Source organism: Xanthomonas sp. JL1 (assembly GCF_038405005.1).
On record NZ_JBBYGR010000058.1, the window covers coordinates 1 to 56,714 of the forward strand.

The 56,714-nt window shown below is 65.2% G+C and carries 48 protein-coding genes, 3 other RNA genes and 3 pseudogenes (1 of these 54 running past the window's edge); 34 read left to right on the top strand and 20 right to left on the bottom strand.

Annotation, left to right across the window (positions count from 1 at the left end):
* Both WJW29_RS13655 and WJW29_RS13660 read left to right on the top strand, forming a co-directional pair.
* Positions 1-319, top strand: a 319-nt coding sequence (locus tag WJW29_RS13655) for a transposase (RefSeq protein WP_146767475.1), incomplete at its 5' end; no start/stop codon positions are given.
* 216 nt (positions 320-535) lie between these two features.
* Positions 536-1,798 carry a virulence factor gene (locus tag WJW29_RS13660; RefSeq protein ID WP_011259340.1) on the top strand — a complete coding sequence of 421 codons (1,263 nt, stop codon included), beginning with the start codon at positions 536-538 and terminating at the stop codon, positions 1,796-1,798.
* A gap of 295 nt (positions 1,799-2,093) precedes the next feature.
* Here WJW29_RS13660 and xseA read toward each other — a convergent pair whose 3' ends face one another.
* Entirely contained in the window at positions 2,094-3,431 is a 1,338-nt protein-coding gene (xseA, locus tag WJW29_RS13665) for an exodeoxyribonuclease VII large subunit (protein WP_113186849.1), read from the bottom strand.
* 145 nt (positions 3,432-3,576) lie between these two features.
* On the bottom strand, positions 3,577-4,644 hold the full coding sequence (gene queG / locus WJW29_RS13670; protein WP_113014281.1) for a tRNA epoxyqueuosine(34) reductase QueG: 1,068 nt from the start codon (positions 4,642-4,644) through the stop codon (positions 3,577-3,579).
* 24 nt (positions 4,645-4,668) lie between these two features.
* On the opposite strand from queG, the gene WJW29_RS13675 reads away from it, so the two are divergent.
* The 6 genes from WJW29_RS13675 (at position 4,669) to WJW29_RS13700 (ending at position 12,406) form a co-directional block, all read left to right on the top strand.
* Positions 4,669-6,156: a bifunctional ADP-dependent NAD(P)H-hydrate dehydratase/NAD(P)H-hydrate epimerase gene (locus tag WJW29_RS13675; protein ID WP_011259337.1), complete on the top strand. Its 1,488-nt coding sequence runs from the start codon at positions 4,669-4,671 to the stop codon at positions 6,154-6,156.
* Positions 6,153-6,653 (top strand): tRNA (adenosine(37)-N6)-threonylcarbamoyltransferase complex ATPase subunit type 1 TsaE, encoded by a 501-nt coding sequence (gene tsaE, locus WJW29_RS13680; protein ID WP_011259336.1) that lies wholly within the window; start codon positions 6,153-6,155, stop codon positions 6,651-6,653. The genes WJW29_RS13675 and tsaE overlap by 4 nt, the downstream gene beginning before the upstream one ends.
* Positions 6,654-6,723: 70 nt before the next feature.
* The gene (locus tag WJW29_RS13685; protein ID WP_171970805.1) at positions 6,724-8,439 is read left to right on the top strand and encodes an N-acetylmuramoyl-L-alanine amidase; all 1,716 of its coding nucleotides are present in this window, start codon (positions 6,724-6,726) and stop codon (positions 8,437-8,439) included.
* Between the two features lie 137 nt (positions 8,440-8,576).
* Positions 8,577-10,454, top strand: a complete 1,878-nt coding sequence (gene mutL, locus WJW29_RS13690) for a DNA mismatch repair endonuclease MutL (protein ID WP_011259334.1) — start codon at positions 8,577-8,579, stop codon at positions 10,452-10,454.
* On the top strand, positions 10,454-11,401 hold the full coding sequence (locus WJW29_RS13695) for a DUF1684 domain-containing protein (protein WP_041182163.1): 948 nt from the start codon (positions 10,454-10,456) through the stop codon (positions 11,399-11,401). Before mutL ends, WJW29_RS13695 begins: the two co-directional genes overlap by 1 nt.
* Positions 11,402-11,434: 33 nt before the next feature.
* Positions 11,435-12,406 carry a TraB/GumN family protein gene (locus WJW29_RS13700; protein ID WP_011408749.1) on the top strand — a complete coding sequence of 324 codons (972 nt, stop codon included), beginning with the start codon at positions 11,435-11,437 and terminating at the stop codon, positions 12,404-12,406.
* 173 nt (positions 12,407-12,579) lie between these two features.
* On the opposite strand, the gene phaR is transcribed toward WJW29_RS13700, so the two are convergent.
* The 3 genes from phaR to gluQRS all read right to left on the bottom strand — a co-directional run bounded on the left by phaR (position 12,580) and on the right by gluQRS (position 15,042).
* The gene (phaR, locus tag WJW29_RS13705) at positions 12,580-13,155 is read right to left on the bottom strand and encodes a polyhydroxyalkanoate synthesis repressor PhaR (RefSeq protein WP_011259331.1); all 576 of its coding nucleotides are present in this window, start codon (positions 13,153-13,155) and stop codon (positions 12,580-12,582) included.
* Positions 13,156-13,314: 159 nt separating this feature from the next.
* Complete coding sequence (locus WJW29_RS13710; RefSeq protein WP_011408747.1) at positions 13,315-14,055, bottom strand: beta-ketoacyl-ACP reductase; 741 nt, start codon at positions 14,053-14,055, stop codon at positions 13,315-13,317.
* Positions 14,056-14,142: 87 nt separating this feature from the next.
* A complete protein-coding gene (gene gluQRS / locus WJW29_RS13715) occupies positions 14,143-15,042 on the bottom strand; it encodes a tRNA glutamyl-Q(34) synthetase GluQRS (RefSeq protein WP_011259329.1) in 900 nt (299 codons plus the stop codon).
* Positions 15,043-15,139: 97 nt separating this feature from the next.
* On the opposite strand from gluQRS, the gene htpX reads away from it, so the two are divergent.
* Entirely contained in the window at positions 15,140-16,018 is an 879-nt protein-coding gene (htpX, locus tag WJW29_RS13720) for a protease HtpX (protein ID WP_011259328.1), read from the top strand.
* Positions 16,019-16,117: 99 nt separating this feature from the next.
* Here htpX and WJW29_RS13725 read toward each other — a convergent pair whose 3' ends face one another.
* From WJW29_RS13725 to WJW29_RS13740, 4 genes are all read right to left on the bottom strand, one after another.
* A complete protein-coding gene (locus WJW29_RS13725; protein ID WP_012444707.1) occupies positions 16,118-18,187 on the bottom strand; it encodes an EAL domain-containing protein in 2,070 nt (689 codons plus the stop codon).
* Between the two features lie 223 nt (positions 18,188-18,410).
* Positions 18,411-19,592 (bottom strand): NAD(P)/FAD-dependent oxidoreductase, encoded by a 1,182-nt coding sequence (locus WJW29_RS13730; protein WP_011259326.1) that lies wholly within the window; start codon positions 19,590-19,592, stop codon positions 18,411-18,413.
* Positions 19,589-20,137 (bottom strand): YaeQ family protein, encoded by a 549-nt coding sequence (locus WJW29_RS13735; RefSeq protein ID WP_011259325.1) that lies wholly within the window; start codon positions 20,135-20,137, stop codon positions 19,589-19,591. Before WJW29_RS13735 ends, WJW29_RS13730 begins: the two co-directional genes overlap by 4 nt.
* A gap of 70 nt (positions 20,138-20,207) precedes the next feature.
* A complete protein-coding gene (locus WJW29_RS13740; RefSeq protein ID WP_011408745.1) occupies positions 20,208-20,693 on the bottom strand; it encodes a YaiI/YqxD family protein in 486 nt (161 codons plus the stop codon).
* Positions 20,694-20,962: 269 nt separating this feature from the next.
* Here WJW29_RS13740 and WJW29_RS13745 point away from each other — a divergent pair, with 269 nt between their 5' ends.
* Positions 20,963-21,172 (top strand): cold-shock protein, encoded by a 210-nt coding sequence (locus WJW29_RS13745; RefSeq protein ID WP_011408744.1) that lies wholly within the window; start codon positions 20,963-20,965, stop codon positions 21,170-21,172.
* A gap of 170 nt (positions 21,173-21,342) precedes the next feature.
* Positions 21,343-22,041, top strand: coding sequence for a glutathione S-transferase (locus WJW29_RS13750; protein ID WP_113084387.1), 699 nt, complete (start codon positions 21,343-21,345; stop codon positions 22,039-22,041).
* A gap of 200 nt (positions 22,042-22,241) precedes the next feature.
* Here the strand turns inward: WJW29_RS13750 and WJW29_RS13755 are convergent, their stop codons facing one another.
* The gene (locus WJW29_RS13755) at positions 22,242-23,117 is read right to left on the bottom strand and encodes an alpha/beta hydrolase (RefSeq protein ID WP_041182161.1); all 876 of its coding nucleotides are present in this window, start codon (positions 23,115-23,117) and stop codon (positions 22,242-22,244) included.
* 283 nt (positions 23,118-23,400) lie between these two features.
* On the opposite strand from WJW29_RS13755, the gene WJW29_RS13760 reads away from it, so the two are divergent.
* Together WJW29_RS13760 and WJW29_RS13765 are read left to right on the top strand one after the other, a co-directional pair.
* Positions 23,401-24,957 (top strand): protein adenylyltransferase SelO, encoded by a 1,557-nt coding sequence (locus tag WJW29_RS13760; RefSeq protein ID WP_011408741.1) that lies wholly within the window; start codon positions 23,401-23,403, stop codon positions 24,955-24,957.
* Between the two features lie 97 nt (positions 24,958-25,054).
* Positions 25,055-25,615, top strand: coding sequence for an adenine phosphoribosyltransferase (locus WJW29_RS13765; protein WP_011259319.1), 561 nt, complete (start codon positions 25,055-25,057; stop codon positions 25,613-25,615).
* 102 nt (positions 25,616-25,717) lie between these two features.
* On the opposite strand, the gene dbpA is transcribed toward WJW29_RS13765, so the two are convergent.
* On the bottom strand, positions 25,718-27,094 hold the full coding sequence (gene dbpA / locus WJW29_RS13770; protein WP_011259318.1) for an ATP-dependent RNA helicase DbpA: 1,377 nt from the start codon (positions 27,092-27,094) through the stop codon (positions 25,718-25,720).
* 89 nt (positions 27,095-27,183) lie between these two features.
* Here dbpA and WJW29_RS13775 point away from each other — a divergent pair, with 89 nt between their 5' ends.
* On the top strand, positions 27,184-29,079 hold the full coding sequence (locus WJW29_RS13775) for an ATP-binding cassette domain-containing protein (protein ID WP_011259317.1): 1,896 nt from the start codon (positions 27,184-27,186) through the stop codon (positions 29,077-29,079).
* Positions 29,080-29,390: 311 nt separating this feature from the next.
* On the opposite strand, the gene WJW29_RS13780 is transcribed toward WJW29_RS13775, so the two are convergent.
* From WJW29_RS13780 to WJW29_RS13790, 3 genes are all read right to left on the bottom strand, one after another.
* A non-coding RNA gene (locus tag WJW29_RS13780) (sX9 sRNA) lies at positions 29,391-29,466 on the bottom strand.
* Positions 29,467-29,527: 61 nt separating this feature from the next.
* Positions 29,528-29,953 (bottom strand): barstar family protein, encoded by a 426-nt coding sequence (locus WJW29_RS13785; protein WP_011259316.1) that lies wholly within the window; start codon positions 29,951-29,953, stop codon positions 29,528-29,530.
* Positions 29,950-30,390: a ribonuclease domain-containing protein gene (locus WJW29_RS13790; RefSeq protein WP_011259315.1), complete on the bottom strand. Its 441-nt coding sequence runs from the start codon at positions 30,388-30,390 to the stop codon at positions 29,950-29,952. Before WJW29_RS13790 ends, WJW29_RS13785 begins: the two co-directional genes overlap by 4 nt.
* 254 nt (positions 30,391-30,644) lie before the next feature.
* On the opposite strand from WJW29_RS13790, the gene WJW29_RS13795 reads away from it, so the two are divergent.
* A complete protein-coding gene (locus tag WJW29_RS13795; protein ID WP_011259314.1) occupies positions 30,645-31,256 on the top strand; it encodes a superoxide dismutase in 612 nt (203 codons plus the stop codon).
* A 252-nt stretch (positions 31,257-31,508) separates the two neighbouring features.
* Here the strand turns inward: WJW29_RS13795 and WJW29_RS13800 are convergent, their stop codons facing one another.
* A complete protein-coding gene (locus WJW29_RS13800; RefSeq protein ID WP_011408740.1) occupies positions 31,509-32,342 on the bottom strand; it encodes an inositol monophosphatase family protein in 834 nt (277 codons plus the stop codon).
* 118 nt (positions 32,343-32,460) lie between these two features.
* Here WJW29_RS13800 and WJW29_RS13805 point away from each other — a divergent pair, with 118 nt between their 5' ends.
* From WJW29_RS13805 to WJW29_RS13815, 3 genes are read left to right on the top strand one after another with little or no spacing between them, the layout of a single operon-like run.
* Positions 32,461-33,225, top strand: a complete 765-nt coding sequence (locus tag WJW29_RS13805; RefSeq protein WP_011408739.1) for an RNA methyltransferase — start codon at positions 32,461-32,463, stop codon at positions 33,223-33,225.
* 51 nt (positions 33,226-33,276) lie between these two features.
* Positions 33,277-34,206, top strand: coding sequence for a phosphate/phosphite/phosphonate ABC transporter substrate-binding protein (locus WJW29_RS13810; RefSeq protein ID WP_011259311.1), 930 nt, complete (start codon positions 33,277-33,279; stop codon positions 34,204-34,206).
* On the top strand, positions 34,203-36,320 hold the full coding sequence (locus tag WJW29_RS13815; protein ID WP_011259310.1) for an EAL domain-containing protein: 2,118 nt from the start codon (positions 34,203-34,205) through the stop codon (positions 36,318-36,320). Before WJW29_RS13810 ends, WJW29_RS13815 begins: the two co-directional genes overlap by 4 nt.
* A gap of 218 nt (positions 36,321-36,538) precedes the next feature.
* On the opposite strand, the gene epmB is transcribed toward WJW29_RS13815, so the two are convergent.
* Positions 36,539-37,567: an EF-P beta-lysylation protein EpmB gene (epmB, locus tag WJW29_RS13820; protein ID WP_075239847.1), complete on the bottom strand. Its 1,029-nt coding sequence runs from the start codon at positions 37,565-37,567 to the stop codon at positions 36,539-36,541.
* 101 nt (positions 37,568-37,668) lie between these two features.
* Between epmB and efp the strand changes: the two genes are divergently transcribed.
* The 6 genes from efp to WJW29_RS13850 all read left to right on the top strand — a co-directional run bounded on the left by efp (position 37,669) and on the right by WJW29_RS13850 (position 42,833).
* Entirely contained in the window at positions 37,669-38,235 is a 567-nt protein-coding gene (efp, locus tag WJW29_RS13825; protein ID WP_002802373.1) for an elongation factor P, read from the top strand.
* 191 nt (positions 38,236-38,426) lie between these two features.
* Positions 38,427-39,230 (top strand): hypothetical protein, encoded by an 804-nt coding sequence (locus tag WJW29_RS13830; protein WP_041182450.1) that lies wholly within the window; start codon positions 38,427-38,429, stop codon positions 39,228-39,230.
* Between the two features lie 19 nt (positions 39,231-39,249).
* A complete protein-coding gene (locus tag WJW29_RS13835) occupies positions 39,250-40,587 on the top strand; it encodes a TRZ/ATZ family hydrolase (protein WP_027703270.1) in 1,338 nt (445 codons plus the stop codon).
* A 30-nt stretch (positions 40,588-40,617) separates the two neighbouring features.
* On the top strand, positions 40,618-41,337 hold the full coding sequence (ubiG, locus tag WJW29_RS13840; RefSeq protein ID WP_011259306.1) for a bifunctional 2-polyprenyl-6-hydroxyphenol methylase/3-demethylubiquinol 3-O-methyltransferase UbiG: 720 nt from the start codon (positions 40,618-40,620) through the stop codon (positions 41,335-41,337).
* Between the two features lie 73 nt (positions 41,338-41,410).
* The gene (locus WJW29_RS13845; RefSeq protein WP_011408736.1) at positions 41,411-42,115 is read left to right on the top strand and encodes a phosphoglycolate phosphatase; all 705 of its coding nucleotides are present in this window, start codon (positions 41,411-41,413) and stop codon (positions 42,113-42,115) included.
* 28 nt (positions 42,116-42,143) lie between these two features.
* Positions 42,144-42,833, top strand: a complete 690-nt coding sequence (locus tag WJW29_RS13850) for a phytoene synthase (RefSeq protein ID WP_011259304.1) — start codon at positions 42,144-42,146, stop codon at positions 42,831-42,833.
* A gap of 216 nt (positions 42,834-43,049) precedes the next feature.
* On the opposite strand, the gene WJW29_RS13855 is transcribed toward WJW29_RS13850, so the two are convergent.
* Entirely contained in the window at positions 43,050-44,720 is a 1,671-nt protein-coding gene (locus WJW29_RS13855; protein ID WP_011259303.1) for a diffusible signal factor-reguated family 28 glycoside hydrolase, read from the bottom strand.
* Positions 44,721-44,941: 221 nt separating this feature from the next.
* Here WJW29_RS13855 and WJW29_RS13860 point away from each other — a divergent pair.
* Positions 44,942-45,600: pseudogene (locus WJW29_RS13860) on the top strand (IS30 family transposase); the annotation flags it as partial.
* On the opposite strand, the pseudogene WJW29_RS13865 reads toward WJW29_RS13860, so the two are convergent.
* Positions 45,502-45,825: pseudogene (locus tag WJW29_RS13865) on the bottom strand (helicase HerA-like domain-containing protein); the annotation flags it as partial. The pseudogenes WJW29_RS13860 and WJW29_RS13865 overlap by 99 nt on opposite strands.
* Positions 45,826-46,119: 294 nt before the next feature.
* Between WJW29_RS13865 and WJW29_RS13870 the strand changes: the two are divergent.
* Entirely contained in the window at positions 46,120-47,706 is a 1,587-nt protein-coding gene (locus tag WJW29_RS13870; RefSeq protein WP_113084402.1) for a transglycosylase SLT domain-containing protein, read from the top strand.
* Between the two features lie 406 nt (positions 47,707-48,112).
* Positions 48,113-48,188: non-coding RNA, sX9 sRNA (locus tag WJW29_RS13875), on the top strand.
* A 68-nt stretch (positions 48,189-48,256) separates the two neighbouring features.
* On the opposite strand, the gene asd is transcribed toward WJW29_RS13875, so the two are convergent.
* Both asd and WJW29_RS13885 read right to left on the bottom strand, forming a co-directional pair.
* Entirely contained in the window at positions 48,257-49,105 is an 849-nt protein-coding gene (asd, locus tag WJW29_RS13880; protein WP_027703264.1) for an archaetidylserine decarboxylase, read from the bottom strand.
* Positions 49,102-49,752, bottom strand: a complete 651-nt coding sequence (locus WJW29_RS13885) for an SCO family protein (RefSeq protein WP_011259773.1) — start codon at positions 49,750-49,752, stop codon at positions 49,102-49,104. The genes asd and WJW29_RS13885 overlap by 4 nt, the downstream gene beginning before the upstream one ends.
* 80 nt (positions 49,753-49,832) lie before the next feature.
* Here WJW29_RS13885 and prmB point away from each other — a divergent pair, with 80 nt between their 5' ends.
* The 7 genes and pseudogenes from prmB to WJW29_RS13920 all read left to right on the top strand — a co-directional run.
* Positions 49,833-50,759, top strand: coding sequence for a 50S ribosomal protein L3 N(5)-glutamine methyltransferase (gene prmB, locus WJW29_RS13890; protein ID WP_011259772.1), 927 nt, complete (start codon positions 49,833-49,835; stop codon positions 50,757-50,759).
* 10 nt (positions 50,760-50,769) lie between these two features.
* Positions 50,770-51,873, top strand: a complete 1,104-nt coding sequence (aroC, locus tag WJW29_RS13895) for a chorismate synthase (protein ID WP_011259771.1) — start codon at positions 50,770-50,772, stop codon at positions 51,871-51,873.
* Positions 51,866-52,939 (top strand): D-glycerate dehydrogenase, encoded by a 1,074-nt coding sequence (locus tag WJW29_RS13900; RefSeq protein WP_011409070.1) that lies wholly within the window; start codon positions 51,866-51,868, stop codon positions 52,937-52,939. Before aroC ends, WJW29_RS13900 begins: the two co-directional genes overlap by 8 nt.
* An 84-nt stretch (positions 52,940-53,023) precedes the next feature.
* Positions 53,024-54,049 carry an aspartate-semialdehyde dehydrogenase gene (locus WJW29_RS13905; protein WP_011259769.1) on the top strand — a complete coding sequence of 342 codons (1,026 nt, stop codon included), beginning with the start codon at positions 53,024-53,026 and terminating at the stop codon, positions 54,047-54,049.
* A 58-nt stretch (positions 54,050-54,107) separates the two neighbouring features.
* Positions 54,108-54,183, top strand: a non-coding RNA gene (locus WJW29_RS13910) — sX9 sRNA.
* Positions 54,184-54,729: 546 nt separating this feature from the next.
* A complete protein-coding gene (locus tag WJW29_RS13915; RefSeq protein ID WP_075241401.1) occupies positions 54,730-56,682 on the top strand; it encodes a FimV/HubP family polar landmark protein in 1,953 nt (650 codons plus the stop codon).
* Positions 56,679-56,714, top strand: a pseudogene (locus WJW29_RS13920) (VOC family protein) (it continues 372 nt past the right edge of the window). Before WJW29_RS13915 ends, WJW29_RS13920 begins: the two are co-directional and overlap by 4 nt.

Consider the following 56,714-nt stretch of genomic DNA (forward strand, 5'->3'; position numbering starts at 1 on the left):
TCAAGGTGCGCTGGAGGCATTGAAACGCTGCCGATCGGGTTTAGGTCGGGTGAAACGCCTGCTGTGCGACAGCGGCTACATCGGAGATCCCTTCGCCGAGGGCGTACAGGACATTCTGGGCAAGCATGTCACCGTACAGATTGCCAAGCGCAGCGAGCTGCATACCTTCAAGGTCATGCCCAAGCGCTGGAGTGTCGAACGCAGCTTTGCCTGGCTGGAGAAGAACCGGAGGCTATGGAAGAACTGCGAGCGAAGGCTCAATACCAGCTTGCAGTTCATCCATCTGGCGTTCCTGGCACTGCTGCTCAGGAGATCGTGAACAGGTTCTAAGACCGCGGAGTTTTTGATAGGGGGAGTTCTCGCCGTTCCATGAGCGTTGTAGAGCACAACTGCAGCCTGTGGGTTGCCAGCCAGGCCGTCACGCGCAATATACTTTGTTCAACTTGCTTAATGGATGAGAACGGCGGACGCATCACGATGAAACCGGCTGTGTCTGCTGTGGTCAAATTACCATGAGCATGATGGGGACGCCGTAATGGGCATGGGGATCGAGATGTTTCGTTGGGTCATGGCGGCTTTGCTGATTGGCGGCAGCGGCTACGCCGTGGCGCGGCATTTGCAGAACAGTAATACCGCCGGGCATTACCGCTCGGTCGAAGTTATTCGCCCGGAAGGCACGCCCAAGGCGATGGTGATCTTGCTGCCCGACAGTAGCCATCCAGAGGACAGCCAGCGGCTGGCCGACACGCTGAGCAACGATGGCGCGCTGGTCGCGGTGGTCGACACCGCCAAGTACCGCGAACACGCGCGCGCGCATCAGGTCGCCTGTAGCTCGCTGGCCGACGATGCCGAGCGGCTGGGCAAGAAATTATTGCGCGCCGAACATGTCGATGCGTTCCTGCCGCCGGTGTTGGTGGGGCAGGGCGACGGCGCAGTGCTGGTGCGCCAGGCAGTCGCCTCGGCCGCGCCGGACGTGCTGGCCGGCGCGGTAGTCGCCGACGCCGGTAACAAGGATCCAGGGCTGGCGTGCTCGCGCGATATGCCCAATGTCAGTCAGGGTTTCCTCGACAATTTGGCCGATGACTCCAGTCCGATGCAGATTGCTGCGGCTGTACGCGGCCACTTCCCGGCTGCGCAATCTCAAAGCCTGGGTGATTTGCCGCTCGTAGAACTGCACGCACCCGGCAGCGACCGTCTGGTGGTGATGCTCTCCGGCGATGGCGGCTGGCGCGAACTGGATAAAGGCATTGCAGCGCAGCTGCAGCAGCAGGGCGTGTCGGTGGTGGGCTGGAACAGCCTGCGCTACTTCTGGGGCAGCCGCACGCCGCAGCAAGTGGGCGCGGATCTGGACCGGGTGATCGCCAGCTATCGCGAGCGTTGGCATATTCAGCACGTCGCCCTGGTTGGCTATTCGTTCGGTGCCGATGTGTTGCCGTTCGCCTATCCGGAACTCTCGCCGGAGCAACGCGCCTCGGTGCAGTTCGTCAGCTTGCTCGGCCTTGGCCACAAGGCCGACTTCAAGGTGCGCGTCGGTGGCTGGCTGGGCTGGCATAACGATGCCGAGCGCGATGTGGAGCCGGCCATCCAGTCGCTGGACGCGCACCGCCTGCAATGCATCTACGGCGACGAAGAAAAAGACACGCTGTGCCCGGAACTGCGCGCGCGCGGCGTGCAGGTGCTGGCACGCCCGGGTGGGCATCACTTCGACCACGATCCGGTGGTGCTGGCCAATCTGCTGATGGAGGGCTGGCAGCATGCAGCGCAGACGCCGATTGCGGAAACAGCGAGTCGCTCCTAATGCTGCTCGGAACGAACAAGGCGGTGCATAACGTTTTCCAGAGCGGTTGATCGACAAGCAATCATCGCCACCGCGCACCTTCCACCATGCGAAGGTGCGCGCCGCTGAAGCGCTGCTGGCGGCCTTGCTTCAGCGAAATCCCGGATTCACTCGCCACCCCTGGCGTGTCGAAGGTCCTCTCTGGCACCGCGCAGGCCCTCCTGGCACTCCATGGAGTGGGCGCCTGCGAAGAGTGCATGGCGGCGCTGAGCGTCGGCAGTGCTGCAGGAGCCACAATGTCGCGCATGGCTTGCCGTCAGCGCTCGCCGGGCTCTACGCGCACCTCGATGCTGCCATCGGCCAGCTGTGCGCGCAGGCGCTCGCCTGCTGCCACCTCGGCGGCGCTGCGCACCACGCTGCCATCGGCAGGGCGGGTCACGATGGCGTAGCCACGCGCAACCGTGGCCAGCGGATTGACCGCTTCCAGCGAGCGCGCAATGCTGCGCAGCTGCAGTTGATCGTGCTGCAAGCGTCGTTGCATCGCCGCCTGGGGATGCAATGCCCGCAGGCGTTGCTGCAAGCCGGCCAGATGACGTTGCGGGTTGTGTGATTGCACCTGCGCGTGCCCACGCTGCACACGCGCCTGCAAGCGCTCGAGCACTTGCGTCATGCGCGCACCCAGCTGGCGACCGGCCTCTTCCTGTCGGCGATGAAGCAGTTGCAGGTGCGCCTGCGGGCTATGCGCACGCAGGCGCAGCGCAAGCCGGTCGGCGCGTTGCATGGCATTGCCCAAGGCGTGTTGCTGCAGCTGGGTCATGCGGGCCTGCGCGCGTCGCACGCGCGCGACCAGCTCGCGTTGATCGGGCACCAGCAATTCGGCCGCCACCGACGGTGTGGGCGCACGCACGTCGGCCACGAAATCGCTGAGGCTGAAGTCGGTCTCGTGGCCGACCGCAGACACCACCGGCGTCTGCGCAGCGGCAATCGCACGCGCCAGGCGTTCGTCGTTGAAGGCCCACAGATCTTCCAGCGAGCCGCCGCCGCGGGTGATCAGGATGACGTCGTAGCGCCCGGACGCATCGGCGCGTTGCAGCAGCGAGGTGATCTGTGCGGCAGCGCTGTCGCCTTGTACCAGCGAGGGCAGCAGATCCACTTCGAGTAGCGGAAAGCGCCGCGCCAGTACGCTGAGCACATCGCGCACCGCCGCGCCGCTGGGCGAAGTGATGACCGCTAGCCGCTGAACATGCGCCGGCAGTGACTGCTTGCGCTCGGCATCGAACAGGCCTTCTGCAGCAAGGCGTGCACGCAGTGCGTCGAAGGCGCGACGCAACGCGCCTTCGCCGGCTTCTTCCATATGGTCGAGCACCAGCTGGTAGTCGCCGCGTGCTTCGTACAGGGTCAGGCGCCCGCGTGCCAGCACGCGCAAGCCTTCGCGCGGCTGGAATTTCAGCCAGGTGCTTTTGGGCTTGAACATCGCGCAACGGATCTGCGCACGCGCATCCTTCAGCGTGAAATACAGATGCCCCGACGAGGGCCGGGTGACGCTGCTCAGTTCGGCTTCCACCCATACGAGCGGGAAGCTGCCTTCCAGCAGGTCGCGCGCTAGCGCATTGAGCTGGCTGGGAGTAAGGATCTGTTCGTTGCGCTCGGCCATCGCCGCATTATCCCGTAGCGAAGAAGACCGTGGGTGACTAGCTGACACACGCCCATGCAATTGGAGGCCGCATCGACGACCAGCGCGTACACGTAGCGGCCGCAGGCGCCTCAGGCGCGAGACACGCCAGCGAATGCCCGTTGGCTCACAGACCGTGTTGCGACAGCGCCCAACCAACGTGTTCGCGCACCAGCGCCGAGTCGTCGTGGCGACGCGCTTCCAGTGCGGCGATAACCTCTGGTGTGCCGGGCGCGTTGCCCAGACCCACGGCGATATTGCGCAGCCAGCGTTCGTGTCCGCTGCGGCGGATCGGGCTGCCCTCGGTGCGGCGCAGGAATTCGTCTTCGTCCCAAGCAAACAGCTGCGGCAGCGTTGCCACGTCGAGTTCATTGCGGGCGCGGAAATCGGTTTCGTCCGTACGCTTGGCGAACTTGTTCCAGGGGCAGATCAGCTGGCAATCGTCGCAGCCGAAGATGCGGTTGCCGATCGGCTTGCGCATGTCTTCGGGAATTGGGCCGTCGTGTTCGATGGTGAGGTACGCGATGCAGCGGCGCGCATCCAGCCGGTACGGCGCGATGATGGCTTGGGTGGGGCAGATATCGATGCAGCGCGTGCAGGTGCCGCAATGTGCAGTCGCGGGTGTGTCGATCGGCAGCGGCACGTCGAGATAGATCTCGCCCAGGAAAAACCACGAGCCGCCGTTGCGATCGATCAGACAGGTATGTTTGCCGATCCAGCCCAACCCGGCGTTGCGCGCCAGTGCGCGCTCCAGTACCGGTGCGGAATCGACGAACACGCGGAAGCCAAACGCGCCGATTTCGCCTTGGATACGTTCGGCCAGCTTCTGCAGCCGGTTGCGCATCAGCTTGTGGTAATCGCGCCCCAGCGCATAGCGCGCCACATAGGCGCGCTTGCCGTCGTGCAAGGTGTTCCAGGCCTCGGTGTCGTCCTTGCGGCCGTAATCCATGCCCACCGACAACACGCGCAAGGTGCCGGGTACCAGCTCCTGCGGGCGCGAGCGCTTGTCGCCGTGCTGGGCCATCCAATGCATGGTGCCGTACAGGCCTTCTTCCAGCCACCTGCGCAGATGCACCTCGTCTTCGCCCAGCTCGATGCCGGTGATGCCGCAGCGTTGAAAGCCGGCTTGGCGCGCAAGCACGCGAATGCGCGCAGCGGCATCGGCAGGGTCGGGGCGGGCAAGGACGGCGGACATGGCGACCAGTATAGAATTCCCGGCATGTACGCACCGCTCGATCTTTACGACACCGCCGCCGCGCGCACGCTCGATGCGCAGGCCACCACGCTGCTTGGCGGCGACGGCTACATCTTGATGCAGCGCGCCGGGCAGGCGGCCTGGCAGTGGTTGCTGGAACGCTGGCCGCAGGCGCGCCGCATCGTGGTGGTGTGCGGCACCGGCAACAATGGTGGCGATGGCTATGTGCTGGCGCGCCTGGCGCACCGTGCAGGGCGCCAGGTCCGCGTAGTGCATCTGCCCGAGCACGGCCCCGGCTCGGACCTGGCGCAGCGTGCCTGCACCGATTACCTGGCGGTCGGCGGCGCGATCGAATTGTTTCCGTATCCGCTGGCGCAGGCGGATGTGATCGTCGATGCGCTGTTCGGTATCGGCCTGAATCGCGCACCGGACGACGCTGCCGCTGCGTTGATCGACGCCATGAACGCGGCCGGCGTGCCGGTATTGGCGCTGGATGTGCCCAGCGGCATCGATGCAGATCACGGGGTCGCTTTCGGCGCCGCGGTAAATGCCGCGCTGACCTTGCAGTTCATCGTGCCGCATCTCGGGCTCTCCACCGGCGATGCGCTGGAACACGCCGGCGAACGTGCAGTCGCGTCGCTGGAGGTGCCGGCTGCCGCATTCGATGGACTGACGCCAGCCGCCCACAGTTGGAATGGCGACGCACTGAGGGCGCAGTTGCGTCCGCGTCGCCGCAACACGCACAAAGGCGAATCCGGGCGGGTGCTATGCGTGGGCGGCAATCTCGGCAGCGGTGGCGCCATCATGCTCACCGCCGAAGCGGCGTTGCGCAGCGGCGCCGGCTTGGTGCAGGTCGCCACGCGCGCCGAGCATGTGACCCCATTGCTGGCGCGCTGCCCCGAGGCGATGGTGCGCGCCGTGCAGGCCGATGACGACGTCGCCGCGCTCGCGAACGCTGCCGATGCGGTCGCGCTCGGGCCCGGGCTAGGGCAGGACGCCTGGGCACAAGCGCTGTGGCGCGCGGCGCTGGGCACCGACACCGCGGTGGTGATCGACGCCGATGGCTTGAATCTGCTTGCTGGCAACGCGGTGCCGGCGCGTGGCCCGCGCATTCTGACCCCGCACCCGGGCGAAGCCGGTCGTTTGCTGGGACGTTCGACCGCGCAGATTCAGCGCGATCGTCCGGCCGCTGCGGCTGCGTTGGCAAAGCGTTACCACGCAGTGGCGGTGCTCAAGGGCGCCGGGACGGTGGTCGCCGCGCCAGACGCACTGCCACGCATCATCGACGCAGGCAATCCAGGCATGGCGGTCGGCGGCATGGGCGATCTATTGACTGGCGTCATCGCGGCATTGTTGGGGCAGGGCTGGTCGCCATTCGACGCCGCCAGCCTTGGCGCCTTGCTGCATGCCTGCGCCGGCGATGCAGCTGCGCGCGCCGGCGAGCGCGGCTTACTGCCCACCGACCTGCTTCCCGAACTGCGCCGCCTCGCCAACGCTGGAGCCATTGCGTGATCGACCTCAACGGACACCTGCACGACGCGCAAACCACCGAAACCCTGGGCCAGGCTCTGGCCTCGCTGCGGCCCGCCAGCGCGGTGGTGCAGTTGCATGGCGACCTGGGCGCCGGCAAATCCACCCTCGCACGCGCGCTGCTGCGCGCACTCGGCGTCACCGGGCCGATTCGCAGCCCGACATACACCCTGGTCGAACGCTATCCGCTGAGTACCGGCGATGAAGCCTGGCATCTGGATCTGTATCGCATCGGCCACGCCGGGGAACTGGATTTTCTCGGGCTCGACGAAGGCAGTGCGAGCCTGTGGCTGGTGGAATGGCCGGAGCGCGGCGCTGGTGTGCTGCCGCCGGTCGATCTGAACGTGGAGCTGGCCGTTGCCGGCGAAGGCCGCAGCGTTCGGTTGCTGGGCCGCAGCGCGGTCGGCAACGGCTGGCTGGAGCGTCTGTCGCAGCAGCCCCAGTTGCAGGCCTTTTTTGCCGCCTCACGAGAAGAATGAACGCCAGGTTGTGGATTATTAAGGGAAATCACCTTGCAATTCACACAGTTGGATGATTGAATCCAGCGCAATGACACCGGGGATCCGCCAGTTCTGTGTTTCCGCCCTGACCGCCAGCCTGAGCCTGGCGGTTTTTGCTGGGTGGGCCGGCGAAATTAAAGGCGTGGGCGTGAGTACCGGTGCCACCGGAACCCGCGCAGAAATTCAACTGGCCGGCAGCGGTGGCTTCAAGACCTTGTCGCTGGCGAACCCGAATCGCCTGGTCGTCGATTTTCCAGATTCCTCCGGCGTGCGTGGCCTCAAGCTGCCGACTGCCGCTGGGCTGGTGACCTCGGTGCGCACCGGGCAGCCGGTGCCGGGTACGTTCCGGGTGGTATTCGAGCTGGCAACGCCGGTGACGCCACTGAAGCCGCAGATGCAGACCATCGGTAGCGGCTCGACGTTGGTGATCGAATGGCCCGGCGATCCGCCCCCGGCTGCTACCTCCGCGGTTGCCACGGCTGCAACGCCGGCTTCGGCCCCCACGCCGCGTCCGCTCAATGCACAAACCGAGGCCGCGCGCGCAACTGCCGCACTGGCCGCTTCTGCGCAGCAGCGCGCCTCCTCAGTGCCACCACCCCAACCGCAGACGCCGTCGCCCGCACCGTACGTGCCAGCGTCGGCGATGCCAACCATCACGCAGGCGCCGGTTCCGACCACCGTTGCCACTGGCATACCGACGCCGCGGCCCACCACCGATAACGCAGCGCCGACTGGCGTCGCGGGCAGCGTGCCCAACCTTGCCACCGCGCCCACCGGCAACGCATTGGCTGGCGCAGTGGCGGCCGGGAGTAGCGCAGCCGCAGCTGCCATCTTGAACGGCGACAGCGCACCGATGGGGGTTGCGACGTCAGGGAGTAGCGCAGCAGGCACCTCCAACGGCGGGTCGAGTGCCGTGGCCGCTGCCAATGACGACGACGATGACGACCTTCCGCCGCGTCCGGTCCTGCCCAACGAAGCCTCGCGGATCAAGATGGCACCGGGCATGCGTGTGCTGATCGTGGCGATCGATCCAGGCCATGGCGGCCAGGATCCGGGCGCCATCGGCCCCACCGGCAAGCGCGAGAAGGACGTTACCCTGGCGGTGGGCCGTGAACTGGCGCGCCAGATCAATGCCACGCCCGGCATGAAGGCGTACCTGACCCGCGACACCGATGTCTTCATTCCGTTGCCGATGCGTGCGCAGAAGGCCCGCGCCGCCAAGGCCGACATCTTTATCTCGATCCACGCCGACGCCGCCGAAAACCGCAGCGCCACCGGCTCCTCGGTCTACGTGCTGTCGACCAAGGGCGCCTCGTCGCAACGTGCGCGCTGGCTGGCCGACAAGGAAAACGCCGCCGATCTGGTCGGTGGCGTGCGCTTGCAGCAGACCGAAAGTACGCTGGCCAATGTGTTGCTCGACCTGGCCCAGAGCGGGCATATGAAAGCCTCCGAAGACGCCGCCGGCCATGTGTTGGGAGGGCTCAAGCGCATCGGCAACAACCATAAGTCGCAGTTGGAACGCGCCAATTTTGCGGTGCTGCGCACGTCCGACATGCCGGCGATGCTGGTGGAAACCGCCTTCATCTCCAATCCGGATGAAGAGCGTCGCCTGGTCGACCCGGCTTACCAGCGCAGGATTGCTGCAGCCGTGCTGGATGGCATCGATACCTTCTTCACCCGCCAGCCACCGCCAGGCACGTTGTTCGCCGCGCGTGCGCAGGCCGAAGCCGATGCGGTCGGCACCGTGGCCGGAGGCAGCCGCTGACCCGCTCGGATATCATTGCGCACTGATTCCTTGATGACGGCGCCCGTGCGCCGCCGGATTGCCGTGCCGACGTCTGTCTTGCTTTTTCCTCCCACGATGCGCCGCGCTTTGCGCTTCCAGCAAGGGAGCACGCGCTGATGGCGATCCGTCAGTTGCCCGAGATGTTGATCAACCAAATCGCTGCCGGCGAAGTCGTCGAGCGGCCCGCGTCGGTGGTCAAAGAACTGGTCGAAAACGCACTTGATGCCGGCGCCACGCGCGTGGACATCGAACTTGAAGAAGGCGGCGTGCGGCTGATCCGTATCCGCGACAACGGCGGCGGCATCGCCCCGGACGAACTGCCGCTGGCCGTGTCCCGGCATGCCACCAGCAAGATCGCCTCGCTGGACGATCTGGAAACCGTGGCCACGCTCGGCTTCCGCGGTGAAGCCTTGCCGTCGATCGCCTCGGTCAGTCGGTTCACCCTGACCTCGCGCCGGCACGATGCCGAACACGGCTCTGCACTGGAAATCGACGGCGGCCGCCTGGGCGAGGTCGTGCCGCGCGCACATGCGCCGGGTACCACGGTCGAAGTCCGCGAGTTGTTCTTCAACGTGCCGGCACGGCGCAAATTCCTGCGTGCCGAACGCACCGAACTCGGGCACATCGAAGAGTGGCTGCGCTCCTTGGCGCTGGCGCGGCCGGATGTGGAATTGCGCGTCTCGCACAACGGCAAGCCGTCGCGTCGCTACAAGCCGGGCGATCTGTATTCGGATGCGCGGCTGGGCGAAACCCTCGGCGAAGATTTCGCACGCCAGGCCTTGCGTGTGGATCACAGCGGCGCCGGTCTGCGTCTGCATGGCTGGGTTGCGCAGCCGCATTACTCGCGCGCCAGTACCGACCAGCAATACCTCTATGTCAACGGCCGTTCGGTGCGTGACCGCAGCGTGGCGCATGCGGTGAAGATGGCCTACGGCGATGTGCTGTTCCATGGCCGTCAGCCGGCGTATGTGTTGTTTCTGGAACTGGACCCGGCGCGCGTGGACGTCAACGTGCACCCGGCCAAACACGAGGTGCGGTTCCGCGAAGCGCGGCTGATCCACGATTTCGTCTATCGCACCTTGCAGGATGCATTGGCGCATACCCGCGCCGGGGCGACGCCGAACAGTATCGGCAGCGATGGTGCCGGCTACACAGGTGCTACCGCTGGCGAAATGGGCAACATCGCTAGCGGCGGCCCTGCGAACCATGGCAACGCACCCGGTCGCAGCGGTAGCGCTTACAGCTACGCCAACTGGACGCCCTCGCAGACACCGTTGGGCCTACGCGTGGACGAGGCGCGCGCCGCCTACAGTGCGCTGTATGCGCCACCGCCGCGCAATGCACCGCAATCGACAGGGATGCCAAGCATGGCTGGCACCGGATTGCCGGCAACCTCAGAAGATAGCGGAGTGCCACCGCTCGGGTACGCCATCGCGCAGTTGCACGGCATCTACATCCTGGCCGAAAACGCCGAGGGTCTGATTGTGGTCGACATGCACGCGGCGCACGAGCGCATCGTCTATGAGCGGCTTAAAAATGCGCACGACAGCATCGGCCTGCATGCGCAGCCATTGCTGGTGCCGATGACGCTGGCGGTGGGCGAGCGCGAAGCCGATACCGCCGAGCGCGAAGCCGACACCCTTGCCACGCTCGGTTTCGAGATCACCCGCGCCGGTCCGCAGTCGCTGCACGTGCGCAGTATTCCCGCGCTACTGGCCAATGCCGAACCGGAAGCGCTGCTGCGCGATGTGCTCGGCGATCTACGCGAGCATGGTCAAAGTTGTCGCATCGCCAGTGCACGCGACGAACTGCTTTCCACCATGGCCTGCCACGGCGCAGTGCGCGCCAACCGCCGCCTCACCGTGCCGGAAATGAACGCGCTGCTGCGCGATATGGAAGCCACCGAGCGCTCGGGCCAATGCAACCATGGCAGACCGACCTGGGCTCGGTTTACGCTGAGCGATATTGATCGTTGGTTTCTCAGGGGACGTTGATGGCAGTGCACAGGGAGAAGGGCTGGCTGCTCGTCATGCTGGTTGCAGTGGCAGTGGCAGTGGCAGTGGTCGGTTGCGGGCGCGATGCGCCACCGCCGGCCGCGCCGGTCGCACTCGACAAGACATTTCTGGCCGATACCGCCGCATGGCGCAAAGCCCGTTTGAACGAGCTGCGCGCACCCGACGGCTGGACCAGTCTGGTCGGCCTGCACTGGCTGTCGCTGAAGGCGCATTACATCGGCAGCAGTGCCGACAGCGGTATCAGACTCGCGGTAGGCCCGCCGAAGATGGGCATGGTGTCCACCGAGAACAACGCGGTCTGGTTCGTGCCCGAGCGTGGCGCCGCGCTGACCCTCGATGGCAAGCCGCTGACCAGCCGAATCCGCTTCCAGTCAGACCGCGATCCGCAGCCCACACGCATCTATTTCGACGATGGCAAAGGCGTGTTGAGCCTGATCCATCGTGGCGACCGCGATGCGCTGCGAGTCAAGCATGCCGACGCGAGCTCGCGCACGCACTTCGCTGGTCTGGACTACTGGCCGCTGGATCCGTCCTGGCGCATCACCGCGCGCTACGTGCCCAACGCTGTCGGCAAGACCATCCCGATCGTCGACATCGTCGGTATCAGCAGCGAGCAGCCCAACGCGGGTGCCATCGAGTTCGAGCGCGATGGCAAGACCTATCGATTGGAAACGATCGGCGAGCCGGGTCGGCCGATGTTCGTGGTCTTCGCCGACCGCACCAGCGGGCACGGCAGCTATCCGGCCGGGCGCTTTCTGGACCTGGACGTGCCCGATGCCTCCGGAAAGGTCGTGGTTGATTTCAATCGCGCCTACAACCCCCCATGCGCATTTACACCCTTTGCCACTTGTCCACTGCCGCCGCCGGAAAACCGGATCGACCTGGCAGTGTCGGCAGGTGAGAAGGCCTACAAGGTGCCGCACTGACATGCGCGATGTTGATATGTGCGGAGGAACACCATGACAGGGAAACGGACAACCTCGACGCGCCAGCGTGTTGCCGCCTGGTGCAGCGGCGCGCTGCTCGGCCTGAGCTTGTGGAGCGGGGCGCTCGTGCCAGCGTGGGCACGCGGTGCAAGCGATACACCGGCCGGCCCGCCCGTGCCGCTGCTATGGAAGGTCGATGGCAAGGGCGGCACCCTGTATGTGCTGGGCTCGTTCCATGTGCTCAAGCCCAGCGACTACCCGCTATCGCCGGATGTGATGCAGGCCTTCGCCAAGGCCGACCGGCTGCTGTTCGAGCTGCCGCCTGACGACGCACAATCGCCTGAGCTAGCCGGTCGCATGCTGCAGGCCGCGCGGCGCACCGATGGGCGCACGCTGCAGGACACGCTGGACGCAAAAACCTGGCAGTCACTGAGTGCCTATGCACGCAGGTACGGCATGCCGCTGGAGAGCTTGCAGCCGTTCAAGCCGTGGTTCGTGGCGCTGACGATCAGCCTGGCCGAGATGAGCCGACAAGGCATGGACCCGAACGCGGGGCTGGACCATTACCTGATGCAACAGGCGCAGGCGCGCGGCAAACCGGCCGATGGCCTGGAGCGCGCCGCCGAACAGATCGCCTTGCTCGATGGCATGTCGCCGACCGAGCAGCATCAGTTGCTGGAAGAGTCGCTGGACGAGGCCGATGCCACCGACCAGCTACGCCAGCTGCATGCAGCCTGGCGCAATGGCGACGTGCATACGCTGTCCACGCAAATGGCCGAGGACATGCGTCGCCAGTATCCGGCGCTGTATCAGGACATCAATGTCGAGCGCAATGCGCGCTGGGTGCCGCGTCTGGAACAGCGGCTCGGCAAAGGCGGCACCACACTGGTAGTGGTCGGCGCGCTGCATTTACTGGGGAACGACGGGATCGTGGAGCGTCTGCGCGCGCGCGGCTACCACGTGGAGCGGATCTGCTCGGCCTGCGCAAAGCAGGCCGGCCGCTGATCGACTGCGCCTGCGAGCGTGAGGCTCCTGGCGCAGCTTTAGACTTAGAGCGGCTAACAAAACGACTGCGCTCACCGCCAGGCGGGAGCGGCCGGTGCTCGGAATCGGCATGTAGCAGGCGTCCACTGCGGTTCTGAGCGCGCCGGCTGCTCGCGACGTTTTGTTAGCCGCTCTTAGCCGCGGTTGCGGGCCTTGCCGGTGGTGCCGTGATGATTGTTCGGCGTGCCGTGCGTGCCGGTTCCAATCGGGCCGCTGCCCAGGCCGCTTGCACCGGGCGGGTTCGGCGGCGTGCCAGGGCCAACCGGGCGACCGAAGCCGGCGCCGAAATTGCGCTGGAACTCCTGCCACAACTCCAGGTTGCGCTCGGTCAGCTGGTTCATCATCGCCCATGGCGTCTGCCCGAGCAGGTTGCCCATCTGCTGGCGGAACTGCTGCTGCTGATCCAGGAACACCTGCATGCTGCGCTCCAGGTAGTTGCCCATGAAGCCCTGCAGCGAATCGCCATAGAACCGGATGATCTGGCTCAGCAGCTGGGTGGAGAGCATCGGCTCGCCGTCCTGTTCGCGGTCGGCGATGATTTGCAGCAGCACCGCGCGGCTCAGGTCTTCGCCACTCTTGGCATCGCGTACCTCGAATTCTTCGCCATCGATGATCAATTGGCGCACATCTTCGATGGTGATATAGCTGGAGATTTCCGTGTCGTAGAGACGGCGATTGGGATACTTCTTGATGATGCGAAGTCCGGCCATGGAACGTTCACCCACACTGATAGTGCGCGCAGGATGGCGCACCGCAGCAGCGCTTGCAACAGCCAAAACGCCTGATTTGCCTAAGCGGACACATTAAAAATGTTGCGCAGCATGGTTCTCGTTGCAAATCCATGCTGCACCGCAAAGTTGCAGCAAACGTTACCAGCCCATGTGGTGGCCGCCGTTGATGTCCAGATTGGAGCCGGTGATCCATGCAGCCTCTTCCGCAATCAGAAAGGCCACCGCATAGGCGATCTCTTCCGGGCGACCCAGGCGCCCGGTGGGGATGTCGGCCTCGATCTTGGCGCGCACTTCCTCCGGCACCGCCATCACCATGTCGGTGGCCACATAACCGGGCGAGACCGTGTTGACGGTGACCCCGAATGCCGCGTTTTCGCGCGCCAGCGAGATGGTGAAGCCGTGCATGCCGGCCTTGGCAGCGGCGTAATTGGCTTGGCCGTACTGACCCTTGAGTCCGTTAATCGAACTGATCTGGATCACTCGGCCCCAGCCGCGCTTGCGCATGCCTTCGATCACCGGGCGGGTCACGTTGAAGACCGAATTGAGGTTGGTGTTGATGACCTCGTGCCACTGCTCGGCGGTCATGCGGTGGAAGGTGGTGTCGCGGGTGATGCCGGCGTTGTTGACCAGGATCTCGATTGGCCCCAGCGCCGCTTCGACCTCTTCCACCAAGGCACGCGCATGCTCGGACGAGGCCACATCGCCGCGAAACAACGCGACGTCATAGCCCTGTGCCTGCATGCGCTGCTGCCAGTCGCGCGCCTTTTCTTCATTGCGGAAGTTGCTGGCGACCCGGTGGCCCTGGTCGGCCAGGCGCTTGCAGATGGCAGTACCGATACCGCCGGTGCCGCCGGTGACCAATGCGACGCGAGATGTCATGACGACTCCAATCAACAAGTAAGGCTGAGGGCGATCCAGGAGCGTGCCGGCGCGGCCACGCCTGGATGCCGGTGCTGGGGCGCAATTCTAGTCACGCTGGCGCTCGTATGCGCAGGTAGCGCGGTCCCGCTGGCGTTGGCGCGGCAGCAACTGCGGCGAAAAATGCCGCACGGCCTGCTGCAGCAGGGTCGTGACCGTCGCGCGCCGCGGCAGCGCGTCCGGGCGCTGGCCCAGCCCGGCCCAGGCGGCGTGCAGGGCCGGCAGTGGGTCGGTATCGTCCAGCGCGGGTGCGCCGTGCGATTTGGACAGCTTGCGGCCATCGCCATCCAGCATCAGTGGCAGATGCAGGTAACGCGGCTGCGGCACGCCCAGTGCGCGCTGCAGCAGCATCTGGCGCGGAGTGGAGTCGAGCAGGTCGGCGCCGCGCACCACATCGGTGATGCCCTGCGCCGCATCGTCCACCACCACCGCCAGTTGGTAAGCCCAGTAGCCATCGGCGCGGCGCAGCACCACATCGCCCACATCTGCGTAGACATCCTGCAGCACGCGGCCGTGCAGCGCGTCGTCGAAGCCGACCGGCGATTGCGGCGGCACCCGCAGGCGCACCGCACGGCGCGCGCCGAGTGGCGCGACGCAGGCATGGTGGATACCGCCCATGCCGGCCAGGTCTGCGCGGCTGCAGCTGCACTCGAATGCCTGGCCGGTCTCCAGCAGCCGGTTGATGGCGGCAGTGTAGGCGGCGTCGCGCTCGGACTGCCGGATCACGGGAAGATCCGAGTGCAGCCCGAAGGCGGTCAGGGTGCGTAGTTGCCGTTCGGAAGCGCCGGGTTCGGCGCGCGGCGGGTCGATGTCTTCGATGCGGACGCACCATTGTCCGCCGGCATGCCGGGCGAGCAGCCAGCTGCCGAACGCAGCGAGCAGGGAGCCGAAGTGCAGCGGGCCGGTAGGCGAGGGCGCGAAGCGGCCGAGATAGGAGGGCGATGGCATGGGCAGCTGAATCGTCGGTCAGCTGCTCGCTTGATTTCAAGCCGCCGCACCCGCAGATCCGCAACAGTTCACCCCGCATCCGTGGAGCCATCGCGCCATGTTCAACCGCATTTTCCTGTTCCTGCTGACCAACGTTGCGGTGCTGATGCTCGCCGGCGTCGTGATGTCGGTGTTGGGCGTCAATCCCGCGCAAATGAGTGGTCTGTTGGTAATGGCCGCCATCTTCGGTTTCGGCGGCTCGTTCATTTCCTTGCTGCTATCCAAGTTCATGGCCAAGCGCAGCACTGGCGCGCAGGTCATCACCGAGCCGCGCACGCCCACCGAGCGCTGGTTGCTGGAGACCGTGCGCCGTCAGGCCCAGGCTGCCGGCATCGGCATGCCGGAAGTGGCGGTCTACGACGGCCCGGAGATCAATGCGTTCGCTACCGGCGCGAACCGCAACAACGCCCTGGTGGCGGTGTCTACCGGCCTGCTGCAGCACATGGACCAGGATGAAGCCGAGGCGGTGCTCGGCCACGAAATCGCCCACGTTGCTAATGGCGACATGGTTACCATGGCGCTGTTGCAGGGCGTGCTCAATACCTTCGTGATCGTGCTCGCACGCGTGGTCGGCGGCATCATCGACAGCGCCGTGTCGGGCAATCGCGACAGTGGCCGCGGCTTTGCGTACTACATCATCGTGTTCGTGCTGGAGATGGTGTTCGGCATGTTCGCGACCATGATTGCGATGTGGTTCTCGCGCCGTCGCGAATTCCGCGCCGACGCCGGCGGCGCGCAACTGGCTGGCCGCAGCAAGATGATCGCTGCGCTGGAGCGGTTGTCGCTCAATCATGGCCAGAACACTTTGCCTTCGCAGGTGCAGGCATTCGGCATTTCCGGCGGGGTGGGCGACGGCCTGCGCCGCCTGTTCCTGAGCCATCCGCCGTTGACCGAGCGCATCGCTGCACTGCGTGCCGCCAACGGCACTGCGATGTAAGTTGTCGAGTTGGTCGTCGCTTTTAGACAACAAAAAACCCGCGGAATGCGGGTTTTTTGTTGTCGCGCGATAGTGTGGAACGAGCGGAACGGTACCGGCTCAGCCGAACTCGTAGTTCATCAACGGCCCGGTCGGTGCCACGAAATCGCCCTGTACGTAATCCACGCCTGCAGTGAAGAAGCTGCTCATCGACTGCGCATCGGCGACGAATTCGGCCATTGTCAAAATGCCGGCCGGCTGCGCGCGCGAGGTGATCTCGCGGATCTTCTCCTGGCTTTCCCGGGCCGAGGCGATGTCGCCGGTGATGCCGCGATCCAGTTTGAGGAAGGCGGGCTGGAAATGCGCCAGCAACTGAAACGAATCCAGGCCCGACCCGAACTGTTCCAGCCCGACCTTGCAGCCCATCGCCGACACCGCGCTCAGGAACTGCTGCGCGTTGCGCAAATGGGTAAACACCTTCGACTCTGGCGTCTGCAGCCACAGCCGTTCACCGGGCACGCCGTACACGGCCAACTGCTCACGGATGGTGTCGATCATCTGCGGGTCGGAGAACGAATTGGGCCCGATGCGTACCAGCAGGTGCGTCTTGTGCCCGGCACGTTGCCGCTCGCCCAGTTGCCGGATCGCGCGCGCCACCACCCAGCGGTCGATCTCGGTGACCAGATCGTGCTCTTCGGCAATCGCCATGAACGCATTCGGCGACATCATTTCGCCATTGCGTTCCAGGCGCAGGAAGGCCTGATACAGCTCCAGCGGCTCGCCTTGTAGATTGAGCACCGGCTGGTAATACAGCACGAAGCCGTCGCCAACCAGGGCCTCGCGCAACTGCTTGACCCAGCGCTCTATCCGTTCTTCTTCCGCCCGATCGGCCGCGGCCGGGTCGTAGATGCTGATCGCATTGCCACCGAGCTCGGCGGTGGTGCGCACCGCTTCGGTGCCGCGATTGAGTACCTGACCAATACTGGCGATCTTTTCGCCAATCTGTACGCCGCCGATGCTGACCGTCACCGTGGCCGAACGCACGCCCACGCTGAAGACGTGCTGAGCGAACGCATCTCGCACGATTTCCGCCAGTGCGTGCGTGCGCGCGTAATTGCCGTTCATCAGTAGGGCGAAACTGTGTTCGCCGAAGCGTGCGGCAACCACGCTGTCGTCCAGCACGCTGGCGACATGCGCGGCGAGCGCGGCGATCAGTGCATCGGCCGAATCCAGGCCAAATTCCGGGAGGATGCGGGCGTAATGATCCGGCTCGATCAACAGGAAGCCCGACTGGCCTTCGCTACGACCGGCCTGCGCCACGGCCTGTTCCAGCGCCACCATGAAGGTAGGACGATTGAGTAGACCGGTGACCTGGTCGCGTTGACGCAGGTCTTCGACTTCGCGTGCCAATTCCGGGTCGAACTCCTCCCGGCGGCGGAACACCACCTGGATGCACGGCTCGCCTTCGTAGGTGGCGGTGGCAAATTCCATCGTGGCCGGGAAGGTGTCGCCTTCCACGCGGCGCGCGTCGAGTTTGTACTGCGCCGGCGGCGGCTCACCCTTGGACATCGCCTTGAGCAGCTGTTTGAAATCGTCGACGTACTGCGCGGCGATCATGTCCAGCAACGAGATGCCTTCGACATCGTCGAACGACTCGAAGCCGAACATTTCCAGATAGGCGTCATTGGCGCGGATGTGCATGCCTTCATGCACGTAGGCGATCGGGTCGCGCGAGGACGCGATGAGGGCGTCGCAGCGGCGCTCGGTTTCGCGCATCTGCGCTTCGATGCGGCGCAGCCCGCGACGGGCCTGCAGGTCGTTCCATTCCGAGCGCACCAGCGCGAGCAAGTGTGCGGGGCGGTTACGCAAGGCAATGGCACGCACGCCATGCGAAGCGGCCTCGACCAGGGCGTTCTCTTCGATTCGCTCGGCCAGCAAGATGACCGGTATGTCCTTGCCGCTGCCGGCGATCTGCGTCTGCAGGGCGCTCATGGGGATTTGCTGCGCCTGACCCAGGATGGCCAGATCGATCTGGCCCGACAGCATGTTGGCCAGTTCCTCCTGGTTTTGCGGCCGCGAAGGGCGCACCGCAATGCCGCCGTTACGCAGCGCGGTGACGATGGTCTCGGCACTCTCCACGCTGTCGTCGACGATCATCAGGCGGAGGGTGAGATCTTTGCCTTTTTGCATGTGCGGCTCCCTAGAGACGGGATTTAATACACCAAGGGGTTGGGCGCGTCCACGTGTGTGGAGCATGCCGCATCGAGTGTGAGATGTGGAGCAATATTTAAGGGTGAAATGTGTCGTTCGGAGAATGTCGACTGGGTTTGAATGCTTGCTGTTCATGCAGAGACGGCGTCTGTATTGCCGGCCCCGTTTTCGGTGAGTGACCGGCAACGCCTTGCCATCGGGGTTACGCCACGCTCCCCGCCGCATGGCCAGACGCCCACGCCCACTGGAAGTTGTAACCGCCTAGCCAGCCGGTGACGTCCAGCACCTCACCGACAAAATACAGGCCCGCCACCAAGCGCGACTCCATGCTCGCACTGGAGACCTGATTGGTATCGACCCCGCCCAGGGTGACTTCAGCCGTCCGGTAGCCTTCGGTGCCGCTGGCCACCAGCGCAAAGCTACCCAGCAACTCGGCAGCGGCCTGCAACTGCGGCGGATCCAGCTGGCGCACCGGCTTGTCCGGCAGCCACACCTCGCACAGGCGTTGTGCAAATCGTTTAGGCAGTACATCGGCCAACACGTTGCGCAGCTCGGTGGCACCGCGCTGCTGCTTTTGTTCGCGCAGCCATGCCGCTGCATCGTGACCGGGCAGCAGATCCAACCGCAGGTCGTCTCCGGGCTGCCAATACGAGGAGATCTGCAGAATCGCCGGGCCGCTGACGCCGCGGTGGGTGAGCAGCATGAAGTTGCGGAAGCTGACCCCGTTGCACTGCGCTTCGACCGGCAAGGCCAGCCCCGACAGCTCCTGCAAACGCTCCTGGTGCTTGCCGCTCAACGTGAGCGGTACCAGCCCGGCGCGCGTGGGCAGCAGCGCATGGCCGAATTGCTTGGCCAAGCTGTAGCCAAAGCCGCTGGCGCCCATGCTGGGAATCGACAGTCCGCCGGTGGCCACGATCAGCGATTGCGCCTGCACGCGGCCCTGGCTGGTCTGTACGTCAAATCCATCGCTGCTTCGCTGCATCGACAGCACCTCGCACTGGGTGCGGATCTGCACGCCGGCCGTGTCGCATTCGTCCAGCAGCATGCGCACGATCTGCTTGGACGAGATGTCGCAGAACAACTGGCCCAGCTCTTTCTCGTGATAGGCGATGGCATGCCGTTCGACCATCTCCACAAAATCTGCCGGGCTGTATCGCGCCAGCGCGGATTTGCAGAAGTGTCGATTGGCCGAAATGAAGTTGCCGGGCGTGGTGCCGGTGTTGGTGAAATTGCAGCGCCCGCCACCGGACATCAGGATTTTCTTGCCGACCTTGTTGGCATGATCGATCACCAGCACCTGGCGGCCGCGCCGGCCGGCAGTGAAAGCGCTCATCAGCCCGGCGGCGCCGGCACCGATGACCAGCACGTCGCAACGCATGCTCATTCGGCAGGAGCTTGCCGCACCATCTGTGTCAGGGTAACGCTACCGTGGTCGGCCAGCATCTGCACATCGCCGTCCTGAATGATCACGTCAAAGCGCATGCCGCGCTGGATCAGGGCGCCCAGTGCTTCGGTGGCCTGCGAGTCGAGCTCGATCACGCGCAGATTGCGGTGACGACCCATGGCATTGGCATGCTTCTTCCACCAGGTTTCGGTGGCCTGTCCGCCGTAGCCGATCACCACCGCCTCGCGCGACCGATTGCAGGCCTTGCGCACGCGGCTTTCGTCGGGCTGGCCGAGGTCGATCCACAGGTCGGGGGCGCCGGTGTAATCGCGGCGCCACAGGTCGGGTTCGTCGTCGTTGCTGAGACCACGGCCGAATTCCAGCCGGTCGTCGGCGAACAGCGCGAACGCCAGCAGCCGCACCATCAGGCGCTCGTCGGTCTCGGAAGGATGCTGGGCCAGGGTCAGCGAATGGTTGGCGTAATAGCCACGGTCCATGTCGCTTATCTGAAGTTCCGCCCTGCGGACGGTGGCGGTGAGTGCCATCAGGATGCCGATTGCAAAGGGGGCTTATGATACGCGCCTGGTCCATTCGTCGTACGTCATGTCGCCCGTGTCACAGCGGTGGGCGTGGTTGCGCGGCGAGCCAGCGATCCAACTGTGCGGCGAAGGCTTGGCGATCGCGCGCATGCAGGGCCGACGGTCCGCCGGTGGCGATGCCTGCACCGCGTAACTCTTCCATGAAGCCTCGGACTGACAGTCGCTCCTTGATGGTGTTGCTGGTGAACGGTTCGCCACGCGGGCCAACCGCGGTAGCGCCGGCTTCCAGTACGCGGGCTGCGAGCGGGATGTCCTGGGTGACGACCAGGTCGCCTGCAGCCACCCGTTCGGCGATCGCGTCGTCGGCTGCGTCCGGACCGCCTGGTACCTGGATGGCACGCACATGGGGCAGGGTGGGCGTGCTGAGAGAGTGGTTGGCGACCAGGGTCAGGGCGGTGCCGGTGCGCGCGGCGGCGCGGAACAGGATGTCGCGGATCACCGCCGGGCAGGCGTCGGCATCGACCCAGATCTGTGCAGGCTTGGGGGTGTGAAGCGGTTTCATCTGGTTATTTTCGATGGGGAGAGTCCTGACAGACAGTCGGATTTGGCCTGACTGCAAAAGATTTGACGCAGGGTGTCGCTTTTTGTCCAAAACACGAGTACTGTGCACGTACTGTGTTTGCAAGGGTCACCGTGAATCGTGGCCTGGTGCAGCCGGATCGTTACAGATCTTGCTTCATCGTTCCGCTTTACCAACGCCTGCAACTCAGTCTCAGCTCCGGCTTTTCGGATGCTGCGATTTATCCATCTATAGTTTCAGGAGTTAGTAAAATGTCAGAACGTATGAACGGTATTGTGAAGTGGTTTAACGATGCCAAGGGCTTCGGCTTCATCACCCCGGAAAGCGGCCCGGACCTGTTCGTGCACTTCCGTGCCATTCAGGGCACCGGCTTCAAGTCCCTGCAGGAAGGCCAGAAGGTCACCTTCGTCGCCGTGCAGGGCCAGAAGGGCATGCAGGCTGACCAGGTGCAGGCGGTCTAATCCGTCTGCAACCGTCAGGTTGCCAAAAACGCCGGTCGCGCAAGCGATCGGCGTTTTTTATTGCCTGAAAGAATGAGCGCGGTGACGGTCAAGCGTCCGCCTGGCGCCACTTGCGCAAAGCGATGACGCGTGGATCGGTAGGATGTGCGCTTTCCGCGCGCAGTCCTCCCATGATCACTGTTCACCATCTCAACAACTCCCGTTCCCAGCGCGTGCTGTGGCTGCTGGAAGAATTGGCGCTGCCGTATCAGATCGTGCGCCACGAGCGCGACCCCAAGACCATTTTGGCACCACCGGCCTTGCGTGCGATCCATCCACTCGGCAAATCGCCTTTGCTGGTCGATGGCGATCTGGTGGTGGCCGAATCCGGTGCGATCCTGGAGTACCTGACCGAGCGCTACGACACCGAATGTGCGCTGTCGCCGTCTCTGCGTCCGCTGGATTCGCCCGAGCGCCTGCAGTTCCGCTATTGGATGCATTACGCCGAAGGATCGGCGATGCCACCGTTGATGATGACGTTGATCTTCGGTCGCATCCGCCGTGCGCCTATGCCGTTCTTCGCCAAGCCCATCGCACGTGCGATCGTGGACAAGGCGATGGCTGGCTTCGTTGGTCCGCAGCTGTCGTTGCATCTGGACTGGATGGAACAGTCGCTGCAGTCCGGCAACTGGTTTGCTGGCGAACGCTTTACCGCCGCCGATATCCAGATGAGCTTTCCGGTACAGGCGGCTGCTGCACGCGGCGGCGGTCTGGAGAAATATCCGCTGTTGCGCGCGTTTCTGCAACGGGTCGAAGCGCGCCCTGCTTATCAGGCTGCGCTGAAGAAGGGCGGCCCGTTCGAGTTGATGGGAAGCAAGCCGGCGAAGTGATGGCTTCGGGATGCGAGTGAGGGTGGGCGGGACTGTATGTCGTCCGTCGCCTATCGCTACGACCCACCGCCTCTAACGGCGATGCATTCGCTACTCCCGCATCCCGAATTGCGACCCAGCGACCCCAACGTCGGCATCGCTGCCCACCAGTCGTTCGCAGCAGTCACTCAATACCCAGCTACGTCAGGGTGGATTGTACTTCAGTGCGCCCGACACTGGCGCACAAACTGCAGTGTGTCGCTCAGCACCTGCGAGCGCTCGGGCGGTTGACGCAACGCCAGGAGGATGCCGAGATGGCCAATGCCGGGGTAGACCTTCAATTCTGCGCTGTCGCCTCGGCGTTTCAGCGCTTGCTGCAGCGAGATGCTGTTTTGCAGTTCGACCACGCGGTCGGCATCGCCATGCAGCAGCAACATGGGCGGTTCGTCGCCGCCGACGTAACGCACCGGTTGCGATTGCCGTTGTGCGGCCGGCGCATCGCCGAAGATCTCGACCAATTCGGGATCGGTCATCGGCATGAAGTCGTAAGGCCCGGCAAGGCCCACCACGCCGCACAGCTGGTAGGGTTTGAGGCCTTGCGCCTGCAGCCAGCGGGCATCGGTGCCGAGTAGCGCGGCCATGTGCGCGCCGGCCGAATGGCCCATGACCGCCATCCGCTTAGGGTCGCCGCCGTACTCGTGCGCATGCCGGTAGCTCCATGCGGTGGCGCCCGCGGCGTCGGACATGAAGCCGTGCAGTCCGACCTGCGGATACTTGCGATAGTCGGCGACCATTGCCACCACGCCCCGGCGCGCGAGCGCGCGGCCGACCCAGCGATAATTGGCGCGCGAACCGCGCTTCCAGGTGCCGCCGTAGAAGAACACCACCACCGGTGCATCGACTGCGCCGCGCGGCTGGTACACATCCAGCGCAAGGCCGTGTGCGGGATCGAACACCTGATCGTGATGCTCGACGATGCCCGCCCGGCTGGAGGCGGCATTGATGCCGCCGAAGAAGACGCTGCTGCAGGCCGTCAGGGGCAACGAACCGAGCAGCAGGAGGGCAGGACGGAACCAGCGGGAGGCGCGCGAGGGCATGGGCAATATCGGCAGGATGGCGGGCAGGGTGATTGGTACCAGGCGCGTACGCAACGGGTCAGGCAAGCACAAACCGAGATGGCAGCGACCCGGCAACATGGTCGCCGTTATCGCCTGTATCTGGTCCGCAGCCGGCGGCTATTAGCGGCTATCGCACGTCGCAAGCATGTGCAGGACGAGCCCGCTCGGTGCAAGTCAGCCGAGTGAAGATACGGTGCGCAAGCGGCACCGGATGCGGCGCGACCCATGCCAGGTTCACCGCCGGTGGCCTAGGCTTGCCCGCATGACACAACTGCATTTCGATAACCGACTACGCCAGCAGCTGCCCGGCTATCAGGAGGAGGGGGCGCGCCGGCGCGAGGTGCGTGCAGCTTGGTCGGCCGTGATGCCGACACCGGTTGCCGCCCCGTATCTGATTGCGCATTCGGCGGAGATGGCGCATGTGCTGGGCCTGGATGCGTCCGAAGTAGCCAGTGCCGCGTTCGCCCAGGTGTTCGGCGGCAACGCGCTGTACCCAGGTATGCAGCCCTGGGCGGTCAATTACGGTGGTCACCAGTTCGGGCATTGGGCCGGCCAGCTCGGCGACGGGCGGGCGATCTCGCTGGGTGAGGCGATCGGCATTGATGGCGGGCGCTACGAATTGCAGCTCAAGGGCGCTGGCCCCACGCCTTATTCGCGCGGCGCCGATGGGCGTGCGGTATTGCGCTCATCCATCCGCGAATTTTTGTGCAGCGAGTCCATGCATCATCTGGGCGTTCCAACCACGCGTGCGTTGAGTTTGGTTGGCACCGGCGATGCGGTAGTGCGCGATATGTTCTACGACGGCCGCCCGCAACGCGAGCCGGGCGCGATCGTGTGCCGGGTGGCGCCATCGTTCATTCGCTTCGGCAACTTCGAGTTGCCTAGCGCACGCGGCGATAACGCATTGCTGCGGCAATGGGTGGATTTCACCATTGCCCGCGATTTCCCGGAGTTGGTCGGTACTGCTGAGGCGCTCTACGCCGACTGGTTCGCGCAGGTGTGCCAGCGGACCGCGGTGATGGTGGCGCACTGGATGCGGGTGGGGTTCGTGCATGGGGTGATGAATACCGACAACATGTCGATCCTGGGGTTGACCATCGATTACGGACCGTATGGCTGGGTCGACGACTACGACCCCGATTGGACGCCCAACACCACCGACGCGCAGGGTCGGCGCTATCGCTTCGGCACCCAGCCGCAGGTGGCGTACTGGAATCTTGGCCGGCTTGCCCAGGCGATGGCACCGTTGTTTGCCGACCAGGCGCCGCTGCAACAAGGGTTGAACCGCTTCCGCGATACCTATCTGGCCTGTGATCGGCGCGACACCGCCGCCAAGCTGGGGTTGGCCGAGTGTCGTGACGAGGATCTTGAGCTGATCGATGCGCTGCGCGCATTGATGCGCGACGCCGAGATGGATATGACGCTGACCTTCCGCGGCTTGATCGACCTGTCGCCTGTGCATCCGGACCCCGCACAGCTGCACGATGCCTTCTACGACGACCACAAGCGCGTGGCAAGTGCGTCGCAGTTGCAGGAGTGGTTACAGCGCTATGCCGCGCGCCTGCAGCAGGATGCGTTGTCGCCGGATGAGCGCCGCGCGTTGATGCGCCTGGCCAATCCGCGCTATGTGCTGCGCAACTACCTGGCGCAGCAGGCAATCGACCAGGCGGAGCAGGGCGACCCGTCGGGGGTGCAGGAGTTGCTGGAGGTCATGCGCCGCCCCTACGACGATCAGTCCGGGCGCGCGGCATTCGCGGCGCGGCGACCAGAGTGGGCGCGCGATCGCGCCGGCTGCTCGATGCTCTCGTGCAGTTCCTGACGCGCTCAGATGCAGGGATGCCGTAAAGCCGGCATCAACGGCGCGCGCAGCCTAGAATAGGGGTATCCCCACTGGCCACGACGCCGCAACTACCATCATGACTGACTGCAGCCGCTGCGCCGGCACCAACGCTTCCGGGCCCAACCATTGGTCGGAGCGAATCCGCGACATCGTCGATTTCCCCAAGCCTGGCATCGTCTTCAAGGACATCACGCCGCTGCTGTCGGATGGCCCGGATTTCGCCTCGGCGCTCGACGAAATGGCGCAGCCGTGGCGGACCACGCCGCTGGACGCCGTGCTCGGCATCGAGGCGCTTGGTTTCATTCTGGGTGCGGCATTGGCGCGCGAACTGCGCACTGGTTTCGTGCCGGTGCGCAAGCCGGGCAAGCTGCCTGGGCGCACGCTGATCCGGGAATATGCACTGGAATACGGCACCGATCGCATCGAAATGCACGAAGGCGCGTTGCCGCGCGGCGCGCGCGTATTGATCGTTGACGACGTACTGGCCACCGGCGGTACGTTGCGTGCGGCGCTGGGTCTGGCTGCGCAACTTGAGCTGGAGATCGTCGGCGCGGCGGTGCTGGTCGAGTTGCTGGCGCTACAGGGTCGCCAGAAATGGGCCGATGACGTGCCGCTACTGGCGACGCTTTCTTTTTGATTCGCGTGTTCTGCGGCGACCCTGGCTGCATGGAAGTGTGCGCATCCAGGTTTGCCGTGACTGAGAAAACACGCGGCCGGCATGACGCCGGCCGCGTCGTATTCAGAGCTTGCTGACCCGGAACCGGCGCCCCTTGATCTTGCCGGCGTGCAGATGTGCCAGCGCCTTGGCGACCTGCGCGCGCGCGATGGCGACGTAGGAGCGGGTGGGGTAGATGGCGATCTTGCCGATCGCCGCGCCCGAGAGTCCGGCTTCGCCGGTCAATGCACCGAGGATGTCGCCGGCACGCAGCTTGTCGGTCTTGCCGCCGTCGATGCGCAAGGTGGTCATTGCCGCCTGCGGCAGCTGCGCGGGGCGTGCGGTGGCCAGTGGTGCACGCGACCACTTCAAGGGCTGGCCTTGTTCGGCTTCCAGCGCTTGGGCGCGCGCGGTTTCACGCGGGGCGACCAGGCTTAATGCCAGCCCGTGCTTGCCTGCACGCGCGGTGCGGCCGATGCGATGGCGGTAGGTTTCGGTATCGGTGGGCAGCTCGTAATTGACCACGGCCGAGAGGTCTTCCACGTCCAATCCGCGTGCTGCCACGTCGCTGGCCACCAACACGTTGCAGCTGCGGTTGACGAAACGCACCAGCACCTCATCGCGGTCGCGCTGCTCCATGTCGCCGTGCAGGGCTAGCGCGGAGAAGCCGAACTCCTGCAGCGAGCCGGCCACTTCATCCACTTCCTTGCGGGTATTGCAGAACACCACGCTGGATTCGGGGGTGAAGCGCAGCAGCAAGCCGGCTACCGCTTTCTGCCGATAGGTGGGATCGACCTCGAAGAACTGCTGATCGATTTCCGGCGCGTTGTCGGCGCCTTCGACGGTGATTTCAATCGGGTCTTTCAGGATCTCGCGCGCCAGGGTGCGGATGATGTCGGGGAACGTGGCCGAAAACAGCAGGCTCTGGCGGTGTTTGTCGCAGCGGCTGGCAATCTCGCGGATGGGTTCTTCGAAGCCCATGTCGAGCATGCGGTCGGCCTCGTCCAGCACCAGGGTGCGCACGCCGCCCAGATGCAGGGCGCGTTTGCGCGCCAGCTCCTGGATGCGCCCGGGCGTACCGACCACCACGTGCGGGTCGTGCGCTTCCAGCGAGGCCAGCTGTGGGCCCAGCGGCATGCCGCCGGTGAGTACCACCAATTTCATGTTGGGGATGCCAGTGGCGAGTTTGCGCAGTTGCTTGCCGACCTGATCGGCCAGCTCGCGGGTGGGGCAGAGCACCAGCGCTTGCGCGCGGGTCAGTGCGGGGTCGAGCTTTTGCAGCAGGCCAAGCCCGAACGCGGCAGTCTTGCCGCTGCCGGTCGGCGCCTGCGCGATGACATCGAGCCCCCGCAGGATCGGCGGCAGGCTCTGCGCCTGGACGGGAGTCAGGACGGTGTAGCCCAGGGCGTCGATGCCGGGGGCCAGGGCCGGCGACAGCGGCAGCGCGGAGAATTCGTTCATGGCGCATTTTAGCCCGGGATTCGGAATTCGGGATTCGTCACTGCAACAGCCTGTGCTCTTGCCAATCCCCAATCCCGTACAATTGCGGCATGCCTTTAATCACTCTGCAAAGTGTCGACTACAGCGTCGGCGGCCCCTTGTTGCTGGAAAAAACCGACCTCACGATCGAGCCGTGCGAGCGTATCGCCTTGATCGGCCGCAACGGCGCCGGCAAATCGACCTTGATGAAATTGATCGCCGGCGAGCTCAAGCCCGACGATGGCGAAGTGCGCGTGCAACAGGGCGTGCGCATCGCGCGGCTGGAGCAGGAGGTGCCGCAGGGCACCGGCGGCAGCGTATTCGACGTGGTGGCCGATGGCTTGGGCGAATTGGGCCATTGGCTGGCCGAATTCCATCAGCTCAGCCACGCCGAGGTGTTCGACGGCGATGCGTTCGGCAAGGTGCAGGCCAAGATCGATGCGGCCGACGGTTGGGCGCTGGACCAGCGCGTGACCGAGACGTTGACCAAGCTGGAACTGGACGGCGATGCGGAGTTTGCGCGGCTGTCCGGCGGTATGAAGCGACGCGTGCTGTTGGCGCGTTCGCTGGTGTCCTCGCCCGATGTGCTGCTGCTGGACGAACCGACCAACCATCTGGATATTGAAGCCATCGATTGGCTGGAAACCTTCCTGAAGGGCTGGAGCGGCAGCGTGTTGTTCGTGACCCATGACCGCCGCTTCCTGCGCGCGTTGGCCACCCGCATCGTGGAAATCGATCGCGGCCAGGTCACCAGCTGGCCGGGCGACTGGGCCAACTACGAGCGCCGCCGCGAAGAACGGCTCAATGCGCAGGCGCAGGAAAATGCGCGCTTCGACAAATTGCTGGCGCAGGAAGAAATCTGGATCCGACAGGGTATCAAGGCACGTCGCACTCGCGACGAAGGCCGCGTGCGGCGCCTGGAATCGATGCGCAACGAGCGCGTGCAGCGCCGCGATCTCACCGGCAATGTGCGCATGGAAGTCTCGCAGGGCGAGTCGTCCGGCAAGAAGGTGATCGAGGCCAAGGAAGTCGGTTTCGCCTTCGGTGCGCGCACGATGGTCAAGGATTTTTCCACCACCATCCAGCGTGGCGACCGCATCGGGTTGATCGGCCCCAACGGCAGTGGCAAGACCACCTTGCTCAAGCTGTTGCTGGGCGATCTGCAGCCGCAGCAGGGCGAAATTCGCATCGGCACCAATCTGCAGATTGCGTATTTCGACCAATACCGTTCCACCCTGCGGGAAGATTGGAGCGCGATCGAAAACGTGGCCGAAGGCCGCGATTTTCTGGAGATCAACGGCAAGCGCAAGCATGTGCATGCCTATTTGCAAGATTTCCTGTTCACGCCCGAGCGCGCACGTGCCCCGATCACGCGCCTTTCCGGTGGCGAGCGCAATCGCCTGTTGCTGGCGCGCCTGTTCGCGCAGCCGTCCAACCTGTTGGTGATGGACGAACCGACCAACGATCTGGACGTGGAAACGCTGGAGCTGCTGGAAGAACTGCTGGGCGAGTACACCGGCACCTTGCTGCTGGTCAGCCACGACCGCGACTTTCTCGACAACGTGGTGACCTCCACGCTGGTGATGGAAGGCGATGGCCTGATCGGCGATTACATCGGCGGCTACAGCGATTCGCTGCGCCAACGCCGCACGCCGGTGGGCAATGCGATGGCGGTTGCCAAGGCCTCGGCTACTGCGGTGGCGACCGCCCCCGTGGCGGCTGCAGCAGCGTCGACGGACACCGCGCCCAAGCGCAAGCTCAGCTACAAGGATGCACGCGAGCTGGAGCAGTTGCCGGCCTTGATCGAGACACTGGAGCAGCAGGTTGCCGCGCTCACCGCGGCGATGAACGAGCCTGCCTTCTATCAGCGCGACAGTGCGGCGATGGCGGCCCACACCGCAGCGTTGGGCGATGCGCAGAAGCAACTGGATGCGGCGTACGCGCGCTGGAGCGAGCTGGATAGTTGAGAGTTGGCCGGCACGCGTGATGCGTGCTGGTCCCGTATTGTTCGCTGTAAGCAAGGTGATGATTGCGAGCCATGGCGGATGGATGCATACGGACGTGCGTGCGCAGCGATCCGTCGGCAGCGATCCGTTGTTTGTCGATTCCATCGCCGATCGCACTGCAAGCGCACAGTGCCTACGAAATTTTGCCCACGCTTATCAGGCCGGCGCGCAAGGCGTGCCTCACGCCATCGTGGCGGCAAGGCATGCTGCACCGTGACCGGACGCGCCTTGCAGAACTGCTGTGCAGTTGTGCCGTCAGCCGGCCTCGCAACGGCTAACAGAACGTCGCGCGCTGTCGTCAGTTGGGTGCGGACGGCGCGGAAGGACCGCAGTGGACGCGTGGGACATGCCGATTCCGAGCGCCGGCGGCACCTGCCAGGGGGCTGCGCGGCAGCCTTATGAGCTGCTCTTAATCGCAGGCGCTGGCTGGCGCAACGAACGCCGCAAAGGTCAGCCCGCGTGCTGCCCAGGCGTTGGCGACTTCATCGAGGATGTCCAGCAAGGTGTCGCGGTCGTTGGATGCGGTGCCTGCCAGCGCCTGCGCGCCATCGATGAGCAGTGCATAGCCTTGCGATGACGGCAGCCATGCCAGGTCGCGCAAGGCATCGCTGAGCGCGTCCCAGTTGCGGCCGAAGCTGGCCGGAAAATCCAGTTGCGTGGCCAGGCGCATCAGCAACATGCGTTTGTCGCTGCAGGTTGCCAGATCCACGCGCAGGATGCGCAAGCCGGCATCGCGTGCCAGTGCCGCCATCGTGTCCAGATCGTCGGTCTCGGCCTGATAGACGCCTGATTGCTGCGGATCGGACAGATCCAGTGCGAAGTCGCCTGCGCTCATGGTGCCTGATCCGGGGTGGCGCCATTGAAGGCTTTGAAGCTTTGGTAATGATCGTCGCTGTAGTACCACGCCTCGGGCGGGGTACCGCCGGTGACGATGCGGCGTGCGCCGCGATCCGGACTGCCGGGCGTATCCACGGTGTATTCGCGGTAATAACCACGCGGGCGCTCGGGCAGGCGATGCTCGCGGTTGCCGAACACGCCGCCGTCCTGTGGATGCGGGAACGGCCCGCCGTGCTGGATCAGCACGATCGCGGCCATCGCCTCGGTCGGCAGAAAGGCGGGCAGACGCGGCACCTCGCGCGTCGGTGCGGTCGCGGTGCTCGGTGCGTTGAGTTGCGGCGCGAACTGCGGCTTGGGCGTCTGCATTGCGCGCATGCCCCACAGCCCGGCGACGAGCAGCGCGATGGCGACAATGAGCAACGCGGGCTTACGCATGAAGACGGTCCGAAGAATGGCTACGGCAGAGCAAGTATGCCGATGCGTGACTGTGTCGACTTTGAACGTGGCCAAGCGCCAGCGCGGTTCACGCCCAAGTAACCGGGACATGGTGCAAGGTGTGCAGCCAACGACGCGCGGCATGAGATGGGATGAAGTTTCCCTGCCAGCACCCTTGGTAAGCGCTGCCGCCGTCCTTACCATCTACCACGCAACGCCCGGTCTTCGCCGGGCGGCAAGTCCAGGAGATACGCATGGCTTACACCCTTCCGCAGTTGCCCTACGCCTACGACGCGCTGGAACCGAACATCGATGCGCAGACGATGGAAATCCATCACACCAAGCATCATCAGACCTACATCAACAACGTCAATGCGGCGCTGGAAGGGACTGAGTACGCCGATCTGCCGATCGAAGAGCTGGTCTCCAAGCTGAAGAGCCTGCCGGAAAACCTGCAGGGCCCGGTGCGCAACAACGGTGGCGGCCACGCCAACCATTCGCTGTTCTGGACCGTGTTGTCGCCCAACGGCGGCGGCGAGCCCAAGGGCGAGGTCGCCAAGGCGATCGACAAGGACATCGGTGGGTTCGAGAAGTTCAAGGAAGCGTTCACCAAGGCCGCCGTCAGCCGTTTCGGCTCGGGTTGGGCATGGTTGAGCGTGACCCCGGACAAGAAGCTGGTGGTGGAAAGCACCGCCAACCAGGACAGCCCGCTGTTCGAAGGCAATACCCCGATCCTGGGCCTGGACGTGTGGGAACACGCGTATTATCTGAAGTATCAGAACCGCCGCCCGGAATACATCGGCGCGTTCTACAACGCCGTCAACTGGGAAGAAGTCGAGCGCCGCTACCACGCTGCGATCGCCTGAGTTCTGAGTCAGTGCGGTAACGCAAGAAGGCCGGGAGCGATCCCGGCCTTCTTTGTTGCTGCGATCTGATCTTCTTCACGGCGATGCGATAGCGCACGATGTGACGTGTCGGTCGCGCCGATGGCGCGCGCGACGAAGAGGGCCTTTCCTGAGCGTTATGCAACGCAAAAGGCCGGGTTTGATCCCGGCCCTTTGTCTGTGTGGTCCTGCTGCAGCGACATGCGTCGCGCATTCCGCCGTCAGGCGCGGCACTCAGAACGTGGCGTCGAACTCGCGCGCATAGCCGGTATTGACGATGACCTTCTGCAGCGCGTCGCTGATCTTGATGTTGCCGGCCACGATCTGCTGCGTCTGCGGGCCCATGTTGTCCATGCGCGGCGGAGTGGCGCCCTTGTAGTCGCAAACGCGGCCACCGGCCTCGCGCACCAGCAAAACGCCGGCAGCGATGTCCCAGGCTTTGACGCCTGCTTCGAAATAGGCGTCGGCGCGCCCGCAGGCCACATAGGCCAGGTCCAGCGCCGCCGAGCCGGTGCGACGCACGTCTTCGGCCTGCACCAGCAGCGCATCCACGCACTTGAGCTGCGCACTGGCGCGCGCACGTTCGCGCGGCGGGAAGCCGGTGTGGACCATCGCGCCTTCCAGGTCCTTGCGCTCGGCAATGCGGATGCGGCGGTCGTTGAGCACCGCGCCGACACCACGGCTGGCAGTGAACAGCTCATTGCGCAGCGGATCGAAAATCACCGCATCGATAGGTTCGCCGTTTTCCACCAGTGCGATGGAAACGCAGTAGTGCGGAAAGCCGCGCAGATAGTTGCTGGTGCCGTCCAGCGGATCGATCACCCAGGTGTAGCGGCCACTCTTGCCGCCCTGCACGCCGCCTTCTTCGCCAAATACGGCGTATTCGGGATAGCCGCGCTTGAGTTCCTTGATGATGACCTTCTCGGCGTCGGCATCGACTTCGCTGGCATAGTCCATGCGGCCTTTCTGCACCACGTTGAGCGCATCGAGCTTGTTGATACCGCGCAACAGCACATTGCCGGCGAGGCGGGCGGCTTTGACCATGACGGTGACGGCGGGTTTCTGCATGGTTAAAGCTCCCGTGAAGGCAGAATCGGACAATGGCGAAGTTATAAAGAGCGCTCCGGCGCGAAAGCCGGCCGCGCAGTTTACCATCTACGGCCAAACAGCTCTCCAATCTCCGTTCATGTCCGTCAGTCAGTGCATCCGTTTTGTTCTTGTCGGTACCCAGCATCCTGGCAACATTGGCGCCGCCGCGCGTGCGATGAAGACCATGGGGGTCTCGCGCCTGGTGCTGGTGGCGCCGGAGCGAGCACTCGATGAAGACGCCTACCGGCGTTCGGCTGGTGCCGAAGACGTGCTGAGCGAAGCGCCGATCTTCGCGACATTGGGCGAAGCGGTGGCCGACTGCACCCTGGTGATTGGCTGCACCGCGCGCGCGCGCCGGGTGGCGCTGGAGGAACTGCTGCCCGACGAGGGCGCACAGCGCGCCCTGGCCAAGGCGAGCGAGCCAGCCGAGGTGGCCTTCGTGTTCGGCCGTGAGCGCACCGGTCTAACCAACGACGAGCTGCAGCTGTGCCATGCCGCAGTGCATATACCGTCGGACCCGCAGTTCAGTTCGCTCAATCTGGCCGCAGCCGTGCAGGTGCTGGCGTATGAGGTGCGGCTGGCGCAGTTGGCGGCAGGCGAGGCCGAACCGGCGCCGGCCGCCGCTACCGGCTTGCGCGACGGGCCGGCCAGCCACGCGCAGTTGGAAGGCATGTTCGGTCAGTTGGGCGACACGCTGGACGAGATCGACTTCCACAAGGGCCGTGCGCCGGAGTCGGCGATGCGCAAGTTGCGCCGCTTGTTGCTGCGCGCTGAGATGACCGAGCAGGAGGTGCGGCTGATCCGCGGCATCCTGTCCGATGCGCAGCGCATGGCCATGCTTGCCAGGCAGGCCGAAAACTGACGTCTGTCACATCTTCGAAGATTCGGCTAGGCTGTCCGCGGCTCTAGTGGAGTGTTCGTTTTGCGCGGTCTACGATGGTGTCTGATTGCCTGCTGGCTGATCGCCGGGGCAGGCTTGGCTGCGACGGTTTCGGCAGCGCATTCCTCGGTCCTGGTGCTTGGACGGATCAGCGATGATCCAGCCACCCATTACGAGCAGCTCAAGCCCCTGCTGGATTACGTGGTGCCGCGCATGCGCGAAGTGGGAATCCGTCGTGGCGAGATCCTGATGGCGCCGGACGCGCGCCAGATGTCCAGCTATCTGCGGCGCGGCCGGGTCGATTGGGTCAGCGAAACCACCGGTGCGGCGATGCTGCTGGAGCAGAGCGGCGGCGCGCATCCCTTGGTGATGACCGAGCGTGGCGGTCTGCGCGACTTCCACACGCTCTTCTTCGTGCGTCGCGACAGCCCGATCCAGTCGCTCGCGCAGTTGCGTGGCCACACCCTGGCATTGCAGAACGCCTCGTCCACCAGCGGCTATCTGCTGCCGATGCTCGAACTGCTGCGCAACGGCATTGCGTGCGATGTGCTGCTGTCGGCGGACGACGCCCCGGCGCGCGGATCGGCCGGCTATTTGATGGTCGGTTCCAAATTGAACGTTGCCGCGTTCGTGCACAAACGCCTGATCGACGTGGGCGCACTCAGTAATGTGGATTGGGACGACGAACGCCACATGCCAGTGGTGTTCAAGCGCGACTTCCGCATCGTGCACCGCACGGCGCCGGTGCCGCGCGCGGTGGAAATGGTGCGCGCGGGCATGGACCCGGCGGTGGAGCAGCGCCTGCGTGTGGTGTTGCTGCAGGCTGCCTCCGATCCCAGGGCGGCGCCTGCATTGAAACGTTTCTTCGACACCACCGGGTTCCGACCGCTGGATCCCACCAGCCGCCGCCGTCTTCAGGAGCTGAGTGCCGGCGTGCAACGCGTCAGGGAACAGGTGGAATGACTCAGCTGCGCTTTGGCTTGCAGGCACGCTTTCTGTTGGTGATGGCGCTGACGCTGTTACTGGTCGGGACGATTCTGGCCTCGCTGTTGCAGCGACAAAGCGCCATGCAGCGCGAGGTGCGCGGGTTGAGTGCGCAGATCCTGCATGAGCTATTCGACCGTAGCCTGCGCACGCGCGGCGAAACGCTGGCGACCGAACTGGCCTCCGGGCTGGCCAATCCCGTGTATTACTCGGACCTGGGCGCGGTGGGCGCGCTGGTGCGCAATGCCATGCGCCAGCAGGTGGTGAGCTATGTGCTGGTATTCGACCGCCATGGCCGGCTGGTGCACGACGGCACGCCGACCTTGCAGCGCTACGGGCAGGCCATGACCGATCCGCTCGCGGCCAAGGCGCTGGCGGCGCAGAAAATGGTGTTGCAGTACTCGCCGGAGGTGCTGGATGTCACGGTGCCGATCAAGATCGGCGACCAGCGCATCGGCGGCGTGCGGGTGGGCATGTCGCGCGAGCGGGTGCGCAAGATCGAGTCCGGCGCCAATCTGACGTTGGTGCAAAACCTCAACGCCATCGGCAAGCGCGATCTGGGCTGGCTGCTGGTGCTGCTGGCCGCGCTGGTGGGGCTGGGTGTCTTGCTGGCCATTTATGTGCAGCGCACGCTGGTGGCGCCGGTGCGGCTGCTGGCGGCTGCGGCCAAGCAGATCGAACGTGGTGATTACGCAGTACAGCTGCCGCCGCACCCGCGTAACGACGAGATCGGCGAGCTGATTTCCGCGTTCGGGCGTATGAGCGAAAGCATCGCCCGCCACGACCGCGAAGTGCGGCACATGGCCTACACCGACGCACTGACCGGGCTGACCAACCGCCTGGGCTTCCGCGAAGGGCTGGATCATCTGCTCAACACCGCCCGCAGCACCGGCAGCAAGCTGGCACTGCTGTTCGCCGATATCGACGACTTCAAACGCGTCAACGACACGCTCGGCCACGAAGCCGGCGACGAAGCCTTGCTGCAGTTCGCCAGCCGCATCAGCCGCGCGGTGGCTGCGTTGGGCGACGACGATGCGATTCTGGCGCGTTTCGGTGGCGATGAGTTCGTGATGCTGTTGCAGAGCGGCGACGTCAGCTTGCTGGCCGCGCAGTTGGCCGAGCGCCTGGTGCATGAGCTGAGCCGGCCGTTGAACGTGCAGGGCCGCGAGGTGTTCCTGGGCACTTCGATCGGCATCACGCTGTTCCCGGACGATGCCCGCGATGCCACCGCGCTGCTGAAGAATGGCGACATCGCGATGTACCAGGCCAAGGTAGCCGGAAAGAATTGCCATCGCTTCTACAGCCGCGCTGCCGATCATGCCGTCGAGCGCCGCGTGCGCATGGAGCACGAGTTGCGCGGGGCCTGGGAACGCGACGAGCTGCTGCTGGTCTATCAGCCGATCTATCGCACAAGCGACCGCGTGCTGGTGGGCGTGGAAGTGCTGTTGCGCTGGCAGCATCCGACACTCGGGACGATTGCACCGTCTACGTTTATCGATATTGCCGAGCAGAGCGGCCTGATCGAAGTGATCGGCCCCAAGGTGCTGCGCGCAGCATGCCTGGAGGCGGCGCAATGGCCGTTGGTGGGCGAAGGCCTGTTTGTGTCAGTCAATGTGTCCCCGCGGCAGTTGCGCAGTGGCGATTTGATCGACACCGTGGCCCAATGCCTGGCCGAGTCGGGATTGCCGGCCGCGCGCCTGCATCTGGAACTCACCGAGACCGCGGTGATCGGCGACGAAATGATGGCCGCCCGCTTGCTTGATCAACTGCACCGCACCGGCGTGAAGGTGTGGCTGGACGACTTCGGCACCGGCTTCTCCGGCCTGAGCCATTTGCGCCAGGTGCCGGTGGACGGGGTCAAGATCGACAAGAGTTTCATCGCCGACCTGCAGCGCGACCCGGACGATTTGGCCCTGACCACTGCGATCATCAACATGGCGCATTCGCTGGGAATTACCGTCGTTGCCGAAGGCATCGAGCAGGAAGCGCAATTCAATCTGCTACGCGAGCGCGGCTGCGATCTGGGTCAGGGTTACTGGTTCAGCCGGCCATTGAGCCCGGCCGATATGGTCAAGCTGATCGCAGCAGGCTGAGTGCCGTCGGAGCGCGTCTGAGCGCAACGTGCGTTATTGGTAAGGCTCCACGCGCCCGGGTGCGCTCCTGCAAAGAGCGTGTCTGGGTCATCATCGGGGACTTCGCGCAGTGCCGGGTAACAGCGTAGGAGCGCTCCTGGGCGCGATTGGGCGTTACCGGTAAAGCTTCATCGCGCCCGGGCGCGCTCCTGCGACGGATTACGCTGAGGTCAGGGCGGTTACAGCGGCCGTTTGCCGGTATCGCCGGGAATTTCGCGCACCAGGCGCGGCACCAGATAGCCGGACAGGCGCGTGGCCAGTTCGGTATGCAGCGCGCGTGCGCGGGCATCGTCCACTTCGAAATGCGCCACGCCAGCGACGCGGTCGAGCTGATGCAGGTAATAGGGCAGTACGCCGGCAGCGAAGCTGCGCTCGCTCAATGCCGCCAGCGCGTCCACGCTGTCGTTGACCCCGCCCAGCAGCACAGCCTGGTTGAGGAGTTGCGCGCCGGTGTCGCGCAGCGCGTGCATGGCCATGTCCACTGCGGAGTCGAATTCATTGGCGTGGTTGGCATGCAGCACGAACGCCGCTGGCCACGGCAGGCTGCGCAGCCAGGCCAGCAGTGGTGCGTCCACGCGCTCGGGCAATACGATCGGCAGGCGGCTGTGGATGCGCAGGCGTTTGAGGTGCGGGATCGCTGCCAGTGCGTCGGTAAGTTCGGCCAGCTTGGGCGTGGCCAGCGAGAGCGGGTCGCCGCCGGAGAGCAGCACTTCGTCGATGCCGGGGGCGGCGGCGATCGCGGCCACCGCCTCACGCCAGCCATCGCGCGCAGCGGTCTCTTCGGCATACGGGAAGTGGCGGCGGAAGCAGTAGCGGCAATGCACGGCGCAGCTGCCGGTGGCGATCAGCAGGGCGCGGCCGCGGTACTTCTGGATCACACCGGCGGCAGTCTTGGCGGCGGCATCGCCCACCGCGTCCAGGCCGAAGCCCGGCACGGGCTGCATTTCCGCATCCAGCGGCAGCACCTGGCGCAGCAGCGGGTCGTGGAGGTCGCCGTGGCGCATCCGCGCCACAAACGCGCGCGGCACCCGCAGCGGAAACTGCGCAGCGGCAGCGTCGCTGATCGCCGCCGCCTGCGCATCCAGGCCCAACAGCTCCAGCAGCACGCGTGGGTCGCGCACGGCGTCGCGCCACTGCTGCTGCCAGCGCGATGGCTGCAGGGCAGGGGGCGGGGATGGCTGTAAGGCGCGGGGGGCTGCGGTTATCATGTGAGGTCACAAAACCAATGCCCGCCGGTTGCGGCGGGCGCCCCATTCTAATCCGACCTGCCACCGCATGGCGGGTCGTGGTCTTATCGAGGAGCTGCACCATGGCCACTGTTGGCATGAACGACGTCAAGAACGGCATGAAGATCCTGGTCAACAACGAGCCGGCGGTCATCACCGAGACCGAATACGTCAAGCCGGGCAAGGGCCAGGCCTTCACCCGCATGAAGTACCGCTTCATCAAGTCCGGGCGCGTGGTCGAAATGACCATGAAGGCGACCGACGACGTGGAAGTGGCCGATGTCGTCGATACCGACATGCGCTACCTGTACAGCGATGGCGAGTACTGGCACTTCATGGACCCGGAAACCTTCGAGCAGGTGCAGACCGACAAGGCCGGCATGGGCGGCGCCGACAAGTGGCTGAAGGGCGAGGAAGACTGCATCGTGACGTTGTGGAACGGTGCGCCGATCTGGGTGCAGCCGCCGAATTTCGTCGAACTCAAGATCACCGAGACCGACCCGGGCGTGCGCGGCGATACCTCCGGTGGTGGCGGCAAGCCGGCCACGCTGGAAACCGGCGCAGTGGTGCGCGTGCCGCTGTTCGTCAACCAGGACGAAATCATCAAGGTCGACACCCGTTCGGGCGAATACTCGGCGCGCGTCAAGTAATTAAGATGCGCCTGGGACGCCGGTCCGGCCGAGCAGTACGCAGTGCCAGTGTCATGGCGGGAGGAGCAGATGACAGAACGACTGCGCCGCTGCCAGGCTTGGGCGGCCGGTGTTTGGAATCTGCGTGTGCCACGCCTGCACCGCCGGTCCCGTGCGCCATTCGTACGCACCTGACGGCTGCTCGCTTCGCGTTGCTGGCTGGGCTGAGCGGCACGCTTGCGGCGTGCCAGGTGTTTGCGCAAACCGCTGCCACTGCTGCCTGTGATGCGCAGAGCGTGGCGGCGGTTGCAGCGGTTGCGACTTCCGGCGGAGCGGGCGGCACCGCCGAGGCGGTGCCGGTCGCGCGTGTCGTGGCACAGACCTGCAAGCCGTGGCCGTACGATCCAGCGATACGGCTGGCAGCGGTTGCATTTGCTGCCGATGCCACCACCGAGGCTGGCGAGCGCAACCTTGAATTGCGCGTTGCCATGCTCGATGCCGGCACTCATAAGGTCGTGGCGTTGTATGCGCAGGACATGGGTGAGGATGCCGGCTTCGAACTTGCTGCCGACAGTCTGCGCCTGGATACCGCGCGCTATGACCTGGCGCAGGGCGTACGCGCAATTGGCGTTGTGGTGCATAGCGTTGCGCGCGGCCCTAGTTGCCCGGATTTCGACAGCAACGACGCACTGACCTTGCTGGTGCGCGAAGGGCGTCGGTTGCGCCCGGTGCTGCAGCGGAATCTGACTGTCTGGCAGCGGGTGAAAGGCGAGCCTTGCAACTGGGGCGCGACAGGTGTGGTGACCGAGCGCGGCACGCTCACACTGTCGATGGACACGCCCATCCATGCCGGCTACGCCGACATCGCGCTGACTGCCAACTTGGTGACCTCCACCACCGTCAAGGATGCGGTCGACACCGAACGCACGCGCCGCCGACGTCAGGTGCTGCGCTACGACGGCACGCGGTATGTGCCTGTGTCACGCTCCGACGACTCCTGGCCGTTCGGCAACTAACTTTTCAATGGATCCCCTCATGACCAACGCCCCGCCCGAACCCTGCGACCTGCTGATCGAGGCCGGCTATGTGGTGCCGATCGAGCCGCACGCGGTGGTGCTGGAAGACCACGCCGTTGCGGTCAGCAATGGAGCGATCGTGGCGATCCTCCCGACCGTCGACGCACGCGCGCGTTTTGCGCCGAAGCAGACCGCGTCGCGCCCGGAGGCTGCATTGATGCCGGGTTTGGTCAATGCGCATACGCATAACCCGATGACGTTGCTGCGCGGCATTGCCGACGACCTGCCGCTGATGGTGTGGTTGCAGCAGCACATCTGGCCGGTGGAAGCGGCGGTGATCGGGCCGGAATTCGTGGCTGATGGCACCACGCTGGCGATCGCCGAAATGCTGCGTGGCGGCACCACCTGCGTTAACGAAAACTACTTCTTCGCCGATGTGCAGGCCGCGGTGTACAAGCAGCACGGTTTCCGTGCGCTGGTAGGTGCGGTCATCATCGACTTCCCGACCGCGTGGGCATCGTCGGACGACGACTACTTCGCGCGCGCCGGAGAGTTGCATGACCAGTGGCGCGACGATCCGTTGATCAGCACCGCGTTCGCGCCGCATGCGCCGTATACCGTGAACGATGCCAACTTCGAACGCGTGCGCATGCTGGCCGACCAGCTCGACATCCCGGTGCACCTGCATACGCACGAAACTGCGCAGGAAGTGGCCGATTCGATCAAGCAATACGGCCAGCGCCCGCTGGCGCGACTGGATCGTCTGGGCCTGGTTAACGACCGTCTGATCGCAGTGCACATGACCCAGCTCACCGATGCGGAAATCCATCTGTGCGCCGAGCGCGGCATCAGCGTGGTGCATTGCCCCGAATCCAATCTCAAGCTTGCCTCGGGTTTCTGCCCGGCGTGCGCGCTGCAGCGTGCCGGCGTGAATCTGGCGATCGGCACCGATGGCTGCGCCAGCAACAACGACCTGGACATGTTCAGCGAGAACCGCACTGCCGCGATTCTGGCCAAGGCCGTGGCCAACGATGCGACCGCGCTGGACGCGGCAACCACCTTGCGCGCGGCCACCCTGGGCGGCGCGCGTGCATTGGGCTTCGGTGACACCATCGGCTCGATCGAGATTGGCAAGCAGGCCGACCTGATCTGCGTGGATCTGGCCGCATTGGAAATCCAGCCACTGCATCATGTGTTGTCGCAGTTGATCTACTCGGCCGGCCGCCATCAGGTCACCGATGTGTGGATCGCCGGCAAGCCCAAACTGGTGCAGCGTGAGCTCATCGATATGGATACCGCCGCCCTGGTCGCCAATGCGCGGCAGTGGCGCGAACGCATCCGCACCGTCCGCGCCTGAGCGCGCGTCATCGCATCACGGAGCCCCCGCATGAATTCGAATACGCAACCTGCATCCGGCAATTTCCACCAGAGCGAGCTGGATAAATTCGCTGCGCTGGCCAACCGCTGGTGGGATGCCGACGGCCCGCAAAAGCCGTTGCACGCGCTCAATCCGGTGCGTCTGGACTATGTGTCCGCGCGGCTAGATCTTGCCGGTGCGCGCGTACTCGACGTCGGCTGCGGCGGCGGGCTGCTCAGCGAATCGATGGCGCGCCTGGGCGCGCAGGTCACTGCGATCGATCTGGCACCGGAGCTGGTCAAGGTGGCGCGTCTGCACGGCCTGGAATCCAGCGTGCAGGTCGACTATCGCGTGCAATCTGTGGAAGATCTGGCCGCCGAGCAGACGGGCAGTTTCGATGCGGTGACCTGCATGGAAATGCTCGAGCACGTGCCGGATCCGACCGCGATCATCCGCGCCTGCGCCCGCCTGCTCAAGCCGGGCGGCAAGCTGTTCCTGTCCACGCTCAATCGCACCCCGGCTGCGTTCGCGCTGGCCGTGGTCGGTGCCGAATACATCGCGCGCCTGCTGCCCAGGGGCACGCATCATTACAAGGATTTCATCAAGCCGGCCGAGCTTGCGGCGTGGTTGCGCAATGCCGAACTGCAGCTTGAAGACGTCAGCGGCATGCTCTACGAGCCGTGGCGTAACCGCGCGCGTCTGTCCTCGCGGACCGAGGTGAATTATCTGGCGTATGCGGTGAAGCCGTGATGGGCCGGGATTCGAAAGTCGGGATTTGGGATTCGCAACGGCCGTTGGTTGGGGTCTTGATGGTCCCGGTGGCGTGCCGGGCGATACGCAATTGACTACAGATGTGGCTGCTGCGGATTTTCCGCGGGTGGTGCTATTCGATCTGGATGGCACCTTGCTGGACAGTGCGCCGGATATGCTGGCCACGGTCAACGCGATGCTGGACGCGCGTGGCCGTGCGCCGATTGCGTTGGCCTCGTTGCGTCCAGTGGTCTCCAAAGGTGCGCGTGCGATGCTCGGTGTGGCCTTTGCCGAGCTCGATGCCGAGGCGTGCGTTGCACTGGTGCCGGAATTCTTGCAGCGCTATGAAGACGTGATCGGCACGCAGTCGCAGCTGTTCGACGGTGTCGAAGAACTAATGGTGCGACTGGAGAATGCCGGTTGCGTCTGGGGCATCGTGACCAACAAGCCGGAATATCTGGCGCGGCTGATCCTGCCGCAGTTGGGCTGGGAACAGCGCTGCGCGGTGCTGATCGGCGGCGACACGCTGGCCGAGCGCAAGCCGCATCCATTGCCGCTGCTGGCGGCCGCCGAACGTATCGGCGTTGCGCCCGCGCAATGCGTGTATGTCGGCGACGATGCGCGCGACATTCTGGCTGCACGGGCGGCGGCGATGCCGTCGGTCGCGGTGTTGTGGGGCTACCGCCTGGACGACGACGACCCATTGCGCTGGCAGGCCGACGTGCTGGTCGAACAGCCGCAGGCGCTGTGGAATCCCGCAACGTGGCCGCAAACCTGATCTTTCTTCGTTTTTTTCTGGACCCGCCATGAGCCAATCCAGCGCTCTCGATAGTTTTCTCGACAAATGGCGCACACGCTGGCCGGAATGGTCGGTTGCCGAGCCTTTTATCCCGCAACTGCAACGCCCGCTGGCAGCCGCCTGGTTTGCGCTGTTGCAGGAATGGGAAGACATCATGAACATCGCCGGCGACCCGTTGCCGGCCGATGCCAAGCTGGCATGGTGGCAGCAGGAACTGCGCGACTGGTCGAACCAGCGCTCGCGGCATCCGCTGGGCCGCGTACTGGAACCGGTGCGTGCGCCGTGGGCAGCATTGGCTGACACCTTGCCGGCGATGCAGACCGCCCGCGTGCAACCGCAATCACTGCAGCAGGCACTGGGCACATTGCATGCATTTGCAGAGGCCGTGGTTGCGGTAGAAGCGGTGCTGTTTGCGCGCACGCAGCCGGGCGATGGCGCTGCGGTAGCGGTGCAGTGGCTGGATGCACGTCAACGCGTGGCCGGCGATAGCGCCGCGCCGGGCGGCGTGGCCACGGCCGCATGGCGCATACAGTTGCTGCAGGCCTGGCCGCGCAAGGTCGCGTTGGCGCGACCGCATCGGGTGTGGTCGCGCCTGGCGCGGCTGCGTCTGCAGCGCGCGCTGAGCGGCAGGACAGCCTATCCGCCGCCGCTGCAGCAGGTGTGGCATAGCTGGCGTGCGGCCAGCGGTACGGACTAACCGCGGCTAACGAAACGTGTTGGTCGTCAAGCGGGTGTAGACGGCGCGGTCGGAACCGCAGTGTATGAATGGCGTATGCCGATTCCGAGCGCCGATCGCGCCCGCCTGGCGGCTGCGCAGTCGTGTTTTTAGGCGCTTTAGGCGCAGCAAGTACGCTGACCGCGCTCGGCATCCGCGCTTGCCGTGTGGCAAGCGCGGTGTCTCAATCAGCTGTGCTCAGATCGGCGAATCCGGCAGCACCGAGTGGTAGGCGATGAAGGCGTCGTTGCATTGCAACGGCACGCCAGGGCCAGGCTTCCCTTGCAGCTGCACATCGTTGGACGCTGATTCGGTCAGCTGATCGAAAAAGCTCACTGGACCGCCTTTAAACGTGAAATGCGTCGTGCCCGGGTTGCTCGCAGGCCCGCCGAAATGCGGCTTTGCGAACGAGACCTTTCCACCTTCCAGCACCACGTTGTCCAGCGAAATGCTGATCGGCAAGGTGGTCTTCGCATCGCGGTAGCCGTAGAAGCTCAGCTCGCCGCCGCCGAATGCCTTGGAACCCAGCGAGTGCACATTGGTCAGCGTGATGCCGCTGAAACTCGGCAGTTTGCTGCGCACTGCTGCATTGGCGTAGTTCGCATCGAACACCAGCGGCCTTGCCACACCGCGCATGCAGATGTTTTCAAAACTGATGTCGTAGACCTGGCCGCCGCGCGTGCCATCGGATTTGATCCGCAGCCCGTTGGAAGAATACGGGTCGTCGTGTACATCGTTGCTATTGAAGCCATCGATGCTCAGCCCGCGCACGGCGATATGGCGCATGCCCGAGTCGGTTTCGCTGCCCAATGAAAAACCATGTGTGTAATAGAACTGGTTGTAGGTGAACAGCATGTTTTCCGATGCGATGCTGCGCTTGCTACTGGCATGTGCCTTGATCGCAACACCGTCATCGCCGGTAGCGATGTACGAATACGTCAGCAGTACATTCTTCGACTGGCCCGGATCGAAACCATCGGTATTCTTGGCGGTTTTCGGGGTGAAGCAGGTGGCGTGCGGATTGACATCAGGCGTGCTGCCGGCCGGGCAGTGGTAGCCGGGCCGCGAGTAGACCAGGCTGGGCGCAAGAATTTTGATGCCCCACGCCGTCAGGCCAACCACGTTATCGGTGGTCACATGGAAATTCGCCGAGTTTTCCAGAGTGATGTCGTACAACGTGAAGTCAGTGCTGTCGTCGATCTGCAGCAGCCGCGGGACGTGTTGGCTCAGGCCTTTAGTGACGTTGAGATAGGCCAGATCCCACCAACTGGCGGTGCCGGCGTTTGGCCCGGCAGTCAGCGTGCTGCCGCCGCGTCCATCGATCTTGCCCGCACCAACGATCGCGCTTTTTGCGGTATCGGCGACGTGGATGAGCGGCTTGCATGACTTCGTCTTGTCGCTGGTCGCAGTGCCGCAGGTGCCCAGGCCGTTGTCGTAATCCAGCGGATTGCGCGAGCCGAACAAGGTGACGCCGCCGTCGATCCATAGCGTGACACCGCTTTTAATGGTCAGCGGCCCGGTCAGCAACCCGGATTCGCCGGCATCGCCGGGGACAAGGTGCACTGCGCTGCCGGCAGGGCAATGGTCGATGGCCGCCTGCAAGCGCGCGGTGTCGCGTTTGGAGTGTGCCGGATTCTGGTCAAGCGTATCGAGCGAGCCGCCCACCGGCATCAGCGCGGCCTTGAGCGTGGCGCATACCTGGGTCGGTAATGTGGGCTGCTGGACCACCCCCCAGCTTGTGGAAATGCTGTGCGCGGTATCAGGTACGTACTGCCCGTGCGGTCGTGCAGCGCTGGCGTGGAACGTAGCCAGACCGAGCAGGGCGAGGGTCAGTGGCGTGACGGTTGGAACAAAGCGATGGGACTGCATGGGTGTTGGTCCGGTGGAATGCGGCAGACGTGCCAGATCAGCGAGCGGCAGCGAGATACCAGCGTGTGCGTGATGCGATGATCCTGCGACGCGCACGCACGCACGCGGCGTCGGTGTTGCTGTGTTGATCGGGCGGCTTCAACTCTGGATCGCAACACCAACGTTTGTGACGTGGTCCAGGCGACCTGACCTGAGCATTTCACCGCCAAGTGGAGTTGCCCATGTCATCCAGCCGCCTTGACCTATCGGAATGATACCGCCTACATGCGTTATATGAAACCGGGATGTCGATGCGCGCCATCGCCGATGTATTGGCGCGTGCGCCCAGCACGATCAGTCGTGAGCTGCGCCGCAATCAGCACGCTGCGCGGTACCAGCCCGATCACGCGCAGCGCATCAGCGCCCATCGGCGCACGCAGGCCAGCCGGCGTCCACGCATCGACGCCGAGCGTATCGGCCAGAGCGAGGTCCTGCTGAGGGAGGACGTCAGTCCCGAACAGATCGCCGGTCGCACCGGCTTGGCCAGTCACGCATGGATCTATCGGCACATCGACGCCGATCAGAAGCGCGGTGGTCAGCTGTTCATGCATCTACGCAAACGCCGTCGCAATCGCCGTCGGCGTGGCGTGCGCGATGGCCGCGGGCAGCTCGCATCGGCGCAGCTGGACACAGCGCCCCAGCGTGGTTGAGCAGCGAAGCCGTATCGGCGACTGGGAGCTGGAGACCATCAGGGCCTCGCACGGACGCGCCGTGGTGGTCAGCATGACCGAACGCCGCAGTCCGGGTGCCCGAGCTGGCCATACAGGTCCCAGAACACTACCGAGTTGGCGGCCGGGGCGTAGTCGGCAATGCCCATATCCTTGGCGCGCTGCAGCACGCCGGGCGCGCCGTCGCCTGCCACGGCCAGGCCGGCGACGTCGCCTTTTACGTCCGCCAGGAACACTGGCACGCCCAGCCGCGAGAAGCCTTCGGCGAGGGTCATCAGGGTTACGGTCTTGCCGGTGCCGGTGGCGCCGGCCACCAGCCCGTAGCGGTTGCCGAAGCGTCCTTCCAGCGCAACCGGGATGTCGTCGGTGATGCCTTTGCCGAGCAGGAACGAGGCCATTGCGCAGATCCGGTGGGAAAGTCCGGATTCTAGTGGGCAATCCCGGCGGGCAATGCCAGCCTGCACGTCAGCAGCTTCCTGTCCGGCAGCCTGGATCGCACAGGCCAATCATGCGCAGGCCACGCTGCAGCCGCAGGCTTGGTCACTCATCGCCCTGGCGAGCCGGTTTGCAGGTGCTGCATGCATCGATCACTCCCCCCAAGCTAACGGCCCACTGACCCCAGCGACCTCGCCGCCTTGCCCCGGTGTCGCCCCGGCGGCTACCCTGCCTGCCTTTCCGCTGTACTGCCTACGATGCCGCTCGCTCATTTTTGTTTGCGCCCATGGCCGGTTCTGGTCGTGGTTGCGTTGATGTCTGTCGTCCCCGCCGCCCACGCTCTCTCCAAACGCGACACGGAGAAGGCTGCCGCGCTCGATGCGCGCATGGCCGCCGCCGAAAAGCGCTATCGCGATGCGCTCGTGCTGGTGAACAACTCCGACCCCAAGGGCACTGCCGAAGGCGATGCCGCGCTGGAGGACATGGAAGACATCATCGATGCCTGCATCAAGCAGCGCGGCTGCCTGGTTTCCAATCAATTGGCCACCTACAAGCGCCTGCTCAAGACGCGCGCCGATGCCGAGGCGCCGGCCGCTGAAGATCCGGAAGACGACGACACGCTGCTGCAAGCCGACCCGGACCATCTGGGCCCGGCGTCGAACGGTATTCCCGAGGCCGCGCGTGCCGCCACGCTGCTCAACGACCAGCGCCACGACTTCGACAAGATGGTGCAGTACAACCCGGCCGTGCAGGCCGGCATCCGGCGCTGGCTCACTGATATGCGCCCGGCGCTGCTGACCAGCTACGAGAACTACAGCAACCTGCGCGGCGTGATGTGGCCGGAATGGCAGAAGCGCGGCCTTCCCGAGGCGCTGCTGTTCGGCATCATGGCCAAGGAATCCAATGGCAAGGTGCACGCCAGCTCGCGCGCCGGCGCGGCCGGACTGATGCAGTTCATGCCGGCCACCGGGCGTCGCTTCGGGCTGGGCCCGGACGGCACCGGCTTCGACACACGCTTCGATGCACGCAGCGCGGCCGAAGCCAGCGCCGCCTATCTCAACGAGCGCATGGCCGGGCTCAACCGCAGCATCGAACTGGCGCTGGCCGCCTACAACGGTGGCGAAGGGCGTGCCGCGCGCGTGTTCTCGCAAAGCGGTGGGCGCGGCTTCTGGGATCAGGATGTTTACAACCAGTTCCCGCCCGAAACCAAGGACTATGTGCCGATGGTGATCGCGGCGGCGTGGATTTTCCTGCACCCGCGCCAGTACGGCGTGGACTTCCCCAAGCTCGATGCGCAGCCGGCCACGCTCAAGCTGGCCAAGTCGACCACCATCTACGAACTCACCATCTGCCTGGGCAGCATGGGTACACGTGACGGCTACATGCGTGCGCTGCGCAATCTCAACCCGCGCTATGAATCCGATGGCTGGATTCCTGCCGGCACCGTCATCAACGCCACCAACCGCATCGCCAGCCTGTACACGCGCTACTGCGTCAACGGCCCGCGCGCGGATCTGGCGCGCACGCTGATCACTGCCGATCTCAATAGCGCGATCGTCCGCAGTAGTAGTAGTGCGCCCGAGTACGTGCCCAGCGTGGCGGTGGGCGATGTCAGCCAGATGCCCGGTGTGCCGACCACCGTGGCCACCGGCAAACCGGTGGTGGCCAAGCCCAAGGCCAAGCAGGTGCGCAGCTACACCATCGCCAAGGGCGACACGCTCGGGCGCGTCGCGCAGAAGTACCAGTGCGAGATCAAGGAACTGGCCAAGGCCAACGGCGTGAAGGCGCCGTCGTACGCGCTCAAACCGGGGCAGAGCATCAAGCTGGCCGGTTGCGATCGCTGAGCCCTGCGCAGGCGGTGCGGTGTTGGTAGTCGCGTCCTGCAACGGCGGTGCGTCTCGGCCTGGGCTAGCTGCCGCTGGAGCGGACCCGGCCGCGACGAAGCCGTCCCGTTCGCCCCGCCTGGGCAGTGTGTTCTCAATCGAAGGCTGGGACGACGGCGCGCGCGGATGTACGGCGCTTGGTCGGGAATGTGTCTTTGCGGCCAGGTCCGCTCTTACGACGGCATCGTTGCAATTCGCTGGCGACGTGCGAGTGCCCGGCCGAGGCGGACGGACGTTTCGGCACTGAATCCGCCATCGAGCGTGGCGACACGCTGCGGCAGCAGCACAAGCGCGGTGGAGCCTTGGAGCGGCTCACAAAACGACTGCGCTCACCGCCAGGCGGGCGCGGCCGGTGCTCGGAATCGGCATGTACCCCGCGTCCACTGCGGTTGTAAGCGCGCCGTCTGCGCCCACCTGACAGCTGCGCAGTCGTTTTGTTCGCCGCTCTTAGTTAAAGTGCGCCGCGCCTCCCTCAGGCGATGCGCCTGAATGCCGCTCGCGCCGCTGCGCGTCAGCCAAGCTGACGACGTGCGAGTGCCTGGCCAAGCCGAACCGATGTTTCGGCGCCAAGTCCGCCATCAAGCGTCGCCACACCCGGCGGCAGCAACACGATCACGGTCGAGCCGTAGTTAAACCGGGCCATCTCCGCAAACTTCTCCAGCACGATCCCTTTGCCGCGGTAGTCCTTGCGCGTGATGCGGTCGCCATAGCGCGGGATCTCCACGCCGCTCCAGACCGTTTCCACGCCGGAGACCAGCAGCGCCCCCACCATCACCGAGGCCATCGGGCCGAAGTCGGTGTCGAAGTGGCACACCAGCCGCTCGTTGCGCGCAAACAGGCGCGGCACGTTGCGTACTGCGTCCGGACCCACACTAAACAGCCGGCCGGGCACGTGCACGGTTGTGCGCAAGGTGCCGGTCCACGGCATATGCACGCGGTGGTAGTCCTTGGGCGACAGGTACACGGTGGCGAACAGGCCGTTGTTGAACGGCGCTGCGGCCCCTGCGTCGCCGAGCAATTCTGCGGCGGTGAACGACTGCCCCTTGGCCTGGAAAATGCGGCCGTTCTCGATCGGGCCGAGCTGGCTGATGCGGCCGTCGGCGGGCATCAGCAACGCGGCCGGGTCGGCATCCGGCACGCGTGCGCCGTGCTTCAAGGCGCGGGTAAAAAACGCATTGAAGGTGGGATAGGCGCGTGGGTCGGGCTCCTGCGCTTCGCTCAGGTCCACGCCGAACTTGCGTGTCACCGTGTCGATCAACCACTGTTTGGTGGCGGGTCTATTGGAATAGGCCAGCGCGCGCGCCAGCGAGGACAGCAACCGGTGCGGCAGCACGTAGGTCAGGGACGTGACAAGACTCACGGAGCAGTTACCTTGGTCAGCTGTTGGAGGTCGGCGGCAATCGCCTTCGGGTCGAGCGGGGGACGGATCAGCCCGGCCAGCCGGCCCTGCGGATCCAGCACGGCGATGCCGGCCGAATGATCCATGCTGTAGTCGTTAGGATTCTGCGCATACCCCTTGCCCGGGACCTTCTTGAACACGAACCCCAGCGCGGTGGCAAAGCGCTCCAGCGCCGGCACATCGGCCGTAGCGGCCAGGGTGTCCTTGTGGAAGGCGTGCGCGTACTCACCCAGCCGCGCCGGCGGATCGCGCTGCGGGTCTACCGAGACGAACAGCACGCGCGGGCGCAAGCCATCGGGAATGCTTTCCCATTGCTGCTGCGCCACTGCTAGATCGGTCAAGGTGGTCGGGCAGACATCCGGGCAGAAGGTGAAGCCCAGAAACACCAGCGTCCAATGCCCGTTGAGCTCGCCGGGTACCAGCTGGGTGCCGTCGGACTGGCGCAGGCTGAATTGCGGCAACGGGCGCGGCTGCGGATAAAAGGTGATGGTCTTGGTGGGCGGCCACGGCGAACTGGGCGCGTCGCCAAGAAACTTCTGGCCCAGCAACAGCCCCAGGCCAGCGGCCAGCGCCACCAGTAGCACGATGCCGGTATTGCGATTGAACATGGCGGTTTCCAGTGCAACGGACGCTCATGATACCGATCCGACCTCTATAATCTGGGGCCGATTTCTCTTTAGTTGTTGCCATGACTGCCGCCGCGGCCGACGAACTGCACACCATCATCGACCTGATCCGCTACGGCACCAGCCGTTTCAACGCAGCCGGCCTGACATTCGGCCACAGCTACGACAATGCGCTGGACGAAGCCACCCAAATGGTCCTGCACACCCTGCATCTGCCGCACGACCTCGGCCCGGCCTATGGCCAGGCGCGCTTGCTGCGTTCGGAAAAAGAGCAGGTGCTTGGCTTGTTCGAGCGCCGCATCACCGAGCGCGTTCCGGCGGCGTACCTCACCGGCGAGGCCTGGTTTGCCGGCCTGAGTTTCAAGAGCGATGCGCGCGCCCTGGTGCCGCGTTCGCCGATCGCCGAATTGATCGAAGCTGGCTTCGAGCCCTGGCTGGGCGGCCGCGAAGTGACTCGCGCCCTCGACCTGTGCACCGGCTCGGGCTGCATTGCCATTGCGATGGGCCACGACAACCCGCAGTGGGATGTGGATGGCGTGGATATCAGCGACGATGCACTGGCGCTGGCGGCCGAAAACAAGGCGCGCCTGCATGCAGACAACGTCACCTTGCTCAAGTCCGACCTGTTTACCGGGCTGGGCGGCCGCCAGTACGACCTGATCGTCACCAACCCGCCGTACGTCACCAACGACGAAACCGACGCGCTGCCGCAGGAGTATTCCTACGAGCCGGAGCTGGGGCTGCGTGCCGGCGACGACGGCCTGGACCTGGTGCTGAAGATCCTGCGCGATGCGCCGCAGCACCTGAGCGAAGACGGTCTGCTGATCTGCGAAGTGGGCGAATCCGAGCAGCACCTGATCAAGTTGCTGCCGGAAGTGGACCTGGCTTGGGTCGAGTTCAAGGTCGGGCAGATGGGCATTTTCGCGGTGGAATGCCGCGAATTGATCGCACACGGCGCACGCATCGCCGAGCTGGCCGCGCAGCGATGAGCCTGCGCGCATGAGTGCCAATGCGTTCGGCAAGCTGTTCACCGTCACCACCTTCGGCGAATCGCACGGGCCTGCGATCGGCTGCGTCGTCGATGGCTGCCCTCCCGGCCTGGAGATCGCGCCGGAAGAGTTCAGCCATGATCTGCAGCGCCGTGCCAGCGGCAAGAGCCGGCACACCTCGGCGCGTCGCGAGGCCGACGAGATCGAGATTCTGTCCGGCGTGTACGAAGGCCGTACCACCGGCACGCCGATCGGCCTGCTGATCCGCAACACTGATCAGCGCAGCAAGGACTACAGCAACATCGCCCAGCAGTTCCGTCCCGGCCATGCGGACTACACCTATTGGCAGAAGTACGGCATTCGCGATCCGCGCGGCGGCGGTCGTTCGTCGGCGCGCGAAACCACCATGCGTGTGGCCGCTGGCGTCATCGCCAAGAAGTGGCTCAAGCAGCGTTACGGCGTACTGGTGCGCGGTTTTCTGTCGCAGCTGGGCGAGATCCGTCCCGCTGGTTTCGACTGGGATGCGGTGGAAGACAACCCGTTTTTCTGGCCGCATGCCGCGCAGGTGCCGGAGCTGGAAACCTATATGGATGCGTTGCGCAAGTCCGGCGATTCGGTCGGCGCGCGCGTGGACGTGCTGGCCGGCGGCGTGCCGGCGGGCTGGGGCGAGCCGATCTACGGCAAGCTCGATGCCGAACTGGCTGCTGCGTTGATGAGCATCAATGCGGTCAAGGGCGTGGAGATCGGCGACGGCTTCGCCAGCGCGGCGCAAAAGGGTACCGAACACCGCGACCTGATCACTCCGGAAGGCTTTCGCAGCAACCATGCCGGCGGCATTCTCGGCGGTATCTCCACCGGCCAGGCGGTCACCGCCTCGATGGTGCTCAAGCCCACCTCCAGTCTGCGCCTGCCCGGCGCGACGGTGGATGCCGACGGCAGTGTGGTCGACGTCATCACCACCGGCCGGCACGACCCGTGCGTGGGCATCCGCGCCACCCCGATCGCCGAGGCGATGATGGCGCTTGTGCTGATGGACCAGGCATTGCGCCACCGTGCGCAGTGCGGCGATGTGGGTGAGATCTCGCCGCGCATTCCCGGTCAGGTCGATGTCTGACACGGCTCGCGCCAAGGTGTGGGTCAGCCAGCCGCTGTTCGACGACGTGGTCGCGCAACTGGGCGAGCATTTCGAGCTGACCACCACCGAGCACGTCACCGTCTGGTCGCCGGTCGAGCTGGCCGCGCGGCTGGCATCGCTGGACGGCGCGCTGATCACGCTCAACGAGCGGGTCGGTGCGGCGGAAATCGCTGCGGCGCCGCAGCTGCGCGCCATCGCCAACGTCGGCGTGGGCTACAACAATCTCGACATCGACGCCTTGAGTGCGGCCGGCATCCTGGCCAGCAACACGCCGGACGTGCTCACCGAAACCACCGCCGATCTCGGCTTTGCGCTGTTGATGGCCACCGCGCGCCGCATCACCGAATCCGAGCGCTGGCTGCGCGACGGGCAGTGGGGCCAGTGGTCGTTCAAGGCCATGCTGGGTGCCGATATCCATGGCAGCACGCTCGGCATTCTTGGCATGGGCCGGATCGGGCAGGGCATCGCACGGCGCGGCGCGCACGGCTTCGGCATGCGCGTGCTGTATCACAACCGCAGCCCGTTGCCGGCCGCTACCGAACAGGCGCTGGGCGCACAGTACGTTGAGTTCGATACCTTGCTGGCGCAGTCCGATCATCTGGTACTGGTGGTGCCGTACACCAGGGACTCGCACCACATCATCGATGCGGCGGCGCTGGGCAAGATGCGCGCCACCGCCACGCTGGTGAACATCGCGCGCGGCGGGATCGTCGATGAGCTGGCGCTGGCCGATGCGCTGGCCAACGGGCGTCTGGCCGGTGCCGGCCTGGATGTCTACCAAGGCGAGCCGCGCGTGCGACCGGAGCTGCTGGCGCTGCGTAACGTGGTGCTCACCCCGCATATCGGCAGCGCCAGCCTTGCCACGCGCCGCGCGATGGTGCAACTGGCGGTGGACAACCTGATCGCTGCGCTGGGCGAAGGCCCGCATGCCGGCCATCCGCCGAGCGCGCTTAATACCGATGCGGTTGCCGCTGCTAGACATGGCGGCACCGCCGCGGATGCGAAAAAAACCGGCGTCACCGGCACCATCGCGACCAAACGATAGGGAACCTCCGCGGCCAGCGTTGGAGGTTCCCCGAGCCCAGCGCGCAGTGCTTCCTCTTTCCCCCTTTCGATAAAGACAAACCTCATGAGCAACGAAAATCGTCGTTTCAACGTCGCGGTCGTGGGCGCCACCGGCGCTGTCGGCGAGACCATGCTGAGCATCCTGGCCGAGCGCAACTTCCCGGTCGCCACCCTGTACGCGCTGGCCTCGTCGCGCTCGGCCGGCGGGCAGGTCGAGTTCAATGGCGGCAAGGTCGATGTGCAGGATCTGGCCGACTTCGACCCGACCGGCGTGGATATCGCGCTGTTCTCCGCAGGCGGCAGCGTGTCTAAGGAATACGGCCCCAAGTTTGCCGCGGCCGGTGCAGTGGTGATCGATAACTCGTCGACGTTCCGCTACGACGACGACGTGCCGCTGGTGGTCTCCGAGGTCAACCCGGAAGCGCTCAAGCAGCGCCCGCGCGGTATTGTGGCTAACCCCAATTGCTCGACGATGCAGATGCTGGTGGCATTGGGCCCGATCCATCGCCAGTACGGCATCGAGCGCATCAACGTGGCGACCTACCAGTCGGTCTCCGGTGGCGGGCGCTCCGGGATGGAAGAGCTGGGCAAGCAGACCAGCGAGCTGCTGAGCTTCCAGGACATCGAGCCGAAGAAGTTCCAGGTGCAGATCGCTTTCAACCTGATCCCGCACATCGACGACTTCCAGGACAACGGCTACACCAAGGAAGAGATGAAGCTGGTCTGGGAAACCCGCAAGATCCTCGGCGACGACAGCATCCAGGTGAACCCCACCGCGGTACGCGTGCCGGTGTTTTACGGCCATTCCGAAGCGGTGGCGATCGAAACCCGCGACAAGATCACTGTGGAAGCGGCGCGCGCGCTGCTGGAAGCATCGCCCGGCGTGGAAGTGGTGGATGAGCGCACGCCCGGCGGCTACCCGACCCCGGTCACGCATGCCTCCGGCAAGGACGCGGTGTTCGTCGGGCGCATCCGCGAAGACCTCTCGCACCCGCGTGGTCTGAACCTGTGGATCGTCTCCGACAACATCCGCAAGGGCGCTGCGCTTAACGCGGTACAGCTGGCCGAGCTGGTCGCCCAGGAAGGCTAAGAGCAACTACAAAACGACTGCTCAGTCGCCATGCGGGTGGCTAGTGTTCGGGATCGGCATCTGCTGCTCGTCCACTGCGGTTCCTGTGCGCCGTCCGCATCTGCCTGACGCGCGTTCGCTGCGTTTCGTTAGCCGCTCTCGGTCGCCGTGTACTCGCAGGGGCGGGCCTGTGCGCGATGCTGTGGCTCTGGGATGCGTCATCGCGCGCAGGCACGCCCGTAGCGTGCAAATCTTTCGTTGAAGGCAGCGCCCACCCTCGACGAAAGGTCGAACGTGCAGGCCCGCGATCATCGCGCGCTTGCCTGCATGTGTGGCTTGCGCGTGTCAGCTTGAATCGAAGGGCCGGCGTGTTGACGGAGTGGCAGGTTGCGTTGCCGCAGTCATGCTGCCCGCATCCGCGGACCCCATGTTGCCTGCTTCGGCAATCCACGACATCGCCATCGGCGCCACGTCATGGCATCACGCACGTCATTGCGCATCACAAGAGCGGCTGATGGGCCGCTGCGCGCGTGATACGCATCGCCGCGTTGTCGCCCATCGGTACGCGCTGTCTGCATCGGCCGCACATGCATGCCGCACTGCGGCAGTCGCACTCTCGCATCGCTCTGCATAACAACGCCGACTTTTTCGCTCATCGAGCGGCTATATTGATGCCCATGAAACAGAGGGGCTGGGGCGCGATGCGTCCGATACAAGGGATAGGTGCGTTGCTGCTGATGGCCTGCAGCGGCGCTGCCGTGGCATTGGGGTTGGGCGATATCCGGGTGCTGTCCAAGCCCGGGCAGCCGCTGGTGGCCGAGATTCCGGTCATCTCCAACGAGCCGGGCGAACTCGACAACGCGCGCGTGGCGCTGGCATCGGCCACCACGTTCGCGCGGGTCGGTCTGGAGCGCCCGCAAGGCCTGGTCAGCAATCTGCAGTTCCAGTTTGCGCAGGACGCACGCGGGCGCGCGGTGATTCGCGTGACCAGCAGCCAGGCGGTGGACCAGCCGGTGATCAACTTCCTGATCGAAGTGGAGTGGGGCCAGGGCCGCCTGGTGCGTGGATATTCCGCCTTGGTCGATGCGCCCGACACCGCTGCCGCGATCGCCGAGCCGGCCATTGAAGCGCCGGGCGCCGGTTCCAGTAATGCCATCGCGCGCGAGCCAGCGGCTGCGCCGGTGGCCAACCGCGATGCACAGGGCACCGCTGGAGGCGAGCCGGCGGTACGTGCAGCCGCCAGCGCACCGCCTGCGTCCGCCACGCGGGCCGGCGATGCATTGCCGGCCGTGCGCTCGGGTCAGACCTTGTCGGAGATCGCCGCGGTGGTGGCGCGTTCCAGCGGGCATTCGCTGGACCAGACCATGCTGGCCTTGCTGCGCACCAATCCGGCGGCCTTCATCAACGGCAACATCAACCGCCTGAAGCAAGGCGCGGTGTTGCGCACGCCGCAGGAAGACGCGCTGGCGCAAGTCGGCGCGGCCGAAGCGGCAGTGATGGTGCGCGAACAGGCTGCCCAGTGGCGTCAGGCACGCTCGGCGGTGCCGCAACCGGCTGAAGCCGGCGCTGCTGCCGCTACAACCCCGCGACCCGCCACGCCGGCCGCAACGGCCGGTGCCGGTGCGCGGCTCGAAATCGCCCCTGCAGTGGCGAGTCAGACCAACAAGGCCGGCGTCACGTCCGGTACCAGTGCCGAAGGCGAGGGCGAGATGGCGGCCAACCAACAGTTGCAACAGGCCAAGGAAGACATCGCCACCCGCGATGCGGAATTGCAGGACCTGCGTACCCGCGTGGCCGACCTGGAAAAGCTCAGGCAGCAGCAGCAAGCGCTGATTGCAATGAAGGACACCGATCTGGCGGCCGCACAGAAGCGCCTGTCGGAAGCCCCGGCGGCCGCGCAACAGGGCGGTGGTTTTCCGCTGTGGTTGATCGGTGGGCTGGTGTTGATCGTCGCTGCCGTGTTGGCATGGTTGGCCGCCCGCCGTCGTAAACCGTCGCCGCTGCCGCCGTTGCCGCGCCGGCAGTACGACTTCGTCCTGCCGGGCGCGCCGGTGCGGGCCGCCGAGCCGCAAGACGAGGCGCGGGCCACGGAGCCGAGCGAGCGCGATGTGCTGCAGGAGACCGAATTCGAGCAGGCCGATCTGCGCGAAGGCGAGCGTGCCCACGACATGCACCAACCGTTATCGGACGTGCTGCGCCGCGAGCCACTGCTGTCCGAGCCGGCTGCAGCGCCAGCGGCGATCAATAGCGACGACCGGCGCGCGCTGCGTGCCACGCCGCCAGTGGTGGTGACAGAGCCGCAGCACATCGCGCCTGACGAGTCTCCTCAGGACTCGGCGCGCGATTCGCTGCAGGTACACCACGCAGACATCGCTCCCACGATCAGCGAAGTGCCATCCGCTGCTCCAGTCGCACCGATCGCCACGCAGGACAGCCTGGATGTCGATCGCCCGCCTGTGGCACCGATTGCGGCGCCTAATACGACGACCAGCCGGGACGTCGGCTCGGCCGGGCGCGATCGCCTGGAACTGGCGGTGGCCTATATGGACCTGGGCGACAAGGACACCGCGCGCGGCTTGCTGCTGGAAGTTGCCGCCACCGGCGACGCCACCACCCGCGCCGAGGCCGCCGAGCTGCTGAAACGGCTGGCATGAGCCCGGCGATCGATCACCTGGCCCCGCAAGAG

Excerpts from the sequence above, each read along its gene's own strand:
- WJW29_RS13660 (WP_011259340.1), top strand. The coding sequence starts at position 536 with ATGGGCATGGGGATCGAGATGTTTCGTTGGGTCATGGCGGCTTTGCTG.
- xseA (WP_113186849.1), bottom strand. The coding sequence starts at position 3,431 with ATGGCCGAGCGCAACGAACAGATCCTTACTCCCAGCCAGCTCAATGCG.
- queG (WP_113014281.1), bottom strand. The coding sequence starts at position 4,644 with ATGTCCGCCGTCCTTGCCCGCCCCGACCCTGCCGATGCCGCTGCGCGC.
- WJW29_RS13675 (WP_011259337.1), top strand. The coding sequence starts at position 4,669 with ATGTACGCACCGCTCGATCTTTACGACACCGCCGCCGCGCGCACGCTC.
- WJW29_RS13685 (WP_171970805.1), top strand. The coding sequence starts at position 6,724 with ATGACACCGGGGATCCGCCAGTTCTGTGTTTCCGCCCTGACCGCCAGC.
- mutL (WP_011259334.1), top strand. The coding sequence starts at position 8,577 with ATGGCGATCCGTCAGTTGCCCGAGATGTTGATCAACCAAATCGCTGCC.
- WJW29_RS13695 (WP_041182163.1), top strand. The coding sequence starts at position 10,454 with ATGGCAGTGCACAGGGAGAAGGGCTGGCTGCTCGTCATGCTGGTTGCA.
- WJW29_RS13700 (WP_011408749.1), top strand. The coding sequence starts at position 11,435 with ATGACAGGGAAACGGACAACCTCGACGCGCCAGCGTGTTGCCGCCTGG.
- phaR (WP_011259331.1), bottom strand. The coding sequence starts at position 13,155 with ATGGCCGGACTTCGCATCATCAAGAAGTATCCCAATCGCCGTCTCTAC.
- WJW29_RS13710 (WP_011408747.1), bottom strand. The coding sequence starts at position 14,055 with ATGACATCTCGCGTCGCATTGGTCACCGGCGGCACCGGCGGTATCGGT.
- gluQRS (WP_011259329.1), bottom strand. The coding sequence starts at position 15,042 with ATGCCATCGCCCTCCTATCTCGGCCGCTTCGCGCCCTCGCCTACCGGC.
- htpX (WP_011259328.1), top strand. The coding sequence starts at position 15,140 with ATGTTCAACCGCATTTTCCTGTTCCTGCTGACCAACGTTGCGGTGCTG.
- WJW29_RS13725 (WP_012444707.1), bottom strand. The coding sequence starts at position 18,187 with ATGCAAAAAGGCAAAGATCTCACCCTCCGCCTGATGATCGTCGACGAC.
- WJW29_RS13730 (WP_011259326.1), bottom strand. The coding sequence starts at position 19,592 with ATGAGCATGCGTTGCGACGTGCTGGTCATCGGTGCCGGCGCCGCCGGG.
- WJW29_RS13735 (WP_011259325.1), bottom strand. The coding sequence starts at position 20,137 with ATGGCACTCACCGCCACCGTCCGCAGGGCGGAACTTCAGATAAGCGAC.
- WJW29_RS13740 (WP_011408745.1), bottom strand. The coding sequence starts at position 20,693 with ATGAAACCGCTTCACACCCCCAAGCCTGCACAGATCTGGGTCGATGCC.
- WJW29_RS13745 (WP_011408744.1), top strand. The coding sequence starts at position 20,963 with ATGTCAGAACGTATGAACGGTATTGTGAAGTGGTTTAACGATGCCAAG.
- WJW29_RS13750 (WP_113084387.1), top strand. The coding sequence starts at position 21,343 with ATGATCACTGTTCACCATCTCAACAACTCCCGTTCCCAGCGCGTGCTG.
- WJW29_RS13755 (WP_041182161.1), bottom strand. The coding sequence starts at position 23,117 with ATGCCCTCGCGCGCCTCCCGCTGGTTCCGTCCTGCCCTCCTGCTGCTC.
- WJW29_RS13760 (WP_011408741.1), top strand. The coding sequence starts at position 23,401 with ATGACACAACTGCATTTCGATAACCGACTACGCCAGCAGCTGCCCGGC.
- WJW29_RS13765 (WP_011259319.1), top strand. The coding sequence starts at position 25,055 with ATGACTGACTGCAGCCGCTGCGCCGGCACCAACGCTTCCGGGCCCAAC.
- dbpA (WP_011259318.1), bottom strand. The coding sequence starts at position 27,094 with ATGAACGAATTCTCCGCGCTGCCGCTGTCGCCGGCCCTGGCCCCCGGC.
- WJW29_RS13775 (WP_011259317.1), top strand. The coding sequence starts at position 27,184 with ATGCCTTTAATCACTCTGCAAAGTGTCGACTACAGCGTCGGCGGCCCC.
- WJW29_RS13785 (WP_011259316.1), bottom strand. The coding sequence starts at position 29,953 with ATGAGCGCAGGCGACTTCGCACTGGATCTGTCCGATCCGCAGCAATCA.
- WJW29_RS13790 (WP_011259315.1), bottom strand. The coding sequence starts at position 30,390 with ATGCGTAAGCCCGCGTTGCTCATTGTCGCCATCGCGCTGCTCGTCGCC.
- WJW29_RS13795 (WP_011259314.1), top strand. The coding sequence starts at position 30,645 with ATGGCTTACACCCTTCCGCAGTTGCCCTACGCCTACGACGCGCTGGAA.
- WJW29_RS13800 (WP_011408740.1), bottom strand. The coding sequence starts at position 32,342 with ATGCAGAAACCCGCCGTCACCGTCATGGTCAAAGCCGCCCGCCTCGCC.
- WJW29_RS13805 (WP_011408739.1), top strand. The coding sequence starts at position 32,461 with ATGTCCGTCAGTCAGTGCATCCGTTTTGTTCTTGTCGGTACCCAGCAT.
- WJW29_RS13815 (WP_011259310.1), top strand. The coding sequence starts at position 34,203 with ATGACTCAGCTGCGCTTTGGCTTGCAGGCACGCTTTCTGTTGGTGATG.
- epmB (WP_075239847.1), bottom strand. The coding sequence starts at position 37,567 with ATGATAACCGCAGCCCCCCGCGCCTTACAGCCATCCCCGCCCCCTGCC.
- efp (WP_002802373.1), top strand. The coding sequence starts at position 37,669 with ATGGCCACTGTTGGCATGAACGACGTCAAGAACGGCATGAAGATCCTG.
- WJW29_RS13835 (WP_027703270.1), top strand. The coding sequence starts at position 39,250 with ATGACCAACGCCCCGCCCGAACCCTGCGACCTGCTGATCGAGGCCGGC.
- ubiG (WP_011259306.1), top strand. The coding sequence starts at position 40,618 with ATGAATTCGAATACGCAACCTGCATCCGGCAATTTCCACCAGAGCGAG.
- WJW29_RS13850 (WP_011259304.1), top strand. The coding sequence starts at position 42,144 with ATGAGCCAATCCAGCGCTCTCGATAGTTTTCTCGACAAATGGCGCACA.
- WJW29_RS13855 (WP_011259303.1), bottom strand. The coding sequence starts at position 44,720 with ATGCAGTCCCATCGCTTTGTTCCAACCGTCACGCCACTGACCCTCGCC.
- WJW29_RS13870 (WP_113084402.1), top strand. The coding sequence starts at position 46,120 with ATGCCGCTCGCTCATTTTTGTTTGCGCCCATGGCCGGTTCTGGTCGTG.
- WJW29_RS13885 (WP_011259773.1), bottom strand. The coding sequence starts at position 49,752 with ATGTTCAATCGCAATACCGGCATCGTGCTACTGGTGGCGCTGGCCGCT.
- prmB (WP_011259772.1), top strand. The coding sequence starts at position 49,833 with ATGACTGCCGCCGCGGCCGACGAACTGCACACCATCATCGACCTGATC.
- aroC (WP_011259771.1), top strand. The coding sequence starts at position 50,770 with ATGAGTGCCAATGCGTTCGGCAAGCTGTTCACCGTCACCACCTTCGGC.
- WJW29_RS13900 (WP_011409070.1), top strand. The coding sequence starts at position 51,866 with ATGTCTGACACGGCTCGCGCCAAGGTGTGGGTCAGCCAGCCGCTGTTC.
- WJW29_RS13905 (WP_011259769.1), top strand. The coding sequence starts at position 53,024 with ATGAGCAACGAAAATCGTCGTTTCAACGTCGCGGTCGTGGGCGCCACC.
- WJW29_RS13915 (WP_075241401.1), top strand. The coding sequence starts at position 54,730 with ATGCGTCCGATACAAGGGATAGGTGCGTTGCTGCTGATGGCCTGCAGC.